The sequence below is a fragment of the Azospirillum sp. A23 genome (assembly GCF_042938965.1).
GTDB lineage: Bacteria > Pseudomonadota > Alphaproteobacteria > Azospirillales > Azospirillaceae > Azospirillum > Azospirillum melinis.
Window position 1 is genome coordinate 233,186 of sequence record NZ_CP170663.1, and the last position, 41,815, is coordinate 275,000.

Sequence of the window (41,815 nt, forward strand, 5' to 3'; positions counted from 1 at the left end):
TGCTCGGGTGCCCGCATCGCCTCGCGCCGGGCGGCGTCGCCCTCCGCCGAGCCGGCGCCGCTGCGCGCGGTCAGCAGGATGCCGAAGGCGCCGGTCGCCAGACGGTCATGCTCGGCGCGGCCGATGCGGCCGGCGATGCCGAGGCGGACATGGCGGAACAGATGTTCGAAGGCGATGGACAGCACGACCCCGACGGTCAGCGCCGCCAGCGTCGAATCGACGCCGTGCGTCACATACCGGTTCAGCACCAGCATGGTGTAGAAGGACGAGGCGAGGCCGAGCAGGTTCGCCGCGAGCGAAGCCGCGAAGACGCGGGTCGTCAGCCGCAGGTTGGAGCGCAGCCGCAGGAGCAGCAGTCCGATGGCGCCGCCGGTCATTGCTGGTCTCCCTTCCCACGCTTGCGCTTGGTGTCTCTGTTGGCGGGAGGTGATGGCTCGGTCTTGCCTGGGCCGTCGAACAGGCCGCGGCCCATCGCCGCCAGCTTCGGCATCGGCTTGGTCTGGATATCGGCGGCAGTCAGACGCCCCATGGCGGCGAGCAGGCGGTATCCGGCGAGAACCAGTTCCGTCTCCGCCGCGGCGGCATCGCTGCGCGCGTTGATCAGCGTCGTCTCGCCCGACAGGATGTCGATGAGCGACCGCGAGCCCAATTCGCGCTCCGCCCGCGCCACGTCGAGGAAGCCGGCGGCGAGGCTGGCCTGATCGTTCAGCAGCTTCACCTGCGACCGCGCGCTCTCCAGCCGGTTCCAGCTGTTGCGGACGGTTTCCAGCACCGTGCGTTCCTGGTCGGCCCAGTTGGCGTCGGCGGCGCGCAGGTCGGCCTCGGCGAGGCGGACGCTGTTGATCGCGGTCAGGCCGGTGTTCAGCGAGAAGGTGACCTGCAGCTTGAACAACAGCTCGTCCTGCCGCCCCGGCTGGCCGGCGACGTCGCTCTTGATGTTGCGCTCGACATAGCCTTCCACCCGCGGATAGAGGGTGCGGCCGCGCACCGACGCCACAGCCTCCTGGGCGGCGGCCGTGGTCAGGGCCAGTTCCTGAAGGCGCGGGTTGTGGCGGCGCGCCTCGTCCACCGCCGCATCCATCGACAGCGGCAGCGCGGCCTTGGTCATCGCCAGCACTTCGGCGCCGTCGAGCTGGAAGGGCACATGGCCGAAATAGGCCTGGAAGCGGCTGAGGGCGGTCTGCATCGCCTCCTCCGCCGCGACACGGCGGGCCTGGGCGCCGGCAAGCTGGCTCTTGGCCTGTAGAACGTCGGTGGAGAAGCCGTAGCCTTCCTGGAGACGAACCTCTTCCAGGCCGGTCTGCCGACGGATGTTGTCTTCCGACTGGCGGGAGAAGACGAGCAGACGGTGGGCGCGGACAAGGGTGGCGTAGGCGCTCAATCCTTCCACCAGCAGTTCCTGGCGGGTGCGCTCCACGGCGATGTCGGCGCGGACCACGGAGACCTGCGCCCGCCGGATGTCGGCGTTGGTCGCGTCGAAATCCCAGATCAGCTGGGTCGCGCGCACCGACAGCTGCTTGGCGTTCAGGTCGGTGTTGGGAAGGCCGGCAGGCTTGTTGGTGGTCTCGCGTCCACCATTGGCGGACAGGCTGAGCGTCGGGTACCAGCCGCCATGGCTGATCCGCAGCGCATTGCGGGCGGACTCGGCCGCAGCCTCTGCCCCCCTTAGCCGGTCATGGGTTTCCGTCGCCTTGCCGATCAGGGAAACCACGTCCTCGCGCGGAGACGCAAGCACAGGCTGCGCACCCCAGGCGATCAGCGGAAGCAAGACCGCAGCAGAAATGAAGGATTTACGCATGGGGGTCCTGGGGCTCGCCATCGACCAAAGCTTACGGGCTTGCGACAATGGCGAACATAGCCGACAACCCTTATAGGGCTTTAAGACAAAACAGTGTTCAAATTCCTAATAAATCCTCTAAATCTGTCAGTCTCATTAGGGTGTTGTGATATGATGCACGCTTTGTGTATCGGTGTTTTGTGAATGGTGCTGATCGAAGACGTGAGATGCCGCAGTCGAATCCGACAAATGAGAGAAAGTATCTTGTGCTACAACTGTACCTTCCGCAGGCAAGCCTAGGCCTGACGTCAGCAGAGCCGTAAAGTTGGTGCCCGATGCTATCGCTTGCGGCTGGACCTGAACCTGGGCGGCGGAGGCAGCCTTCACGTCGAAGGCCACACCGGCCACCGCATGGCTGCTGCCGTCGGTCATCGTCATGCTGGTGGTGCCGAGAATCCGGCTGCCGGCCAGAGTGGCGTCGCTCGGTGTCGCGGTGGTGGCGATGGAGCGGATGCCGGCCTCCGCAAGTCCGCGCAACTCGGTCGCCTGACTCACGCCGTCGCCGTTCGCATCCTGCCAGACCTTCAGAGTGGCGAAGGTCTCGTCGGTCGCGTCCAGGCGGCCGTCATGGTTGCGGTCGAGGGAGGCGAGCGCCTCCAGGCTGCTGTTGAAGCCGCTGCCGAACTGTTCGGAAACCAGCTCGTGCGCGTCGTCGATCCGCCCGTTGCCGTTGGTGTCCTGAACGAGAAGGGCGTTGCCGGCTCCGATCCAGCCGGTGCTGTCGGCGACGCCGTCGCCGGTCACGTCGAAATGGACGCCGTCGGACAGCGGTCGCAGCGCCAGCCCGTGGCCGGTCATGTCCAGCACGATGGGGTCGCTGGCGACCGTCGTCAGCTTGATGTTGTCGACGCGCAGGATCGGGTTGACGCTGTTGTCGCCGGTGTCGGAGGCGCCGAATCCCAGCAACACGGTGCTGTTGGCCGCAACCACCACGCTGAAGCTGCCGCTGGCGCTGGCGTCCTTGGCCAGCAGCGTCACCACGCCGTTGACGCTGACGAAGGCGAAGTCGTGGTAGGAACCGCTGTCGGTGAAGGTGAAGGACCAGTCGAAGGTCAGCGTCGTGTCCTGCGTCACCGTCACGGTCGTGCCGAGCTTCATCGCATGGCCGGCGGACGGCACCGTCCCGGTCGCGCTGGCGATGGAACCGTGGCTGAGGCCGAGGAAATCCTCCAGCTGGGTCGGCGTCTGGCCGCTCGCCGAGGTGAGCGTCGCCTCATGGCCGTCGCCGGTCGAACCGACACTGGCGCCGCCGGTGTAGGTCCAGCCGGTCAGGCCGTTGTCGAAGGAGCCGTTCGGAATCAGCACGCCAGGGTGCAGCGTCACGCTGTCGGTCGCAGTGGAGAAGGCGCTGCCGGCGCCGGTGTCCATCGTCACCTTGCTGCCGGCGGTCCCGCTGGTCTGGTCCCAGGCATGGATGGTCAGGGCACCGCTGATGGTGCCGGGAACCAAGGCGTTGGGCTGAAAGTAGAGCCGGTCGGTCGAGCGCAGCAGCAGGGCGGAATCGCTGTCGTTGACGGTGCCGACGAGGCTCCAGGTCGAACCGCCGTCGGTCGAGAACCACCAGTGCCCGTAGGCCTCGTTGGTCCCGACCAGGGCGATGCCGGTGACCGCACCGGTGTCGCCGTCGGTGACGTTCGCCGGGCCGCTGCCGTTCAGGCCGACCAGTTGCGACACGGCGATGCCCGCGGTTCCCGCCGTGGGCGCCGCGAGGGCCTCGCCTGCAACGGAAAGGGAGAGATCGGTGTCGGCCAGGACCGGGGAGGCGTTCGGCGGCGCCACCGTCACGGCGATGGACGTGCTGGCGGTCAGCGGCCCGCCGGCGCCGCCACCGCCCTGGTCGTCGACCACGACATGGATGCTGTCGGCGCCGGTGTAGGAGGTCGCGGTATAGAGAAGCCCGTTGGTGGCGCCCAGCAGGCTGTTGATGGTGGCGAGCGTCGCCCGGATGGTGACGGTGTCCGTGCCGTTGCCGGTGATGACGGCGTCCGTCCCGCCATCGGCGAGCGTCAGCGTTCCGTGTCCGGCGGAGAGAGTCACCAGCAGCGGGGTCGAGCCGGCGTCGATGTCCGACACCGACAGGCCGGTGACCGCGACCGCCACCCCCTTTACCGTCGACAGCGCCGTGGTGTCGGCGGTGACCTGCGGGGCGTCGTTGACCGGCGTGACGCTGCCGGTCAGGGCGATGGTCTCGGCACTGTAGACCGTGCTGCCGCCGACGCCGTGCGTCAGGTCGACATGGCCGCCGGTGGCGGTGGTGCCGGCGCCCTGTTCGATCAGCCGGACGGTCAGGGCCGGGGTGGTGCCGTTCCAGTCGGCCGCAGGCACGAAGCGCAGCCGGTCGGCGGCGGCGACCACCAGGGCCGACCCTTCCGACACCGTGCCCACGGCCGCCCAGGCGGTGCCGGTCCAATATTGCCAGACGCCTTCCGTCGCGGTCGCCGCATTGCCGACGATGGCGATCCCGGCAAAGCCGTTGGCCGACGATCCTCCAACCACGGCGTCGGCCGCGTCGGAGAACAGGCTGCCGAACAGGCTGGTGACGGTGGCCCCGGCCGGATCGGCGGTGTCTTCCGCAATGGCCGGCAGGGTGGCCGCGGTGCCGGTGGCGACCGGCGCGTCGTTGACGGCATCGACGCTGCCGGTCAGCGTGATGGTGCCGGCACTGAAGCGGCTGGTTCCGCCGCCCGCGGTCGCGGTGACGTGCTCGCCGCTGGTGATCGCTCCCAGCGAATTGTCCACCAGCCGAACGGTCAGCGCCGGGGTGGTGCCGTTCCAGTCGGCGGCGGGCAGGAAGCGCAGCGCGGTGCCGGCGGCCAGCAGCAGGCCGTTGCCGGCGCTTGCCGCGCCGATGTCGGCCCAGCTGCTTCCGGTCCAGTACTGCCACAACCCTTGCGTCGCCGTGGCGGCGTTGCCGACCACCAGCACCCCGGCGAAGGCGTTCGCCGTCGATCCGCCGGCGACGGCATCGGTGGGGTCGGAGAACAGGCCGCCGAACAGGGTGGAAACGGTCGCCCCGGCGGGATTGGCGGCATCTTCCGCGACGTGCGTCAGCGTCGCCGTCGTTCCGGTGGTGATCGGGGCGTCGTTGACGGCGGTCACGCGGGTGTCGAGCTGGATGGCCGACACGCTGTAAGGGGTGGTGCCGCCGACGCCGAGGCTCTTCAGATCGACGCGGTCGCCGCTGACGATGGCTCCTGCCGAATCGTCGACCAGACGCACCATCAGGCTGGGGGGCTGCCCGTTCCAGTTTGCGACGGGAAGGAAGCGCAGCATCGTCTCGGCGGACAGCAGCAGGGCATTGCCGTCCGACGCCGCACCGACCGCGACCCAGCTGCTTCCGTTCCAGTACTGCCATTCGCCCTGGGCGGAGTTGCCGGGATTGGCGACCACGGCGATGCCGGCGAAACCGTCGCCGGTGGCGCCGAACACCGCATCGCTCGGGTCCGAGAACAGTTTGCCGAACAGGGTCGAGACGGAGGCGCCGGCCGGATTGCCGCTGTCCTCCGCCACGGCGTCCAGGACGGCCTGCACGCCGGTCGCCACCGGGGCGCCGTTGACGGAGGTGACGTCGATGGACAGCTTTGCCACATCGGCGGACAGGGGCGTGGTGCCGCCGGTTCCGTCGAGCGTGAACAGCCGGTGCTCGGCGCCGCTGAACCCGCCGGTCCACTCGTTTCCGACGGCCCGCAGCTCAAGGGCGGGCGCTTGGCCGGAAGCGCCGGCCGCGGGCAGGAAGCGCAGCAGGGCATTGCCCGGCAGCACCAGTGCCGCCGTTTCGGCAACCGATCCGACCGCGCTCCAGCTGCTGCCGTCGACGCTGTACTGCCAGATGCCGAGTTGCGACCCCTGGTTCGCCACCACCGCGACGCCGACCACGCTGCTGCCGGTCTCGCCGGGACGGAACATCGCTTCGATCAGGTGGAAGACGGTGAAGCCGGCGGGAGCGGCGGTTCCCTCGGCAATCGCCAGCGCCTTTGCCATGGCCGCCGCGTCGAAGGATGCCGACAGGGTCGGCGCTGCGGCGTGGTGCTCGGCGGATACGGTGGGGGTGGCGGGCAGCGTCGGCGTAACGGTCGGCGTGGTGGTGCCCGAGCTGTCGGACGACGCGTTTTCGACGGCACGGACCACCGACTGCACCGCCCGCTGCTGGCTCTGCGCCGCGACGGCGAAGGCATCGCTGGTGCTCAGCGCTTTCGTCACCGAGGGGGCGGAGACGGCCGGCCGTGCATCCGTCGATGCGGCGGAGTGGGCGGCGGCGTCGCTCGTGGCGGTGCCCTTGTCCGTCGTGCCGGGCAGATCGAAGCTGATGGCCTTGGGGGCGGCATCGCTCATCGCCGCCTGCTTTGCCGCCTGCGGGGAGGCGTCCGGTGCCGCCGGCTTTCCATCGGCGGATGCATCGGGCGCGGCCTTGTCGCCGGTGCTCTCCTTGGCGTCGGCCTTCGCATCGCCCTTGTCGCCCGCCTTATCGTCCGCCTTGGCGTCCTTCCCGTCCTTTTCCTTTCCGCCGTCGTCCTTCGCCTGGGCATCCGCCACCTGTTCGGCGGCCTTGCCGTCGGCGCTGTCGCTGTGCTGGGTCCCGTCCTTGGCAGCATCCTTCGCGGCTTGCTTGGTTTCGCCGGCCTCCTTGGGGGCTGCCGCCTTGTCGGGGTTGGCGAGGTCGGCAATCGCCTTGTCCTGCGCCGACACCGGGACTTCGCTGGCCTGGGTGTTCTGCTGGACGGTGTCGGCGGCCTGACGTGCCGCCGCCAGCGCCTGCCCGGCGGGCCGTCCCTCCGCCAGGGCCTGCCCGAGGGCCGCGCTGAAGGCGGCGCCAGAGCCGCCGAGGGCCTGAACGGCCTGCTGGACATTCTGTCCGCTGGCGAGAGCCGTGACGAGCGGATCGGCCTTCACACCCTTCGCCGTCTCGGCCGACAGGGACGATGCCGCGGCGACGTCCTGGCGTGCCGTGCCCAGGGCGCCGGACGGCTCGTGCCCGCTGGACAGGGCGCTGCCCAGGGCCTGTCCGAATCCGCCGGCTGCGGTCGGGTCGATGCCGGCGGCCGAGGCGAAGGACTTGACGGTTTCACCGACATTGCGGCCGGAGGCGAGCGACGCCACCAGCGCGTCGGTCGGCTTGGGCGGCACGACGGCGGCGTTCTGGCTGGCTGTCATCTCCGTCTGCGCCCTGACCGACGCGGCGAGGGCGGCGTCCGGCGATCCACCCTGCGTCAGGGCGTCATTGAGGACGCTGGCGAAGGCGGCACCGTTCACGGCGGTGTGCGCTTCGGCGCTGCCGGAGGACAGGGCGGAGAGCATGCGGGCGCCGTCGGACTGTCCGACCGTGGTGGAGTGGGCCAGGGCCTCGCTGTTGGCACTCGTTTCCTTCGCTGCGGTCACGGCGGCGGTGGAGTCGGTGCCGCTGGACAGCGCGCGTTCCAGCGTGTCGGCGAAATGGCCGTTCTGCCCGGCCCCCACCGCCTTCACCGCCTCCTGAACGCCGGAGCCGGAGGCCAGGGCGGCGGTCAGCTGCTCGGCCGGGGAAAGGGGTGCCGCCGCCGGAGTGACCGTGGGGGATGGCGGCGAATTCAGGGCCTGCGACAGGGCGGCAATCGGGTCCGCCGCACCCGCCGGCCGGGCGAGCGGGTCCATCACCCCGTTGAACAGGGCGGCGGAAAGGTCGGATGCCGTGCCCTTTGCGGTCAGCGCTTCCGTTCCGTGTCCCTGCCCTTGCGCCAAGGCGCTGGCGATGCGCTGCTCGCCGGTCAGCGAGGCCGCTTCCTGCGTCGCCTGGGCCATCCGCGCGGCGGCACCGGCGGCGATCCGGTTCGCCTGGGCAATGGCGGCATCCGGCGTCGCCTGCGCGCCGAGCCCGGCGGTGAAGTCATGCATCCAGCCATCGACCAGCGTGCCCGCCGACGACTCCGGCAGGCCCTGTCCGGCCAGGGCCGCCGCCATTTTCCCCTGAACGGCCTTCAACGCGCCCGGGTCGCCGCTCAGCATCACCGCCGCGGCTTCCGAAGCGAGTGCGTCGGGAATGGTCAGAAGCGGGGCGGACGGGGCGTCGGCCTTCAGGGTGTCAGGCATCTGGGACCTTTCGCCGACGCTGCATTTGCTTGTGGCAACTGCGATAACACAGCAATTCACTGAAGAAAATCTAAACGCTCCGATAACAGTTTGGATACTGAAGTGGTTTTTCTACGGAATCGGCCGGCGACCTGCCGGGCAACGCCGCTCAGGCGGTCATCATCATGCGATAGCGGATCTGGTCGAAGATCACCGCCAGGATCAGCAACCCGCCGAGAAGCACCATCTGCAGATAGGATCCGATCTGGGCGAGGTTCATGCCGTTCTGCACCAGCACGATGAAGAAGGCGCCCAGCACCACGGTTTCGACCCGGCCGATGCCGCCGCGCAGCGACACGCCGGCGATCACGCAGGCGGCGATGGACTCCAGCGCCAGCGTCCCGCCGAGATTGGCCTCGCCCGACTCCACCCGCGCGGTCAGCAGCAGGCCGGTCAGCGCCGCGATCAGGGCGCACAGGACATAGGCCACGATCAGCGTCCGGCCCGTGTGGATGGCCGACAGCTTCGCCGCCTTGATGTTGCCGCCCACGGCATAAAGATGGGCGCCGATCCGGGTGTGCGTCATGACCACCCAGGCGATGGCGACGGCCACGGCGGCGACCAGCACCGGCACCGGGATGCCCAGCCAGCGGCCGAAGCCGAACAGATCGGCGAACTCGGCAGGCAGTCCCGACACCGGGACGCCGCCGGTCAGGAACAGCGACCCGCCGGCCGCCACCGAGCTGACGCCCAGCGTCATGATGAAGGGCGAGACGCCGAACAGGGCGACGCCGGCCCCGTTCGCCAGACCGACCAGCGCCGCCACCGCGAACCCGGCCAGCGCACCGAGCGCGATCACCAGGATGGGGGCATCCGGGAACATCTGGCCGAGCGCCGCCATCGCCAGCGCCGACACGACGGAGGTGAGGGCGACCGTCGCCCCGACCGCCAGATCGAAGCCCCCGGTGATCAGCACCATCATCTGTCCCAGCGACACCAGGACCAGATAGACCGACTGGCGCATCACATTGACGAGGTTGTCCGCGGTCAGGAAGCGGTCGGATGCCAGCGCGAAGACGATCAGCGCGGCAGCCAGGAAGAAGGGCAGCACGCCCAGCCGGATGAACAGCGCCCGGCCGGCCATGCGCAGCCGGACGGCAGCGGGAACGGGAGCGGTGCCGGACGGCGGGGAGGCGGCGGAGGTGGCGCTCATGCGGGCAGTCTCGCTTCTTGATCGATGGCGGGAACCGATGGGGCGGGAACCGATGGAACCGGGTCGAAGAAATGGGAGAGGATGGCCGCCTCGCCGATGGCGTCGCCCTCCAGTTCGGCGGCGATGCGGCCATGGGCGAAGACCAGCAGGCGATGGGCGAGGTTCATCGCCTCCGGCAGGTCGGAGGAGATCACCACCACCGCGTTGCCGGCCTCCGCCAGTTCGCGGATCAGGCGGTAGATGGCGGCGCGGGCGCCCATGTCGACGCCGACGGTCGGCTCGTCGAAGATGTAGAGGTCGTAGTCGCGGCCGAGCGCGCGGCCGAACAGCGCCTTCTGCTGGTTTCCGCCGGACAGCTGGCCGGCCGCCCGGCTGCGATAGGCGACCGGAAGCTCGACCCGTTCGGCGGTCGCCTCGCAGCGGCTGCGGATGCGCTGCCAGGGCAGCACGCCGAAGCGGCTCGGCGTGCCGGCCAGCTCCCCTTGCGCCAGATTGTCCCGCGTGCTGAAAGCCAGTTGCAGCCCCTCGGTCTTCCGGTCGGGCGGCACATAGCAGAGGCCGGCGCGCATCAGGTCGCGGGTCGACGCACCGGTGACGTCGCGTCCCCGCACCGTCACCCGGCCGGCCTGGACCGGCAGCAGGCCCATCAGCGCCCGGAAGCTGCGCGACTTGCCGGAGCCGACGAGGCCGGCCACTCCCAGCACCTCGCCGGCGCGGACCTCCAGATCGACGCCATGGACACCCCAGGCGCGCAGCCCCTGCGTCCGCAGCAGGACCTCGCCGGGATTGCGGGCGATGGACGGGTAGATCTCGGCGATGGCACGGCCGGCCATCATTTCCAGCAGGGCCGCTTCGCTGGTATCGGCCATCGCCACGGTGCCGATCCGTCGGCCGTCGCGCAGCACGGTGACACGGTCGGCGATGCGGGCGAATTCCTGCATCCGGTGCGAGATGTAGACGATGCCCACGCCGCGGGCCTTCATGCGGGCGATCACCGCGAACAGATGATCGACCTCGCGGTCGGTCAGCGAGGCCGTCGGCTCGTCCAGGATCAGGATGCCGACCTCGCCGTGCAGAGCCTTGGCGATCTCGACCATCTGCTGTTCGGCGCGGCTCAGCGTGGCGACCAGCCGCCTGGGGTCGATGGCGAAATCGAGGTCGGCGAACAGGGCGGCGGCCTTGCGCCGCATCGCCCGGCGGTCGAGAAACGGGCCTTTGCGCGGCTCGTCGCCCAGGAACAGGTTTTCCGCCACCGTCAGGGTCGGGACCAGCGAGAATTCCTGGAAGACGGCGGAGATGCCGGCGGCACGGGCGTCGGCGACGCCGGTGAAGCGGGCATGATGGCCGCGCACCAGAATCTCGCCCTCGCTGGGGGCGGACACGCCGGCCAGCAGCGAGATCAGGGTCGATTTGCCGGCGCCGTTCTCTCCGAACAGCACATGCACCTCACCGGCGCGCAGATCGAAATCGACGCGATCCAGCGCGGTGACGCCGGGATAGCGCTTGGTCAGGGCAACGGTCCTGATCAGGACGGGAGGGGACATGCGCGTGCTCCGGGTGGAATGCCCCGGTGCGGACTGTCTGGTCCGCACCGGGGCTGGGAGGTCACTTCACGCTGAAAACGGGAGCGAAATTGTCCGGCGGCAGGATGGTGTCGCGGGACACCGTGCCGACATTGCCCTTGTCGACGACGAAGATCTTCGGGCCGACATGGCGGACCAGATCGGTCTTCTCCAGCGCGCGCACCGCCTGATCGATGGCGATCCGGCCCTGGATGACCATGGAATCGGCCGGTGCCGCCTGGATGAAGCCGCGCTTGATGCCCTGATAGACGCCGGGCGTCATGTAGAAGGCGATCAGCCCGACCTTGTCGCTCAGGCCGCGTTCGCGCAGCAGGCCCTGCGCCGCCTCGGCGGTCACCGCGGTGCCGGCGACATATTTGATGTCCGGCGTGGCTTGCAGCACGTCCTCCACCAGCCGCAGCTGCGCCTCCTTGCCGGTGTCGCCATAGCGCGGTTCCAGCACCTGTACGGCGGAGCCGGCAACCGCCTCCATGAAGCCCTTGTTGGCGGCCTCGACCCAGCCGGCACCGGCCGGGCCGGGGAACCAGCCGACCTTCACCGGCGGGCTGCCCGCCGGATGCCTGGCGGCGAGGTAGCGGCCGGCCTCGGCCCCCATGGTGTGGAAGGAGACCAGCGACTTGGCGGTGAGCGCCGGGGACGAGATGCCGTTGATGACGTCGATGACCGGGATGTTCTTCTTCGCCAGCTCCGCGACCAGATTGTTCAGCCCGTCGAAGCTGATGGCGCCGATCACCACGGCGTTGGCGCCGCGGGCGACGCAGTCCTCGATCTGGCTGATCTGCTTGTTCAACTCGGTGTAGCCGCCGGCCTCCACCACATTGACCTTCACCCCCAGCCGCTTGGCCTCCTCGACCACGCCATAATCGACGCCCAGCCAATAGGCGTCCTTCATGTGCGGAAAGGACACGCAGATGTCCCATTTCTTCGCGGCCTTCGGCAGCGGGCTGTAGGAGATGTCCTTCGGCTGGCCGTCGGCGGAGAAGGCCGGCGTCACCTCCACCGCCGGATAGGGGAACCACTCGGCGGCTGACGCCGGCAAGGCGGCAAGGCTGCTTCCAAGGACTGTGGCGGCGACAAGAGCGCGAGCGAGGGCGTTCATGCGAGTGGTCTCCACGGCATGGGATGGGACGGACGGGGGATGTTTTTGAAAGAGCTATGAAAGATCTGGGGGGAGGCGGCGGGCCGCTGCCGCCTCCCGGCCGGTCAGGCGAGGGCGTCGCGCAGCAGGCCCAGCCGCCGGGCCTCGTCGGCGCGGGCGGCCAGCGCCTGTTCCATATCGACCTTGACGAAGCGCACGCCGGTGTGGGGCTGCATCTGGCCGATCAGGTCCATGTCGGCGGAGATCACCGCACCCAGCGTGAAATAGCCGCCGCCCGACACGGCGTCGCGGTGCAGGACGATGGGTTCGGTTCCGCCCGGCACCTGGATCGAGCCGTAGGGGTAGCAGGCATCGACGATGTTCGACGGGTTGGAGCCGGCGCCGAAGGGCTGTTCGCGCGGTTCGAAGCTGAAGGGACGGCCGCCGCGGAAGCGATAGCCCATGCGGTCGGCCTCCGGCGCCACCTTCCAGCTGTCCTCGAAGAAGTTGCGCCCGGCCTCCTCGGTGATGAGACGCCAGTAGAGGCCGGGCAGAACGCGCAGTTCGGCACTCTTGCCCACCGTGCGGCGCAGCGCCTCGGGAACCTCGGTGCCGTGGCGGAACGCCCCCGGCCTGCCCAGCGGCACCATGTCGCCCGTCGCGAGCGCCCGGCCGTGATAGCCGCCGAGCGCGCCGATGATGTAGGTGGAGCGGCTGCCCAGCGCCGGCGGCGTGTCGATGCCGCCGGAAATCGCGATGTAGGCGCGGGCGCCGCCCTTCAGATAGTCGAAGGACAGCACCTGTCCGGCGCGCACCGGGAAGGCGGTCCAGGCCGGATGCGGCTCGCCGTCGACGCGGGCGGGCAGGTCGGCGCCGGTGACGGCGACGGTGGCGTCCACCTCGAATTCCAGCTGCGGCCCCATGAAGACCGCCTCCAGGGCGGCGGCACCTTCCGGGTTGCCGACCAGCAGGTTGGCGGCGCGCAGCGCATAGCGGTCCATGGCGCCCGACATCGGGATGCCGAGATGGAAATAGCCGGGCCGGCCGAGATCCTGGACGGTTGTCAGCAGGCCGGGGTTGAGAACCTTAAACGCCATGGAGGGTCTCCATCAGCCGCTGGTTGGTGCCGTCGATGTCCGCGTTGAAGCCGTCGAGGTCGAAGGTGACCTTGCGGATGCGCGGCTCGTAGCGGTTGGCCGCGACGTCGGCGGTGATGGCGTCATATTCCTCGCGGTCGATCGGCTTCCATTTCACGATGTCGCCGGGGCGGAAGAACACCATGAAGTCGCGCAGGTAGGAGACCTTCTGGGTCGGGTCGTAGATCGGCATCGGCGTGATGCCGAACATCTGGTAGCCGCCGGCCCCACGCACCGAATAGACGCAGCCGAAGCAGCCGCCATGGCCGATGGTATGCTTCGGCGTGTCGGTGCGCGGGCGCAGGTATTTCGGCACCTGGATTTGCCGCGACCGCTCGACCAGCTGGTAGAGGAAGGGCAGTCCGGCGACGAATCCCACCATCGACACGAACCAGGGCGAGGCGTGGTGGGCGTGGATGAACTGTTCCACCGTGTCGTAGCCGTTCACCCGTGCCGCATACTCCAGATCGGTGCTCTGCGGATCCTGATGCCGCTCGCGGAAGCGCATCAGCGTTTCGGTGGTCCAAGGATCGCGGTAGTAGACCGGCACCTCGACGATCCGGGTCTCCAGCCGCTTCTCCGCCCGGTCCGCCGCCTGCTCCAGCGCCCGCAGCCGGCCCATCAGGTCGTCGGGAGCGATGCGGTCGGGATCGAACTTGACCTGGAAGCTGCCGTTGGCCGGGCAGATCTCCGTGACGCCCTCGATATAGGCGGAGCGGAGCGCGTTGGTGATCGACATGCTCTTGAAGAAAGCTTCGAGCGACATCTCCTCGTCCATTTCGACGAAGATGTGCTCGTCGCCACCGTAGGAATAGCGGGTCTGCATCCGGTGCTCCTATTGCTCGGCCTTCTGGGCAGTGAAAGCGGGGTTCCCGGCCAGCCAGGCTTCCAGGAACCGGGTGTGCGCCTTGCCCGCCCGGATATCCGGATCGGCGGCCAGCGCCTTGTGCAGAGGAACGGTGGTCTTCAGCCCGGTGACGGTGAAGCCTTCCAGCGCCGCGGCGAGGCGGTCGATGGCCTCGGCCCGGGTGGCGCCATGGACGATCAACTTGCCGAGCAGGGAGTCGTAGAAGGGCGGGACCGTGTAGCCCTCGTAGATCATCCCGTCGAAGCGGACGGCCGGTTCCGTCGGCACCGACAGCCGTTCGACGGTGCCGGGGCAGGGCAGGAAGCCGGCTGCCGGATCCTCGGCATTGATGCGCACCTCGATGGCGTGGCCGGTCCGGGTCACCCGGTCCTGGGTGACGGGCAGCGGCTCGCCTCCGGCGATGCGGATCATGGCCGCCACCAGATCGATGCCGGTGATCATCTCGGTCACCGGATGCTCGACCTGGATGCGGGTGTTCATCTCGATGAAGTAGAAGGCGCCCGACGGCTCGTCGTAGAGATATTCCAGCGTGCCGGCGCCGCGGTAACCGACGCTTTCGGCCAGCGCCACCGCCGATGCGCAGATCTTGGCGCGGGTGGCCTCGTCGAGGCAGGTGGCCGGCGCTTCCTCCCACACCTTCTGGCGGCGGCGCTGAAGCGAGCATTCGCGCTCGAAGCAATGGATCGCCCGCTCGCCGTCGCCGAGGATCTGCACCTCGATGTGGCGGGCGTTCCCGATGACCCGCTCCAGATAGAGGCCGCCGTCGCCGAAGGCGGCCTGGGCCTCCGACTGCGCCTGCGGGGCGAGACGGCGCAGCTCGTCCGGCGTCTCGGCGATGCGGATGCCGCGTCCGCCGCCGCCCGCCGCCGCCTTGATCATCACCGGATAGCCGATGGTCCCGGCGGCGGCGAGTGCGGCGTCGATGTCGGCGACACGGCCCTGCGATCCGGGCACCACCGGCACCCCGGCGGTGATGGCGGCCTCGCGGGCGGCGGCCTTGTCGCCCATGCGGCGGATGGTTTCGCCCGTCGGCCCGACGAAGACCATGCCGAAGCTTTCCACCATGTCGGCGAACTCGGCATTCTCGGCCAGGAAACCGTAGCCGGGATGGACGGCGTCGCAGCCTGCGGTCCGTGCCGCGGCCACCAGCCCCGCCGCATCGAGATAGGAGTGGCGGGCGGCCGGACGGCCGACGCAGACGGCCCTGTCGGCCAGCTTGACCGCCAGCATCTCGCGGTCGGCCTCGGAATAGGCCTGGACCGTCTCGATCCCCAGGCTCTTGGCGGCGCGGATGATCCGCACCGCGATCTCGCCGCGGTTGGCGACGAACAGGCGGCGGATCGTCATCGGGGTCAGCCTTCCAGCTCGACGAGGACGGCGCCGGCCATCACCGGTTCCTCGTCCTCGACCGCGAAGCTCAGGATGGTTCCACCGACATCGGCCCGGATCTCGTTGAAGCTCTTCATGACCTCGACGAGACCGATGACGTCGCCCGGTTCCACCCGGTCGCCGATTTCCTTGAAGGGCGGCTGGCCTGGAGCGGGACGCCGGTAGAAGGAGCCGGGCAGGGGGGAACGGATCTCGGGCATCGAAACAATCCTTCTTCAACGGGCCGCCTTGGGCGGGAGGGGAGAAATCAGGAGATGTCGGCGAGCTGTGCGGTCAGCGGGTTTGGATCAGCGGCTTTGGGGGTGCAGATCGGCGGCGGCGACGATGCGCAGCCCGTCCTTCAGCAGGGCATCGCGCACCGCGGTTCCGATGGCGAGCGCGCCCGGCGTGTCGGAATGGAAGCAGATGGAGTCGAAGGCGATGTCGATGTCGTCGCCCTCCACCGTCCGCACCTTGCCGTCGCGGCAGGCGCGGACGCATTTGTCGGCGACCTCCGCCGGATCGAGCGGCCGCATGCGGCGGGCGAAGACGATAGAGCCGCTGCGGTCGTAATCCCGGTCGGCGTAGAATTCGCGGATGACCGGCAGGCCGGCCGCTTCGGCGACGGCGCAGGTCTTGGACACGTCCATGCAGAACAGGAGCGTGTCGGGGCTCGACTTCAGCAGCGCCTCCACCATCAGGCGCGACAACGTCTCATCCTTCGCCGCTTCCATATAAAGGGCGCCGTGCGGCTTGACGTGTTGCAGACGGGTGCCGTGGCGGCGGGCGAATTCGCGCAGCGCGCCGACCTGATAGAGGATGTCGTTCACAAGCTCCTCGGGCTTGGCCTGGATGACGCGGCGGCCGAAGCCCTGGAGATCGCGGTAACCGGGATGGGCGCCCAGCGCCACGCCACGTTCGACGCCCAGCCGGACCACGCGGTCCATCAGGTTGGGATCGCCGGCATGGAAGCCGGTGGCGACATTGGCCGAGCTGATGAGGTCCATCAGCGCATCGTCGGAGGCCTCGCCGAGCGTCCACTGGCCGTACCCCTCGCCGAGGTCACAGTTGAGATCGACCATTGTACGAGCCAACGCCTTACTCCCTTGCTTCGCGGAACCTGGGGTGTCGAACCCCAGGGATGAGTCCGCGGAATGGCTGCCTTGCCATATGAGCGTATGTTGTTTCTAATCCTTTGCAATTTCTAATTTTTGAGATTGCTTTATCTGTTTTTCAGATGTCAAAATCCGCCCGTAAATCAGGCATTTCTCCGGATATCTGCCAAGATATGGCCGACGGGGCCTGTGCAGGATTTGGGCATTTTCCGATTTTCCGATATCTTATCACGTCAAATTCCGGGGTTTGGCATGCTGAATTTCCGCCATGTGAAATATTTCGTCGCCACCGCCAATCTCGGACAGGTGTCGCGGGCGGCGCGCGAACTGTCGATTTCCCAGTCGGCGATTACCTCCGCCATCAAGGAACTGGAGGCCGAGATCGGCGGGCGGCTGTTCGTCCGTACCGCACAGGGCATGGAACTGACCGACACCGGCCGCCGCTTCCTGGCCGCCAGCCACCGCATCATGGCGAGCGTGGAGGAGGCGCTGCACCCCGCCGACACGGCGGCGGAGGTGGCCGGCAGCCTGACCATCGGCGCCAGCTATACGGTGCTGGGATATTTCCTGCCGCAGCATCTGGAGCGGCTGGAACGGCGCTACCCCAACCTGCGCATCCACATCCACGAGCTGACGCGCGAGATGATCGAGGACAATCTGATCACCGGCCGGCTCGACATGGCGGTGGTTCTGACCTCCAACATCAGCAATCCGGAACTGACGACCGAAACGCTGATCGGAAGCCAGCGTCGCCTGTGGGTGCCGGCCGGGCACCGGCTGCTCGACCTCGATTCCGTGGGGTTGCAGGATGTCGCCGAGCACCCCTACATCATGCTGACCGTGGACGAGGCCGCCCATTGGACGACGCGCTACTGGAGCGCCTCGCCCTTCCGTCCCAATGTCCGGCTGCGGACCTCGTCGATCGAGGCGGTGCGCTCCACCGTTGCCAACGGCCAGGGGGTGACGATCCTGTCCGACATGGTCTACCGGCCTTGGTCGTTGGAGGGGCGTCGCATCGAAACGATCATCATGCGCGAGCGGGTTCCGGCGATGGACGTCGGCCTCGCCTGGCGACAGGGGGTCGAGCTGACGCCGGCCATGCGCCTGTTCCGCACGCATTTCAGCGAAGTCTACCAAACCCCGCAAAGCCGCATGCCGCGGTGACCGGCCGCTCCGCCGATGGAAGCAGGGTTGCGCCCGCATGGAACTGGTAAAGGGGACCGCCGAAGCTTAGCTTGTAAAGCAAACCATTGAAGAGCATCCCGGCGGCCTTTTGCCGCCGATGGGCAGGAAGGGACCGGAAGCCATGTCGAAAGCGATGCGCATCCATCAGGGAAGCTTCGGCCGCGTCGCCCTGCTGGACATGGACAATGCGCTGATCCATCACGCGCATCCCCATTGCCATGTGCTGATCAAGGCATCCGGCGCCGACACCCGCTTTGCCGTCGGGGAGCAGCTCCATCCGCTGCGCGACGACACCGCGGTGCTGGTCAACAGCTGGGAGGCCCATTCCTATGCCCACCAGCCGGGCGCCCCGCGCACCGTGATCCTGGCTCTGTACATCGAGCCGCGCTGGCTCGGTGCGATGCAGCGGGAACTCAACGCCAGCGGCAACCCCGGCTTCTTCGCGCAGTCCTGCGGCGAGCTGACGCCCTACATCCGCCGGCTGGCCGACCGCATGGCGGCGGAACTGCTCTATGACGACCCCTCGGGCGAGCGGATGGAGGAGGCGCTGTTCGACCTGATGATCGCCATCATCGACCGCTTCTCCGAATGGCGGACGCTCGGCGGCACACGCTACGTTGCGCCGGCGGCCGGCGATTTCCGCATCCGTCAGGCTATCCTGTTCATGCGGGGGACCCTGGGCGAGGAGTTCGACGCCGCCCGTGTCGCCGCCGCCGCCGGCCTGTCGCGCGCCCACATGTTCCGGCTGTTCCAGCAGACGATGGCGATCACCCCGGCACTCTATTTCAACGTGCTGCGGATGGAGGCGGCCATCGACGCCATGGCCGCCGGGTTGGAGAGCGCCACCGAGGTGTCCGGCCGGCTCGGCTTTTCCGCCCCCAGCCACTTCAGCCGCTTCTTCCGCAACCACCAGGGCGTGACGCCCACCGAATACCGCCGGGTCGTCAATCTGGTGGACCGGCCCGGCGGCGGGCGGCCGGAAGCCGGGCATGCATGACAATGAGACGCCCATAAAAATGAGACGCTAGGGTAAATCGCGACACTCCACGGTAAAAGCTTTGCTTGGCAAACGGTCTAGTCTCCTCCGGTAACGGGAGGATGACGATGACGGCCACGCAGACCGCCGCCCAGACCATTGACATCGAAGGCGTTTCGCCGCAACCGCAGCCGGCCGTGGCGCCGTTCGTCGGCCGCGCGATGCCGCGGGTGGAGGACGCCGCACTGCTGACCGGCGTCGCCCGCTACGCCGACGACCTGCCGGTGAAGCCCGGCACCCTGCACGCCGCGATCCTGCGCTCGCCGCACGCCCACGCCGACCTGCTGGACATCGACAGTGCTGCCGCGCTGGCGGTTCCCGGCGTCGCCGCCGTGGTGACCGGGGACGATGCCAAGCGCCTTGCCAGCGCCTTCCTGGTCGGCATCCGCGCACCGATGGAGCATTGGTGCCTCGCCATCGACCGCGTGCGCCATGTCGGCGAACCGGTGGCGGTGGTGCTGGCCGACAGCCGCTATGTTGCGGAGGACGCGCTCGACCGGATCGAGGTGCGCTATCGCCCGCTGCCGCCGGTGACCTCGATTGCCCAGGCGTTGGAAGAAGGCTCGGAGCCGCTGCATCCGGCGGTGGGCTCAAACCTCGTCAACAGCCGCAGCTTCCGCTATGGCGACCCCGAGGCCGCCTTCGCCCGTGCCGCCCGCAGCGTGTCGGTCGAGGTCGAATATCCCCGCAACTCCTGCACCCCGATGGAGTGTTTCGTCGTCCTGGCCGACTACGACGCGGCTGAGGATTCCTACGAGGTGTTGTCGAACTTCTCCGGTCCCTTCGCCGTCCATCCGGTGATGGCCCGTGCGCTGAACGTGCCGGGATCGCGGCTGCGGCTGAAGACGCCGCCCCATTCCGGCGGCAGTTTCGGCAACAAGCAGGCGGTGTTCCCCTATGTCGTGCTGATGGGGCTGTGCGCCCGCGTCGCCGGCCGGCCGGTGAAGTGGGTGGAGGACCGGCTGGAGCATCTGATGGCCGCCACTTCGGCCACTGCGCGCCGCATGCGCATCGATGCGGCGGTGGAGCCGGACGGCAGGGTGCTGGCGCTGCGGATGGAGCAGACCGAGGATTGCGGCGCCTATCTGCGGGCGCCGGAACCGGCCTCGCTCTACCGCAACCACGGCAACCTGACCGGCGCCTACGACATCCCGAACCTGACGGTGACCAACCGCATCGTCGTCACCAACAAGACGCCGACCGGCCTCAACCGCGGCTTCGGCGGCGGGCAGCTCTATTATGGGCTGGAACGGCTGATGAACCGGGTGGCGGCGGAGCTTGGGCTGGATCCGCTCGACGTCATCCGCCGCAATCTGGTGGCGGCCGACGCCATGCCCTACCGCACGGCGTCGGGCGGGACGCTCGACAGCGGCGACTACCGCGCGACGCTGGAACAGGCGGTGCGCGAGGGGGCGCTCGACGCGCTGAAGGCCCGGCGCGACGCCCTGCGGGCGGAGGGGCGGCTCTACGGCATCGGCTATGCCGCGGTGGTCGAGCCGTCGATCTCCAACATGGGCTACATCACCACCGTGCTGACCGCCGAGGAACGGCGCAAGGCCGGGCCGAAGAACGGCGCGCAGGCGACCGCCAGCGTCGCCGTCGATCCCACCGGCGGCGTGTCGGTGACGGTGGCCTCGGCCCCCCAGGGGCAGGGGCACCGCACCGTGCTGGCCCAGGTGGTGGCCGACGTCTTCGGCTTGCGGTTCGAGGACATCCGCGTCAACACCGACCTCGACACCGGCAAGGACGCCTGGTCGATTGCGTCGGGCAACTATTCCAGCCGCTTCGCCGGGGCGGTGGCGGGCGCGGCCCAGGTGGCGGCGACCCGGCTGCGCGGCCGCATGGCGGCGCTGGTCGCCGGCCAGTTGAATTGCCGGGCCGACGACGTGCGCTTCGCCGGCGGCAAGGTCTTCTCCGACGCCAACCCGGACAACGGCCTGTCTTTCTCCCGCGTCGCCGCCGCCGGCCACTGGGCGCCGGGAACGCTGCCCGACGGGCAGGAGGCGGCTTTGCGCGAGACAGCCTTCTGGACGCCGGAACCGCTGAAGGCGCCGACCGACGCCGACCACATCAACAGTTCCGCCTGCTACGGCTTCATCTTCGACTTCTGCGGGGTCGAGATCGACCGGACGACGGGGGCGCTGCGGATCGACCGCTACGTCACCATGCACGACGCCGGCCGGCTGCTGAACCCGCTGCTGGTGGAGGGCCAGATCCTGGGCGGATTCGCCCATGCCGTCGGCACCGCGCTGTACGAGGAATACGCCTATGGCGACGATGGCCGGTTCCTGTCCGGCACCTTCGCCGACTATCTGGTGCCGACCGCCTGCGAGGTTCCGGTTCCCGTCATCCTCCATCGCGAAAGCCCGTCGCCGGTGACGCCGCTTGGCGCCAAGGGGGTGGGGGAGGGGAACTGCATGAGCACGCCGGTCTGCCTCGCCAACGCGGTGGCGGACGCGCTGTCCGGGGTGGCGGTGGATGAGGTGCCATCCCTGCCGATCACCCCGGCCAAGCTGGCGGCGCTGATCCATCCGCCGGAGCCGCCGCGCCCGGTCTCCGCCGCCAGTTCCGGAGAGACTCCGCCGCCGGCCGCCGACAAAGCCGCCGTCAAGGGTGGGCGCGGCCTGACCGGGGAGGGCAGCCGCGAGGTGCCGGCGACGCCGGAACAGGTCTGGGCCATCCTGCTCGACCCCAAGGAGCTGGCGGCGCTGCTGCCCGGCTGCGAGGCGCTGGATCTCGCCGGCCCGAATGCCTACCGGGCGGAGGTGGTGGTCGGCATCGGCCCGGTGCGCGGCCGCTACACCGCGCAGGTGGCGCTGTCCGACCTCGACCCGCCGAGGGCGCTGACCCTGACCGGCAGCGGCACCAGCGCGCTCGGTTCGGGCAGCGGCACCGGGCATGTGACGCTAGAGCGCACCGCCAACGGCACGCGCGTCACCTACCGCTACAGCGCGTCGGTCGGCGGCAAGGTCGCCGCGGTCGGCGGCCGGATGCTCGACAGCGCGTCCCGCCTGCTGATCGGACAGTTCTTCGAAAAGCTGGTCGCCCGCGCCGGTGGCGCCGAGGTGCCTGTCGACTCTCCCTCGCTTCTGACGCGCCTGCTGCGCCTTCTGGGGTTTAACCGATGAAGCCCGCACCCTTCGACTATCTGCGGCCGGCGACGGTCGCCGAGGCGCTGGCGGCGCTGGCGGACGGGGGCGACGACGCCCGCGTGATTGCCGGCGGCCAGTCGCTGATGCCGATGCTGAACATGCGGCTGGTCCAGCCGCGCCTGCTGATCGACCTCGGCCGGTTGGAGGAGCTGCGCACGCTGCGGGCCGAGGATGGCTGGCTGACCGTCGGCGCCGCCGTCACCCAGGCCGAGGTGCTGGCCCGTCCGACCCTGGCGCGGGAGGTGCCGCTGCTGGCCGCCGCGCTGCCGTGGGTCGGCCATTTCCAGACCCGCAACCGCGGCACGCTCTGCGGGTCGGTCGCCCATGCCGATCCCAGCGCAGAGACGCCGCTCTGTCTGGTCGCCACCGGCGGCGAGGTGGTGCTGCGCAACCTGCGCCGCCGCCGCACCGTCGCCGCCGCCGATTTCTTCCTGGGGCCGCTGACCACGGTGAAGGCGGCGGACGAGATCGTCGAATGCATCCGCTTTCCGCTGGCCCGTCCCGGCAACGGCCATGCCTTCCGCGAGCAGTCGATGCGGCACGGCGACTTCGCCATCGCCGCCTGCGCCGCAACGGTGGACGGCGACCGCGCCAGCCTCGCCGTCGGCGGGGTGGCGGACCGGCCGACGATGCGCTCCTGGCCGCTGGTCGGCGGCGGGTCGCCGCCGGATCTCGACGAGGCGCTGAACGCCTTCGCCTGGGACCTCGGCGGCGACGACGACCAGCACGCCACCGCGCGCTACCGCCGCGACCTCGTCCGCCGGATCGGCCGTACCGTCCTTGAAGAGGCCCTGTCATGCCGCCGCTGAAATCCACATCCGTGCTGACGGCGGAGGCGCTCCATGCCGTCTCCATCGTCCTGAACGGCACGCCGCGCAGCGGCCATGCCCATCCGCGCCTGCTGCTGAGCGATTTCCTGCGCCACGAGCTGGGCGCCCACGGCACCCGCGTCGGCTGCGAGCACGGCGTCTGTGGCGCCTGCACCGTCCGCATCGACGGCGTGGCGGTCCGCGCCTGCCTGACGCTGGCGGTGCAGGCCGACGGCCGGCGCATCGACACCGTCGAAGGTCTGTCGCAGGCCAACGAGGGGCGCATGACCGCGCTCCAGGAGGCCTTCCGCCGGCATCACGCCCTGCAATGCGGCTTCTGCACCGCCGGCATCCTGATGTCGCTGACCGATTACCTGGACCGCAATCCCAAGCCAACCGAAGAGGAGCTACGCGACATGCTGAGCGGCCATCTTTGCCGCTGCACCGGCTATGCCGGCATCGTCCGCGCCGTGATGGACGTCACCGGCCGGACGGTGAGGGAGATCGCCCATGTTTGACCTCGGCCGCAGCATCCTGGCCAGCGCGGAGCGCAGCCCGGACGCGCTCGCCATCGTCGACGGCGACCTGCGGCTGACCTACGCGCAGTGGCTGGAGCGCATCCGCCGGCTGGTCGGCGCCTTCGACCGGCTGGCCCTGCGCCCCGGCGACCGCATCGCCACCGCGTTGCAGAACAATTGGGAGATGGCGACCATCCATTGGGCCTGCCAGCTGGCCGGCATCGCCGTGGTGCCGTTGAACTGGCGGGTGAAGCCGGACGAGCTGGATTACTGCCTGCCCGATGCCGAGGCGCTCGCCCTGTTCTATCAGGACATGTCGGCCGATGCCGTCCGGAACTCCGCCGCAGCACGGGCGCTGCCCCGCATCGCGGTCGGCGATCCGGTCGATCCGGTCGATCCCGGCGACCGCCGCTTTGCCGCTTTGCTGGATGGCGATCCGGTTCCGCCACAGCCGCGTGCCACGACCGAGCATGTCTCGCTGTTCCTCTACACCTCCGGCACCACCGGCAAGCCCAAGGGTGTGCCGCGCCGCCACCGGACGGAGCGTGCTGCCGCCGTCGCTCATGTCGCCCAGAACTGCTACCGCCGGGGCGAGCGGACGCTGGGCGTCATGCCGCTCTACCACACCATGGGGGTGCGTTCGCTGCTGGCGATGGCGCTGGTGGACGGCTGCTTCGTCTGCCTGCCCCGCTTCGACACGGCCCGGGCGCTCGACCTGATCGCGGCGGAGCGGCTGAGCTGCCTCTATCTGGTGCCGACGCTCTATCACGACCTGCTGGCCGACCCGAAATTCGCAGGCACCGACGTGTCGTCGGTGCGCAAGCTGGGCTTTGCCGGGGCGTCGATGACCGACGGCCTGCTGAAGCGGTTGGAGGCCGCCTTCCGGCCCGAGCTGTTCGTCAACCACTACGGCTCGTCCGAGATCTACACCTTCACCATCGACCAGAACGCGCCGGCCAAGCCGGGATCGGCCGGCAAGGCGGCGCTGAACCAGCGCATCCGCATCGTACGCCTCGGCAGCTTCGATCCCGGCGAGCGTGTTGTCGCCGGGGAGGAGGGCCAGATCGCCGCCGACCTGTCGGGCGACGAGTCCTTCGAAGGCTACTGGAAGCGGCCGGACGCCGACGCCAAGGCGCTGCATGCCGGCTGGTACTTCACCGGCGACATCGGCTTCCTCGACGGCGACGGCGACCTCTTCGTCACCGGCCGGGTCGACGACATGATCATCACCGGCGGCGAGAACGTCTCGCCGGTCGAGATCGAAAGCGTGCTGTCGCTGCATGACGGCGTGCTGGAGGTGGCGGTCGCCGGCCTGCCCGACGAACGCTGGGGCCAGCGGGTCGTCGCCTTCGTCAAGCGCGCCCGCGGCGTCGAGGCCAACGACCTCGACGACCATTGCCGCACCTCCGGCCTCGCCAACTTCAAGCGCCCGCGCGAGTACGTCTTTCTCGACGAAATCCCGAAATCGCCGGTCGGCAAGATCCTGCGCCGCAAGCTGCAGGCCGGCGAGTTCGCCCTTGAGAACGGCCCGGCCGGGCGCAGCCCGACCCTGTCCTGAATTCAGCCTTATCCATGGAGTTTCCGACCGTGACCCCCTACCGTTTCGACAGCACCGACCGCCTGCTCGCCGACCTCGACGGCTTCCGCGTGGAGATCGACGAGGTCAAGGAGCGCGCCGACATCGTGCTGCACCGTCCACCCTTCAACATCGTCAGCATGCTCCAGCGCGACCAGTTCGCCGCCGTGTTCAAGGTGCTGGACCGCGATCCCATGGTGCGGGTGATCGTGCTGCGCGCCGAGGGCGAGAATTTCTCGTCCGGCGGCAACATCGCCGGCTTCATGGAGAAGTCGGCGGAGCATGTGTCGGAACTGGCGGTCAACATCGCCGCCCCGGAGCGCTGCCGCAAGCCGGTGATCGCCCAGGTCCGCGGCTATTGCTTCGGCGTCGGCTTCGAGCTGTCGCTGGCCTGCGATTTCCGCATCGCGTCGGAGACCGCGCAGTTCGCCCTGCCGGAAATGCGCATCGGCATGATCCCTGGTTCCGGCGGTTCCGCCCGCCTGCTGCACATGATCGGCATCTGCCGGACCAAGGACATGGTGATGCGGGCCAGGCGCATTTCCGGCCGGCAGGCCGCCGATTGGGGCTTCGTCACCGAGTGCGTCGCCGACGCCGAACTGGAGGCGGTGGTCGCCGCCCTGGTGGACGAACTGCGCGGCTTCTCGCCTCTCGCCCAGCGCACCATCAAGGGCGTGCTGAACAGCGGCAACAACGTCTCGGTCAACGGCGCCATCGAGATCGAGGGGCAGGCCTATGGCCGCCTGCGCGGATCCGAGGACTTCAAGGAGGGCGTCGCCTCCTTCCACGAGAAGCGCAAGCCGGTCTTCACGGGCGTCTGACCGACGCCTCCAAGCATGGGCAACAAACCGTGGACAGCATAGGGAGGAACCAAAAATCATGACCAAGACCACGCTTCTCGGCACCGCCGCGCTCGTCCTGTTCGGGTTCGGCGGGGTTGCGTCCGCCGCCGAGCCGATCCGCATCGGGGTGGTGACCCCGCTGTCGGGCACCTACGCGCCGATCGGACAGCAGGTCCGCTGGGGCCTGGAGCTGGCGACGAAGGAGGTCAACGCTGCCGGCGGCATCCTCGGCCGTCAGGTCGAACTGTTGTTCGAGGACGAGGAAGCCAATCCCGCCGTCGCCACCCAGAAGGCGGAGAAGCTGTTCCAGGTCAACAAGGTCGATTTCCTGACCGGCACCGTCAATTCCGGCTCCACCCTGGCGGTCGGGCAGCTTGCCGAGCGCAACGGCCGGCTGATCGCCACCACCGTCTCCTTCTCCGACGCCATCACCACCGACAAATGCTCGCCCAACGTCTTCCGGGTGAACGCGCGGGCGGGGCAGCAGTCGGCGGCGCTGGCCGAATGGCTGGCCAAGGACAAGCCGAAGGCCAAGGTCTATTATCTGGGACCCGATTACGAGATGGGCCGCTCCACCGTCGCGGCCTTCAAGGAGGCGGCGGAGAAGACCGGCGCGCAATCGACCGGCGAGGTGTTCGCGCCGCTCGGCAGCAAGGATTACTCGCAGTATTTCGGCCAGCTCCGTGCCGCCCGTCCCAGCGTGCTCTACACATCGACCGCCGGCAACGACACGGTTCGCCTGCTGACGCAGATGAGTGAATACGGGTTGCTGCGCAACCTGACCATCGTCGGCGCCTCGGGCACCGTCACCGCCCAGAACATCGGCGCCATCGGCAAGGCGGCCGACGGCTTCGTCACCGGCGTCGGCTATTCCGCCGAACTCGCCACGCCGGAGAACAAGGCGTTCGTCACCGCCTTCCGCAAAGCCTACGACACCGCGCCCGACCTTTACGGCGCCGACAGCTACGGCCTGATCGGCTTCTTCAAGGCCGCCGTCGAGAAGGCCGGAAGCACCGACACCGACACGCTGCGCAAGGCGATGGAAGGGCTGAACTGGTCGACGCCGCAGGGCACCAAGACCATGCGGGCCGGCGACCATCAGGCGATCCAGGACATGTATGCCGTGCGCATCGCGGCGGACGGCAGCGGCAACCGCTTCGACGTGGTCGGGACCGTTCCGGGAGACGCCGCCATCGGCCCCGACCAGTGCACCCGCTTCTGAGGACCGCTTCCAGGGAGCCGACGCCCATGGCCGATCTCATCGATTATCTGCAATTCGTCCTGGCGCCGCAGGCGCTGAACGGTCTGTCGCTCGGGGTCGCCGTCGTCCTGATGGCGCTGGGCCTGACCATCATCTTCGGGCTGCTGGACGTCATCAACATGGCCCATGGCGAGTTCTACGCCATGGGCGCCTTCCTAGCTTTGACCCTGGCCGGGCTGGGGGTCGGCTTCTGGGCGCTGCTGGTGCTGGTGCCGCTGCTGATGCTGCCCATCGGCTGGCTGGCCGAACGCTGGCTGATCGCGCGGGTCTTCCACAGCCGCGACCGCCACATCCTGACCCTGCTGCTGACCTTCGGGCTGGGCATGATCATGGAAGACCTGCTGAAGCTGGTCTACGGCCCCAACACCCAGCGGCCCGAGAACCCCATCGAGGGCGGCACCGAGATCCTCGGCATGTTCCTGCCCAACTACCGGCTGTTCCTGATCGGCTTCGGCCTCGCGCTGATCGCCGCGGTCTGGGTTGTGGTCTTCCGCACCGGGCTGGGCGCCATGGTGCGGGCGGCGGCCTTCGACAAGGACATGGCCTCGTCGCTGGGCGTGCCGGTGCGGCGGGTCTATGCCGGCACCTTCGCCTTCGGGGTGGCGCTGGCCGGCCTATCCGGCGTGCTGCTGGCGCCGATCTATTCGGTGTTCCCGACCATGGGGCGCGACTTCATCCTGATGGCCTTCACCGTGGTGATCGTCGGCGGCATGGGGTCGATCCAGGGAGCGGTGATCGCCGGCCTGCTGCTGACCCAGGTGCAGGCGCTGTCCAGCCTCTACATCTCGCCGGTCTGGTCCGACCCGCTGGTGTTCGGGATCATGGTGCTGGTGCTGATGGTCCGGCCGCAGGGCCTGTTCGGGAGGCTGGGACATGCCTGAGGCCACCTTGCGCACCCTCTCCGATCCCGGCCGCACCGGCCCGGCATCGCGATTGTCCCGTCTGGCTCCGGTCCATTGGCTGGCGCTTGCCTTCCTGGCGGCGGCGCTGGGCTTCGCCGCCGTCGCCTGGGCGACCGGCAACGGCTTCTACCTGCGTCTGGCGACCGAGGCGCTGATCTTCGCCGGTCTGGCGATGAGCGTCGACCTGCTGCTGGGCTATACCGGCCTGCTGTCTCTGGGGCAGGCGCTGTATTTCGGGCTGGGCGCTTATGTCTCGGCGCTCGTCCTGCGCGACGTCGCGCCCAGCTTCTGGCTGGCAATGGCGGCGGCCCTGCTGGCCGGCGGCGTGGCAGGCCTGATCGGCGGCGTCATCGCCAACCGGGTGAAGGGCGTCTATTTCGCGCTGATCACCTTCGGGCTGGCCCAGGTCGCCGCCAAGTCGGTCTACAACACCCGTGCGCTCGGTGCCTCGGATGGGCTGATCGGCATCCCGCAGATCAGCATCGGTTTCGGGACCTTCAGCCTCGACACCGCCGACCCGCTGTCCTTCTTCCTGCTGGTGCTCGGCCTGACCGTGGCGGCCTATGTCGGGTTGGCCTATCTGATGGACGCGCCGTTCGGCCGGACGCTGGCCGCCATCCGCGCCAACGAGAAGCGCGTGCCGTTCCTGGGCTTCAACGCCTGGCGCTACAAGCTGGCGGTCTATGTGCTGGCCGCCTGCGTGGCGGCGCTGGCGGGGGCGCTCTACCCGATGCTGCGCGGCTTCGTCTCGCCCGAACTGATGTTCTTCGAGACATCCGGCAACGCCGTCATCACGGTCATCGTCGGCGGCGTCGGCACGCTGGTCGGGCCGGTGGTGGGCAGCCTGCTGCTGACCGCCCTGCGCTCGGTCGTCGGCTCCTGGACCGAGCATCACCTGATCGTCGTGGGGGTCATCTTCATGCTGTCCGTCATCTTCCTGCGCAAGGGACTGGTCGGCGCCCTGCTGGCCCGGCTGAGCCGCCGCGGCGAACGGGGGAGGGTGACGCCATGATGGCCGCTCCCCTTAAAACAACAACGGTCGGCGGTGCCTGCGCGCTCGGCGTCCGCGACCTGTCGGTGAATTTCGGCGGGCTCCAGGCGGTGGCGGGCGTCGGCTTCGACGCCGTCGCCGGGCGGATCACCTCGGTCATCGGCCCCAACGGGGCGGGCAAGAGCACGCTGTTCAACCTGATCAGCGGCGCCATCCGCCCCACCGCCGGCCGGGTCACCCTGGACGGAGCCAACGTCACCGGGAAGGCGCCAGACCGGCTGCTCGCCGCCGGGTTGGCCCGGTCCTTCCAGATCACCAACCTGTTCTTCGAACTGCCGGTTTTGGAAAACCTGCGGATCGCCGCACAGGTGCTGGAACGGCCCTGGCACGCGCTGCGTCCGGTCGGCCACAGCCGCCGGGCGCTCGCCAAGGCCGAGGCGCTGCTGGACCGCTTCGGCCTGTCGGCCAAGGCGCGCGAGCTTGCCGGCAACCTCTCCCACGGCGAACAGCGGCGGCTGGAGATCGCGGTGGCGCTGGCCGCCGAACCGCGGGTGCTGCTGCTGGACGAGCCGACCCAGGGCATGAGCCATGGCGACACCGCCGACACCGGCGCGCTGATCCGCTCGCTGGCCGGCGAACTGACCGTGCTGCTGATCGAACATGACATCGGGCTGGTGATGAGCCTGTCCGACCATGTCGTCGTGATGGCCCAGGGCCGAAAGATCGCCGAGGGGACGCCCACGGCGGTGCGCGCCGATCCCGCGGTGCAGGCCGCCTATTTCGGACACGGGTGACAACCATGCTTTCCATCGAGAACCTGCACGCGCATTACGGTCTCAGCCATGTCCTTCAGGGTGTGTCCCTCCAGGCCGGTCCGGGCGAGGTGGTCGGGCTGTTCGGCCGCAACGGCGTCGGCAAGACCACCATCCTGAAATCCATCGCCGGCTGGGTGCCGGCCAGTTCCGGCACGATCCGGTTCGGCGGCGTCGATCTGGCCGGGCAGACGCCCGACACCATCGCCCGCCTTGGGCTCGGTCTGGTGCCGGAGGACCGCCGCATCTTCCCCGGCCTCAGCGTCGAGGAGAATCTGCGGCTGGGACTGCGCCAATGTCCAGGCCGGGCGCGCCGGGAGAATGAGCAGGCAATCGGACAGGCCTTCGCCCGCTTCCCCCGGCTGGCCGAACGGCGGCGGCAGCTCGGCACCACCCTGTCCGGCGGCGAGCAGCAGATGCTGGCGATGGCCCGTGTGATGGTGGGGACCGCCAGGCTGCTGCTGATCGACGAGCCGACGGAAGGGCTGGCGCCGATGATCGTCGACGAGATCTTCGCGATCGTCACGGAACTGAAGCGGGCGGGATTGACGATCCTGCTGGTGGAACAGAACATCCACCGCGCGCTCGATGTCGCCGACCGCTTCTATGCGGTGGAGCGGGGCCGCATCACGCTGCATGGCGAAGCGGCCTCGTCCGCCGACCGTGCGCGGCTGATGGAGATGGTTGCCGTCTGACCAGGCGGCCCCACCTCCGGCGGCGGCCCTATTTCCGGGGGAATGCCGTCAGGTCAGGCGGGCGAGCAGGGCATCCAGCATGCGGTCGCAGGCCGCAAGCTGGTCTTCGGCGATGAACTCGTCGGGCTTGTGGGCTTCGCCGATGCTGCCGGGACCGCACACCACGGTGGGCATCGACAGCCGCTGCTGGAACAGCCCGCCCTCCGTGCCGAAGGAGATCTTGCCGGTGCTGTTGCCGCCGGTCAGCGCCTTGACGAAGGCCACCACCTCGGCGGTGCTGTCGGTGTCGAGTGCCGGATAGCTCGACAGCTCGGCGACGGTCAGCCCGGCCGCCGGGAAATCGGCACGCAGGCGCCGGACGATGGCATCGGCCTCCGCCTGGATGCTGTCCAGCAGCGGCCCGACCGGATCCTGCGGCAAATGGCGGATCTCGAAGTCGAGGCGGCATCGGTTCGGCACGATGTTCAGCGCCTCCCCGCCCTGGATGACCCCGGCATGGATGGTGGTCCAGGGCACGTCATAGGCATCGTCCTGCGCGCCGTCGTCCCTCAGCCGGTTCTGGATGCGGCACAGCCCGGTCAGCAGGTCGCTCGCCATGTGGATGGCGTTCAAGCCCTGCGGCGCCAAGCTGGAATGGCATTCGACGCCGTGGCATTCGGCCCGCAGAGCGGTCTTGCCCTTGTGGGCGGTGACCACCTGCATGCTGGTCGGCTCGCCGACGATGCAGAAGCGCGGACGGACGGGCAATGCCGCCATCATCTCGATCAGCCGGCGGACGCCGAGGCAGCCGACCTCCTCGTCATAGGACAAGGCGAGATGCAGCGGCTGCGACAGGGGCCGGCTGACGGCGCGGTCGAACAATGCGAGGGCAGCGGCGACGAAGCCCTTCATGTCGGCGGTGCCGCGGCCGAACAGCTTGCCATCCCGGCGGGTCAGCCGGAACGGATCGCTGGTCCATGCCTGCCCCTCGACCGGGACGACGTCGCTGTGACCGGAGAGCAGGACGCCGGGACGGTCCGCCGGCCCCAGCGTCGCGAAGAGATTGGCCTTGCGCCCGTCGTCGCTCGGCACCAGCCAGGTCGCAACACCGGCGGCTTCCAGTCTCTCCTGCACCCAGCGGATCAGATCGAGGTTGCTTTCGCGGCTGACGGTGTTGAAGGCCACCAGCCGTTCCAGAATGTCGATGGTCGCCGTCATCGGGATGTCCCTGTTCCTTTTAGGCTTCGTTCTGGGTGGGCTTCGCTCAGGCGGCGTGCAGCCGGTCGACGGCACGGCGCCAGCCGGTGCGGATCGCCTCGGCGTCGACATGCCGGCCGCCCCTTACCACCAGCCGTCCCGCCGCCACCACGTCGCGGACGGGATTGCGGGCGCCGGTGAAGACATAGGAGTCGAGCAGCGTGTCGTCGCTGCGGCCGTAGAGACGCGGGTCGTCCAAGTCGAGCACGACCAGATCGGCGCGCTGTCCGGCTTTGAGGCCGCCTGCCGGCTCCGGCTGGCCCAGCGCCTGCGCGCCGCCGGCCACCGCCGCCCGGTAGAGAGCCGCACCGGTCGAGCTGTCCGGCTGCGGGGCCAGCAGATTGCGCCGCCGCGCGGTCAGCCGCTGCCCGAACTCCAGCAGGCGCAGCTCCTCCGCGGCGTCGATGACGATCTGGCTGTCGGACCCGATGCCGAACCGGCCGCCCTGCGCCAGGAAATCGCGCGCCGGGAACAGCCCGTCGCCGAGATCGGCCTCGGTCGTCGGGCAAAGCCCCGCCACCGCTTTCGAGGCCGCGATGCCCGCCACCTCGGCTGCGGTGACATGGGTCGCATGGACGAGGCACCAGGATGGTCCCGCCCAGCCGCGGTCGAGCACCCATTCCACCGGCCGCCGTCCCGACCAGGCGAGACAGGACTCCACCTCCGCCGTCTGCTCGGCGACATGGATGTGGATCGACGCCGTAGGATCGAGCGCCGCCATGCCGTCCAGAGCCGCCGCCATCGCCTCGGGCGACACCGCGCGCAGGGAATGCAGGGCCAAACCGACGCGGTGTCCGCCGGGCGTGGCGCGGCAGGCCTCGACGATGCGCAGCAGGCGGTCCGGATCGTTGAGGAAGCGCCGCTGGCCCTCGCCCGCCGGCTGCCCGCCGAAACCGCCCTGGGCATAGAGCACCGGCAGGTGGGTCAGCCCGATCCCGGCGGAGTCCGCCGCCGCCAGGATGCGCATCGACATCTCGGCGGGATCGGCATAGGGCCGGCCGTCAGGATCATGGTGGAGATAGTGGAACTCCGCCACCGACGTGTAGCCGCGCTCCAGCATCTCGGCATAGGCCATCGCCGCCACCGCCTGGAGGCTGTCGGGATCGATGCGGCGGACGAAGCCGTACATCACCTCCCGCCAGGTCCAGAAGCTGTCCTCGGCCGGGCCGGCACGTTCGGTCAGCCCGGCCATCGCCCGCTGGAAGGCATGGCTGTGCAGGTTGGGCATGCCGGGGATGACCGGCCCGGCTGCCCGCTCCACCCCGGCGGGCGGCCTGTCCATCCCCGTTTCGATGGCGGCGATCAGACCCTGGGCGTCGAAGCGCAGCAGCACCCCCGACGCCCAGCCGCCGGCCAGCAGCGCCCGGTCGCAGAAAAGCCGGTCGAGCCGGCGGGCGGCGGTCATCGCTCCATGCTCCCCATCCCCATCACTTTATTATTTTCACTTGGCGTCGAAATAGCCGGCCTGGATGGTCTTGCCGATCAGGTTGCAGATGATGCGACCCGCGGTGATCGCCGTGATGCCGTTGAGGTCCTTCTTCGGCGTGATCTCCACGATGTCCATGCCGACGACGCGGCCCTTGGCCACCAGCCCGTGGATCAAGGTGCGGATCTGCGGATAGGTGACGCCGCCCGGCGCCGGGCCGTTGACCGCCGGCATGATGGTCGGGTCCATGCCGTCGGCATCGATGGTCAGGTAGTAGCGACCGCCGTCGGGAATGCGGTCGAGCACCGCCTTCATCCCGATGTCCTGCAACTCCACGTCCGGCACCAGCACCGCGCCGTAGGCAATCGCCGCCTCGACCTCTTCCGGCCGGGCGCTGCCGGCGGAGCGCAGGCCGATCTGGAAGATCTGGCCGATGTGGTCCATCTCGGCGGCGCGGCGGATCGGGCTGGAATAGCCGTTGCGGGCGCCATTCACGTCGTCGCGCCAGTCGAGATGGGCGTCGATGTGGACCAGCGTGATCGGTCCCTGGTCGTCATAGGCGCGCAGCACCGGGATCGGGATGCCATGGTCGCCGCCGATGACGATGGGCAGCATGCCCTTGGCGAGCATCCGGCGCACCACCGCCTCGGCGTTGGCGTAATGCAGATCGAGGTTGCGGGGATCGGCCTTCACATCGCCGCAATCCACCACCTTGATGTCCTTGCCGCCGAGCAGCGGACCGCCGATGTCGAAATCCCAGCGCTCCAGCTTGCGCAGCGCCCGCTCGGTGTAGCGGCGCACCCAGGTCGGGGCGTTGGTCTGGTCGTTGGTCACCTCGTCGATGGAGTAGGGATCGCCGTAGGGGATGCCGAGAATGCCGATATGGCCGTCGAGCTGGTCGAGGTCGGTGCAGATCGGGAAATCGAGAAAGCTTTGCAGCTCGCGGCGCGGCGGGTTGGTCAGGCTGGTGCTCATGGTGGCGGTTCTTCTTGTCGGTTGGCTGGACGGTTGGCGGCGGGTGCGGAGCCTCAGGCGTCGGGGATCACCGCGATCGCATCGACCTCGACCACCCATTCCGGGCGGGCGAGCGCGCTGATCACGAGACCGGTCGACACCGGGTGGACGCCCTTCAGCCACTTGCCGATGGTGCGGTAGACCGGCTCGCGGTAGCGCGGGTCGGTGATGTAGACGGTGATCTTGCAGATGTGCTCCAGCTGCGAGCCGGCCTCTTCCAGCAACATCTTGATGTTGGCCATCGCCTGTTCGGTCTGGCCGGCGGCATCGCCGATGGCGACGCTCTCGCTGGTGTCGAGATTCTGGCCGATCTGGCCGCGGACGAAGACCATGGTGCCGCGGGCGACGACGGTCTGGCACAGGTCGTTGTCCAGCGTCTGCTCGGGATAGGTCTTCTTGGTGTTGAACTGACGGATGCGGGTGTGGACGGTCATGGCGGAAAGTCCCGGCTCGGTTGAGGGTGGGTGATCGAAAGGCAAGGGGACGGCGTCCGGCGCCTCCATTCGGGAGCGCCGGCAGGGGGCCGGTCGGAAGGAACCCGATCAGTGCCGGGTGTCGCCGTCGGCCAGTTCGGGAAAGACCGCGGCGCGTTCGGCCAGCGTCGCCAGCGGGATGTGGCAGGCGATGCGGTGGCCGTCGGCCGTCTCGTGGACCGGGGGAGCCTGCTCGTCGCAGACCGCCCCCAGCTTGCGCGGACAGCGTCCGGCGAAGACACAGCCCCGCCCGCCGGGGGCGGGGGCCGCATCCTCCAGCAGGACGCGCGGCGCCTCCTGCCCGTCCTCCGCCAGCCGCGGCACGGCGGAGAGCAGCGCCTCGGTGTAGGGGTGGTAGGGCGGGCGGAGCACGCGGCCGATGGGCCCTTCCTCGCAGATGGTGCCGCCATAGACGACCAGCACGCGGTCGGCGATGTGCGACACCACGGCGATGTCGTGGGTGATGAAGAGATAGGACAGGCCCATCTCGTCGCGCAGTTCGGCCAGCAGGTTCAGGATGTTGGCCTGTACCGAGACATCGAGCGCCGACACCGCCTCGTCGCAGACGACGAAGTCCGGATCGGTGGCGAGAGCGCGGGCGATGTTGACGCGCTGGCGCTCGCCGCCGCTCAGCTCGTGCGGATAGCGGTCGGCGTAGGCGGCCGGCAGTCCGACGCGGGTCAGCAGGCTGGCGACGGTTTTGCGCCGCTCCTCCGCATCCGCCCGGCCGGCCAGAACCAGCGGCCGGTCCATCGCCGCCCCCACCGTCTTGCGCGGGTTCAGCGACGCGGCGGAGTTCTGGAAGACCAGCTGGGCGCGCCGGCGCAGGGTCTGGTCGCCGCGTTTGACCCGCTCCGTCAGGTCGGCGCCGTCGAACGTCACCGTGCCGGCGCTGGGTTCGGTCAGCGCCAGCAGGGCGCGGCCGATGGTGCTCTTGCCGCTGCCGCTTTCACCGACCACCCCGACGACCTCGCCGCGGCCGACGGTGAAGGACACATCCTCCACCGCCACGGTGCCGGCCCGGCGCAGCCAGGGCAGGATGGACCGGCTGGCGCCGTAGAATCTTGCGCAGATGGTCGACCTCCACCAGCGGGGCGGAGCGCGGCTGCGCGGCCCTGGGGCGGCGGTCGGCGGCGGCATCCTCGTCCGGCCAGGGCGTGCCGGCCAGCGCATCGGCCTTCCAGCAGCGCACGCCGTCCCCGCCTCCGGCCCCGTCTCCATCCGTCAGCATCGCCTGCGGCTGGCTGCGGCAGGTCTCCTCAGCGAAGGGGCAGCGCGGAGCGAAGACGCAGGCCGCGGGCGGCCCAGCCAGCTTGGCGACGGTGCCGGGGATCGACGGCAGGCGGTGGCGGCGTTCCGCAGTAATGCGCGGCAGGGCGGCGACCAGACCCTTGGCATAGGGATGGGCCGGGCGGGACAGCACGCGGCCGGTCGCTCCCGTCTCCACCACCACGCCGCCATAGAGGACGGTGACGGTCTGGCAGATGCGGTTGACGATGCCGAGATTGTGGGAGACGAACAGCGCGCTCAGCCGGTGGCTGTCGCACAGCTTCGCCAGCAGTTCGATGATGCGGGCCTCGACCGTCACGTCCAGCGCCGTGGTCGGCTCGTCGAGGATCAGCAGCTTCGGTTCGCAGCCGAGCGCGGTGGCGATCAGCGCCCGCTGCTGCATGCCGCCCGACAGCTCGTGCGGGTAGGCAGCGGCGACCCGGCGGGGATCGCGGATGCCGACCTCGGCCAGCAGATCCAGCACCCGTGCGGCGGCCTGCCGGGTGGAGAGGCCCTTGTGCTGGATCAGCGGTTCGGCGATCTGGTGGCCGACGGTCAGCGCCGGGTTCAGCGAGGTGAAGGGATCCTGGAAGACGGCGGCGATGCGGTCGCCGCGCAGCGCCTGGCGTTCGGACGGCGACAGGCGGCGCAAATCGACGCCGTCGAACAGGATCTCGCCGGAGTCCACCCGGCCGCCGCCGCCCAGCAGGTCGAGGATCGCCATGGCGACGGTGCTCTTGCCCGATCCGGACTCGCCGACCAGCCCCATCACCTCGCCGGGACGGATGGCGAAGCTGACGTCGCTGGCGGCGCGCAGCGTGCCGCGGGCATTGCCGTAGCTGATGGTCAGGCCGCGGACATCCAGCAGCGGCGCCGGTTCGGGCGCGATCGCCGGGCTGACCACCGGCGGAACCGCCGGACGGGCTTGCGGAGCGGTCATCATCTCAGTGCGCTCCCGTGTTGCGGGGGTCGAGCAGGGCACGCAGCCCGTCGCCCAGCAGGTTGATGCCGATCACCGCGGTCGCCAGCGCGAAACCGGGGCACAGCGCGATCCACGGCGCCTGTTCCACGAAGGGCCGCGCCTCGCTGATCATCAGGCCCCAGTCGGAGGAGGGCGGCTGCGCCCCCATGCCGATGAAGCTGAGCGAAGCGCCGAGCAGGATGGCGAAGACCACGCGCAGGCTGGCTTCCACCACCAGCGGCGGCCAGATGTTCGGCAGGATCTCGTGGAACAGGATGTAGGCGGCGCTCTCTCCGCGCAGGCGGGCGGCGGTGATGAACTCCTCCTGCATCAGCTCCAGCGTGATGGCGCGGGTCAGGCGGACCACCTGCGGCACATAGACGATGCCGATGGCGACGATGGCCTTCCACTGCGCCGGCGGGGTGACGGCCAGAACCAGGATGCCCAGCAGGATCGGCGGGAAGGACATCAGCACGTCCATGGCCCGCATGATCGCCTCGCCGGCGCGCCCGCCCTTGTAGCCGGCGATCAGTCCCAGCGGCACGCCGGCCAGCAGGCTCAGCGCCGTGGCGGCGACGCCCATCACCAGCGAGCTGCCGGTGCCGACCAGCGTGCGGCTGAACACGTCGCGGCCGAACTCGTCTGTGCCGAACCAGAACTCGGCCCCCGGCGGTTGCAGCCGGCTCATGATGTTCATCTCATCATAAGGGTAGGGGGCGATCCAGGAGCCGGCGACGGCGGCCACCACCAGCGGGGCCAGCAGGACGATGCCGACGATGAGCGAGACGGGCAGGGACGGCAGTTGACGGCGTGGAACCGATTGGACGGGGGTCGCGTCGGTCATCTCAAGAGGCCCTCATGCCGTGGCGGATCTTCGGGTTCACGAAGGCGTAGAGCAGGTCGGCGGTCAGGTTGGCGAGGCAGTAGGCGGCCGACACGATCAGGATCGTCGCCTGGATCAGCGGCAGGTCGTGGCGCTGGATGGCGAACAGCAGCAGCCGGCCCATGCCCGGATAGGAGAAGATCGTCTCGATCACCACGACGCCGCCCAGGATCAGGCCGAAATCGATGGCCAGCACGGTGATGGTCGGCAGCAGCGCGTTCTTCAGCGCATGGCGCAGGATCACCACCGATTCCGGCATGCCCTTGGCGCGGGCGAACTTGACGTAATTGGTCTGCAGCACGTCGATCATGCTGGAGCGGGTCAGCCGGGCGATGCGGGCCAGCAGCATCAGCACCAGCGTGACGACCGGCAGCACCAGATGCGAGGCCCAGGGCAGGAAGCCGTCGGTGATCGGCGCATAGCCGCCGGTGGGCAGCAGCTTCATATAGCTGCCGAAGACCAGCACCAGCACGATGGCCCAGAAGAAGTCCGGCACGGCGATGCCGAGATAGGAGACGCCGGAAACCAGCTGGTCGGTCAGCTTGCCGCGCCGCACCGCCGCGAGCACGCCGAGCCCGATGCCGACCACCGCGACCACGAACAGAGCCACCACGGCCAGCACCAGCGAGCGGGCCAGCGCCTCCATCAGGATCGGGCCGATGGGCTGTTCCAGCACCAGCGAGCGGCCGAGGTCGCCCCGCAGGATGCCGGCTGCCCAATGCCCGTACTGGACGATTAGCGGCTGGTCGAGGCCGAGCTTGACCGCGATGGCGTCCACCACCTCCTTCGAGGCGAACTGGCCGGCGATCATCGAGGCGACATCGCCCGGCATCGCCTGCGTCACCAGGAAGATCAGGACCGACATCACGGCCAGGACCAGCGCCAGATAGACGAGACGGGTCAGTGTGTAGGCGAACATGGCAGCATCCCCTGCGGGAAGAGGAGGGGACCGGCGTCTGGTGCCGGCCCCCGAACGACCTCAGTCGACCGATACGTCGCGCAGGTCGAGGAACATCATCGGGTGCGAGTGGAACCCGTGGACCTTGGCGCTCAGGCCGTTGATGTGGTTGATGACGTAGGGGATGACGCCCGGCGAATCCTCCACCGCCAGCGCCTGGACCTGGGTGTAAAGTGCCTTGGCCTCATCCTCGCTCTTGGCCTGGCGTGCGCCGTCCAGCAGCGTGTCCATCTTCGGGTTGGAATAGCTCCACAACGCGGTGTTCCACGACCCGCGCGAGTGGTACCAGGGATAGACCGAGGTATCGATGGTCGGGCGGCTGAAGAAGCCGTCGATGTAGAAGCCGGCCTTGCCCTCGATGTCCTTCAGGAAGACGTCGAAGGGAACGCGCTGGACGTTGACGGTGATGCCGGCCGGCTTCAGCAGTTCGCGCACGGCGAGGCCGAGACGCTCGCGGGTGGCGCGGCCGGCCGGCGTGTGCAGCGTGACCTCGAAGCCGTTGGGATAGCCGGCCTCGGCCAGCAGCTTCTTGGCGCCGGCCGGGTCGCCCTTGGCGATCTTCAGATCCTTGTTGTAGTAGGGATGGCTCGGCGGGATCGGCGAGTGGGTCGGCGTGCCGTTGCCGAACAGCGCGATCTGGGTGATGGCCTGCTTGTCGAGCGCCATCGCCACCGCCTTGCGCACGCGCGGATCGTCGAAGGGCTTCACCGTGTTGTTCATGATGACGCCGTCCCAGGTCGAGGTCGGGACGGAATCGATCTTCAGCTTCGGGTCGCCCTTGACCTTTTCGATGGCCTCCAGCGGCAGGTTCCACACCAGATCCAGTTCGCCGGTGGTCAGCGCCGCCACCTGGGCGGCCGATTCCGGCAGGATGCGCACGATCACCTCGTCCAGCTTCGGCAGGCCGGGCTCGAAGTAGTTGGCGTTGCGCTTCAGGACGATGCGGTCGCCGGGGGCGAAGGACACGAACTCGAACGGGCCGGTGCCGACCGGCTTGGAGGCCAGCGTGTCGACGGCGTCGCGCGGCACGATGCGGGCCTGACGCTCGCCGAACAGCTCGGCGAAGCCGGCATAGGGGCTTTTCAGCTGGAACTGGACGGTCAGCGGGTCCAGTGCCTTCATCGACTCCACGATCTCGAAATTGACGCGGGCGGTGGAGCCGGTCGCCTTGTCCTGGATGCGGGCTATGGTGGCGACGACGTCCTCGGCCTCCAGCTCGCGGCCGTTGTGGAACTTCACGCCCTTGCGCAGATGGAAGGTCCAGGTCTTCAGGTCGTCGCTGCGCTCCCAGCGTTCGGCCAGATCGGGCTTCACCGTCATGTCATGGCCGATGACGGTCAGACCGTTGAAGATCAGATAGGCGGCAACATACTCCTGGCCGCCCTTCATCTTGGCGGGATCCAGCGTGTTCAGGTTGGAGTCCACCGAGACCTTGAGCGTACCCGCGGCCTGGACCGACAGCGCCGTCCCGGACAGGAGGATCGCCGAGAGCACAGCCCGTGCCACCAAACGTCGCATCATCATGAAAGCCTCTCTGTTTGCCGGCCCTTGCGGCGGACCTTGGTTCCTGCTTGACCGAAACGGTCTCACAAGGCCGCGGCTGGAGGAAAGGACGCCGGAAGGACGAGGAACCGAGCAACGAACGGGCTAAGATTTGGGCAAAGGGCTGAAGCGGGCAAAATTTGTGCAGTGCACTCCCGGAGAAATCCCTGGTTTCCTTATGTTTTTCCCAAGATGGTTGACCGGATCAGCATGATGAAAATACGGGCCGTTCCCAGCGGAGCGGCCGGGCAGCATGATCGATATTCATCGACATCATGAGCAGGCGCCATGGTGTGCGGGGTCGAACAGGCGCGACAGGCTGCCCTCGGCCTCAAGCCGGTACAATTTTCGATGGAGGCACTCCGCCGTTTCGGCTCCGATGGCGCGGGCGGCGCAGTCGCGGAATTTTGCCGCGCGCTCCGTCGCCGACAACGGACGGGCCACCGTCCCGCGTGCCGAGGCGCAGAAGCGGCTATGGTGCTCTCCCGTTTTTGTCTCGACGCTCACCTCCGCGCCCTCGGGGGCTGTGCGGGCGCGGTCGGGATCGGCGTTCCAGTCCGGATCGGCCGCCATGGAGACGCATCCGATGACGTGGCGCAGAGCCGGGTCGGTGAGCGTCGCATCGTCCAGCTGCTCCAGCCCGAGCGTTCCGTACAGCATCGCGCAGGCGACGGCGAAGGGCAGGCTGAAACGGGCTTCTCCCGCTGTCGCCGGACACCGATAGGTCAGGTTGGCGGCCACCACCGGCGGGACGCGGCAGTGGACGGTCCGGATGTCCTGCGGCTTCAAGCCATGCTCCGCCATCAGGTCGCGCACCGCGTCGATGGCGGCGTGGGCGGACAGGCAGACCGGATAGAGCTTGGTGTCGATGCCGGGATCGAGCAGACGCCAGCGCCGGCCGAGCCTATCCAGGGCAACTGGGTCGAAGCGGCCCGCCGCCATCAGCGTTGCGAAACCGCGCGGATCCTCCACCACCCCATGGGGCACGGTCAGGCCCCGCGCGGCCAGCCGGGCGGCGCGCACCCCGTTCGCTGCGGCCTGCGCTGCCAGCAGCGGCTTGGCCCCGGTACCGAAGCATGCACGCAGGCCGCCGGTTCCGCAGAGCGCGAAAGCGATGGCGTCCGCTGCCGTCCGGCCGTCCAGTCCAAGTGCCTTGGCACTGGTGGCCGCGGCGCCCACGGTGCCGAAGAGCGCCGTGGTCCACCAGCCGTCATGGTACACGCCGTTGCCGACCGCCTCCGCCAGCGCATATTGCGCTTCCGCGCCGGCGACGACGGCGGTGAGCAGATCGCGTCCCGTCCCCCCGGCCTCCTCGACCATCGCGAGCGCCGTCGGCACCACGACGGCGGAGCCGTGGACGAAGCCGGCATAGCTGTTGTCGTCGAAATCCAGCGCATGGGCGGCTGCGACATTCGCGAAGGTGGCCCCCTCCGCGCACAGGCGGCCTCCGGCCAGCAATTGCGATGGCCCGGCGGCATAGCTCGCGAGCGCCTCGTCGGCCGCCAGCCGGGCGGACGCTTCGCCGCTGCCGGCGAGCGCGACCCCGAGCGTGTCGACGATGCAGTCCAGTGCCACCGCGGCGACCGCGTCAGGAACATCGCTTCGCCGCAACCCGGCCACCCAATCGCCGATCCGCCGGGATGCGGCCGTCGGCGGGGCGGATTTGTCGAAGGGAGGCGTCATTGCTGGAACCTCGGCGTGATTGCAGGCAGGCATTGAGGCTGCCGCGGAAACAGCGGTTCCGGTCAGTTGGAGAAATTTCTTTCATGGTCGGGATGAGCTGCATTCATGCCCAGAGCCAACATAAGATAGTATGCAGTTTGCAGTTGTCCCGAACCGTCGCAGATCGGAGTTCCATGCATCACCGAGACTTTGACCTGGGATCCCTGGAAGTGTTCGTTGCCGTCGCCGAATTGGGCAGCATGACCCGCGCCGCCGGCCGGCTCGGGCTGACCCAATCGGCCGTCTCCCACGTCGTGCGTCAACTGGAAACCGCCTTCGCCACCCAACTGCTCGACCGCAGCATCAGGCCGA

Annotated in this window: 34 protein-coding genes (2 of these 34 cut by a window edge); 13 read left to right on the forward strand and 21 right to left on the reverse strand. The window is 69.0% G+C overall.

Going from position 1 to position 41,815, the window contains the following annotated elements:
• The 11 genes from ABNQ40_RS00945 to ABNQ40_RS00995 all read right to left on the reverse strand — a co-directional run.
• Window positions 1-377, reverse strand: partial view of an ATP-binding cassette domain-containing protein gene (locus ABNQ40_RS00945; RefSeq protein ID WP_109051136.1) — the 5' portion only. The gene continues 1,306 nt to the left of window position 1, outside the view; the window shows 377 of its 1,683 coding nt (coding positions 1-377); its start codon is at window positions 375-377; the stop codon falls past the left edge of the window.
• The gene (locus tag ABNQ40_RS00950; protein WP_247879949.1) at window positions 374-1,735 is read right to left on the reverse strand and encodes a TolC family protein; all 1,362 of its coding nucleotides are present in this window, start codon (window positions 1,733-1,735) and stop codon (window positions 374-376) included. The genes ABNQ40_RS00945 and ABNQ40_RS00950 overlap by 4 nt, the downstream gene beginning before the upstream one ends.
• Window positions 1,736-1,933: 198 nt before the next feature.
• Window positions 1,934-7,900 carry a hypothetical protein gene (locus ABNQ40_RS00955; protein WP_199235389.1) on the reverse strand — a complete coding sequence of 1,989 codons (5,967 nt, stop codon included), beginning with the start codon at window positions 7,898-7,900 and terminating at the stop codon, window positions 1,934-1,936.
• Between the two features lie 148 nt (window positions 7,901-8,048).
• Window positions 8,049-9,092, reverse strand: a complete 1,044-nt coding sequence (locus tag ABNQ40_RS00960; RefSeq protein WP_199235388.1) for an ABC transporter permease — start codon at window positions 9,090-9,092, stop codon at window positions 8,049-8,051.
• Window positions 9,089-10,636 carry a sugar ABC transporter ATP-binding protein gene (locus tag ABNQ40_RS00965; protein ID WP_109051135.1) on the reverse strand — a complete coding sequence of 516 codons (1,548 nt, stop codon included), beginning with the start codon at window positions 10,634-10,636 and terminating at the stop codon, window positions 9,089-9,091. Before ABNQ40_RS00965 ends, ABNQ40_RS00960 begins: the two co-directional genes overlap by 4 nt.
• Before the next feature lie 61 nt (window positions 10,637-10,697).
• Window positions 10,698-11,774 (reverse strand): TMAO reductase system periplasmic protein TorT, encoded by a 1,077-nt coding sequence (torT, locus tag ABNQ40_RS00970; protein WP_098738299.1) that lies wholly within the window; start codon window positions 11,772-11,774, stop codon window positions 10,698-10,700.
• A 104-nt stretch (window positions 11,775-11,878) separates the two neighbouring features.
• Window positions 11,879-12,850 carry a biotin-dependent carboxyltransferase family protein gene (locus tag ABNQ40_RS00975; protein ID WP_391345346.1) on the reverse strand — a complete coding sequence of 324 codons (972 nt, stop codon included), beginning with the start codon at window positions 12,848-12,850 and terminating at the stop codon, window positions 11,879-11,881.
• Window positions 12,840-13,715: an allophanate hydrolase subunit 1 gene (locus tag ABNQ40_RS00980; protein WP_109051132.1), complete on the reverse strand. Its 876-nt coding sequence runs from the start codon at window positions 13,713-13,715 to the stop codon at window positions 12,840-12,842. Before ABNQ40_RS00980 ends, ABNQ40_RS00975 begins: the two co-directional genes overlap by 11 nt.
• Before the next feature lie 9 nt (window positions 13,716-13,724).
• Window positions 13,725-15,104, reverse strand: coding sequence for an acetyl-CoA carboxylase biotin carboxylase subunit (locus ABNQ40_RS00985; RefSeq protein WP_391345348.1), 1,380 nt, complete (start codon window positions 15,102-15,104; stop codon window positions 13,725-13,727).
• Window positions 15,105-15,109: 5 nt separating this feature from the next.
• Window positions 15,110-15,346 carry an acetyl-CoA carboxylase gene (locus ABNQ40_RS00990; protein ID WP_098738303.1) on the reverse strand — a complete coding sequence of 79 codons (237 nt, stop codon included), beginning with the start codon at window positions 15,344-15,346 and terminating at the stop codon, window positions 15,110-15,112.
• 87 nt (window positions 15,347-15,433) lie between these two features.
• The gene (locus ABNQ40_RS00995) at window positions 15,434-16,219 is read right to left on the reverse strand and encodes a 5-oxoprolinase subunit PxpA (RefSeq protein ID WP_391345350.1); all 786 of its coding nucleotides are present in this window, start codon (window positions 16,217-16,219) and stop codon (window positions 15,434-15,436) included.
• A gap of 273 nt (window positions 16,220-16,492) precedes the next feature.
• Here ABNQ40_RS00995 and ABNQ40_RS01000 point away from each other — a divergent pair, with 273 nt between their 5' ends.
• The 12 genes from ABNQ40_RS01000 (at window position 16,493) to ABNQ40_RS01055 (ending at window position 30,019) form a co-directional block, all read left to right on the forward strand.
• Entirely contained in the window at window positions 16,493-17,404 is a 912-nt protein-coding gene (locus ABNQ40_RS01000) for a LysR family transcriptional regulator (protein ID WP_109051129.1), read from the forward strand.
• Window positions 17,405-17,546: 142 nt separating this feature from the next.
• Window positions 17,547-18,422 (forward strand): AraC family transcriptional regulator, encoded by an 876-nt coding sequence (locus ABNQ40_RS01005; protein WP_109051128.1) that lies wholly within the window; start codon window positions 17,547-17,549, stop codon window positions 18,420-18,422.
• Window positions 18,423-18,529: 107 nt separating this feature from the next.
• Window positions 18,530-21,589: a molybdopterin cofactor-binding domain-containing protein gene (locus tag ABNQ40_RS01010; RefSeq protein WP_391345353.1), complete on the forward strand. Its 3,060-nt coding sequence runs from the start codon at window positions 18,530-18,532 to the stop codon at window positions 21,587-21,589.
• On the forward strand, window positions 21,586-22,422 hold the full coding sequence (locus ABNQ40_RS01015; RefSeq protein ID WP_109051126.1) for a xanthine dehydrogenase family protein subunit M: 837 nt from the start codon (window positions 21,586-21,588) through the stop codon (window positions 22,420-22,422). The genes ABNQ40_RS01010 and ABNQ40_RS01015 overlap by 4 nt, the downstream gene beginning before the upstream one ends.
• Complete coding sequence (locus ABNQ40_RS01020) at window positions 22,410-22,940, forward strand: (2Fe-2S)-binding protein (protein WP_109051125.1); 531 nt, start codon at window positions 22,410-22,412, stop codon at window positions 22,938-22,940. The genes ABNQ40_RS01015 and ABNQ40_RS01020 overlap by 13 nt, the downstream gene beginning before the upstream one ends.
• On the forward strand, window positions 22,933-24,498 hold the full coding sequence (locus tag ABNQ40_RS01025; protein ID WP_391345356.1) for an AMP-binding protein: 1,566 nt from the start codon (window positions 22,933-22,935) through the stop codon (window positions 24,496-24,498). The genes ABNQ40_RS01020 and ABNQ40_RS01025 overlap by 8 nt, the downstream gene beginning before the upstream one ends.
• Window positions 24,499-24,512: 14 nt before the next feature.
• Window positions 24,513-25,337, forward strand: coding sequence for an enoyl-CoA hydratase/isomerase family protein (locus ABNQ40_RS01030; RefSeq protein WP_109049881.1), 825 nt, complete (start codon window positions 24,513-24,515; stop codon window positions 25,335-25,337).
• Between the two features lie 58 nt (window positions 25,338-25,395).
• Entirely contained in the window at window positions 25,396-26,580 is a 1,185-nt protein-coding gene (locus ABNQ40_RS01035; RefSeq protein WP_109049880.1) for an ABC transporter substrate-binding protein, read from the forward strand.
• A gap of 26 nt (window positions 26,581-26,606) precedes the next feature.
• Complete coding sequence (locus ABNQ40_RS01040) at window positions 26,607-27,500, forward strand: branched-chain amino acid ABC transporter permease (protein ID WP_098738313.1); 894 nt, start codon at window positions 26,607-26,609, stop codon at window positions 27,498-27,500.
• Window positions 27,493-28,533: a branched-chain amino acid ABC transporter permease gene (locus ABNQ40_RS01045; protein WP_109049879.1), complete on the forward strand. Its 1,041-nt coding sequence runs from the start codon at window positions 27,493-27,495 to the stop codon at window positions 28,531-28,533. The genes ABNQ40_RS01040 and ABNQ40_RS01045 overlap by 8 nt, the downstream gene beginning before the upstream one ends.
• Window positions 28,530-29,306 (forward strand): ABC transporter ATP-binding protein, encoded by a 777-nt coding sequence (locus ABNQ40_RS01050; protein WP_199235325.1) that lies wholly within the window; start codon window positions 28,530-28,532, stop codon window positions 29,304-29,306. The genes ABNQ40_RS01045 and ABNQ40_RS01050 overlap by 4 nt, the downstream gene beginning before the upstream one ends.
• Before the next feature lie 5 nt (window positions 29,307-29,311).
• Window positions 29,312-30,019, forward strand: coding sequence for an ABC transporter ATP-binding protein (locus ABNQ40_RS01055; protein WP_109049878.1), 708 nt, complete (start codon window positions 29,312-29,314; stop codon window positions 30,017-30,019).
• A gap of 48 nt (window positions 30,020-30,067) precedes the next feature.
• On the opposite strand, the gene argE is transcribed toward ABNQ40_RS01055, so the two are convergent.
• The 10 genes from argE to ABNQ40_RS01105 all read right to left on the reverse strand — a co-directional run bounded on the left by argE (window position 30,068) and on the right by ABNQ40_RS01105 (window position 41,464).
• Window positions 30,068-31,216: an acetylornithine deacetylase gene (gene argE, locus ABNQ40_RS01060; RefSeq protein ID WP_109049877.1), complete on the reverse strand. Its 1,149-nt coding sequence runs from the start codon at window positions 31,214-31,216 to the stop codon at window positions 30,068-30,070.
• A 46-nt stretch (window positions 31,217-31,262) separates the two neighbouring features.
• Window positions 31,263-32,660 (reverse strand): formimidoylglutamate deiminase, encoded by a 1,398-nt coding sequence (locus ABNQ40_RS01065; RefSeq protein ID WP_109049876.1) that lies wholly within the window; start codon window positions 32,658-32,660, stop codon window positions 31,263-31,265.
• Between the two features lie 36 nt (window positions 32,661-32,696).
• A complete protein-coding gene (locus ABNQ40_RS01070; RefSeq protein WP_098738319.1) occupies window positions 32,697-33,656 on the reverse strand; it encodes an agmatinase in 960 nt (319 codons plus the stop codon).
• A gap of 53 nt (window positions 33,657-33,709) precedes the next feature.
• Complete coding sequence (locus ABNQ40_RS01075) at window positions 33,710-34,129, reverse strand: RidA family protein (RefSeq protein ID WP_109049875.1); 420 nt, start codon at window positions 34,127-34,129, stop codon at window positions 33,710-33,712.
• Between the two features lie 108 nt (window positions 34,130-34,237).
• Complete coding sequence (locus ABNQ40_RS01080; protein WP_391345360.1) at window positions 34,238-35,164, reverse strand: oligopeptide/dipeptide ABC transporter ATP-binding protein; 927 nt, start codon at window positions 35,162-35,164, stop codon at window positions 34,238-34,240.
• Window positions 35,118-36,380, reverse strand: coding sequence for an ABC transporter ATP-binding protein (locus ABNQ40_RS01085; protein ID WP_391345361.1), 1,263 nt, complete (start codon window positions 36,378-36,380; stop codon window positions 35,118-35,120). Before ABNQ40_RS01085 ends, ABNQ40_RS01080 begins: the two co-directional genes overlap by 47 nt.
• A gap of 1 nt (window position 36,381) precedes the next feature.
• Window positions 36,382-37,242, reverse strand: a complete 861-nt coding sequence (locus ABNQ40_RS01090) for an ABC transporter permease (protein ID WP_109049873.1) — start codon at window positions 37,240-37,242, stop codon at window positions 36,382-36,384.
• 1 nt (window position 37,243) lies between these two features.
• Window positions 37,244-38,200, reverse strand: a complete 957-nt coding sequence (locus ABNQ40_RS01095) for an ABC transporter permease (RefSeq protein WP_109049872.1) — start codon at window positions 38,198-38,200, stop codon at window positions 37,244-37,246.
• Window positions 38,201-38,260: 60 nt separating this feature from the next.
• Complete coding sequence (locus ABNQ40_RS01100; RefSeq protein ID WP_247879782.1) at window positions 38,261-39,763, reverse strand: ABC transporter substrate-binding protein; 1,503 nt, start codon at window positions 39,761-39,763, stop codon at window positions 38,261-38,263.
• Between the two features lie 291 nt (window positions 39,764-40,054).
• Window positions 40,055-41,464, reverse strand: coding sequence for an MmgE/PrpD family protein (locus ABNQ40_RS01105; protein WP_109049871.1), 1,410 nt, complete (start codon window positions 41,462-41,464; stop codon window positions 40,055-40,057).
• Window positions 41,465-41,547: 83 nt separating this feature from the next.
• Between ABNQ40_RS01105 and ABNQ40_RS01110 the strand changes: the two genes are divergently transcribed.
• Window positions 41,548-41,815, forward strand: partial view of a LysR family transcriptional regulator gene (locus tag ABNQ40_RS01110; protein ID WP_247879781.1) — the start only. The gene runs 779 nt beyond the window's last position; the window shows 268 of its 1,047 coding nt (coding positions 1-268); the start codon lies at window positions 41,548-41,550; its stop codon lies off the right edge, out of view.

Bases quoted from the DNA above. Each gene is read 5' to 3' on its own strand.
- ABNQ40_RS01100 (WP_247879782.1), bottom strand. From the start codon at position 39,763: ATGATGATGCGACGTTTGGTGGCACGGGCTGTGCTCTCGGCGATCCTC.
- ABNQ40_RS01090 (WP_109049873.1), bottom strand. From the start codon at position 37,242: ATGACCGACGCGACCCCCGTCCAATCGGTTCCACGCCGTCAACTGCCG.
- ABNQ40_RS01065 (WP_109049876.1), bottom strand. From the start codon at position 32,660: ATGACCGCCGCCCGCCGGCTCGACCGGCTTTTCTGCGACCGGGCGCTG.
- torT (WP_098738299.1), bottom strand. From the start codon at position 11,774: ATGAACGCCCTCGCTCGCGCTCTTGTCGCCGCCACAGTCCTTGGAAGC.
- ABNQ40_RS01030 (WP_109049881.1), top strand. From the start codon at position 24,513: ATGGAGTTTCCGACCGTGACCCCCTACCGTTTCGACAGCACCGACCGC.
- ABNQ40_RS01085 (WP_391345361.1), bottom strand. From the start codon at position 36,380: ATGATGACCGCTCCGCAAGCCCGTCCGGCGGTTCCGCCGGTGGTCAGC.
- ABNQ40_RS01010 (WP_391345353.1), top strand. From the start codon at position 18,530: ATGACGGCCACGCAGACCGCCGCCCAGACCATTGACATCGAAGGCGTT.
- ABNQ40_RS01045 (WP_109049879.1), top strand. From the start codon at position 27,493: ATGCCTGAGGCCACCTTGCGCACCCTCTCCGATCCCGGCCGCACCGGC.
- ABNQ40_RS01095 (WP_109049872.1), bottom strand. From the start codon at position 38,200: ATGTTCGCCTACACACTGACCCGTCTCGTCTATCTGGCGCTGGTCCTG.
- ABNQ40_RS00980 (WP_109051132.1), bottom strand. From the start codon at position 13,715: ATGCAGACCCGCTATTCCTACGGTGGCGACGAGCACATCTTCGTCGAA.
- ABNQ40_RS00960 (WP_199235388.1), bottom strand. From the start codon at position 9,092: ATGAGCGCCACCTCCGCCGCCTCCCCGCCGTCCGGCACCGCTCCCGTT.
- ABNQ40_RS01055 (WP_109049878.1), top strand. From the start codon at position 29,312: ATGCTTTCCATCGAGAACCTGCACGCGCATTACGGTCTCAGCCATGTC.
- ABNQ40_RS00955 (WP_199235389.1), bottom strand. From the start codon at position 7,900: ATGCCTGACACCCTGAAGGCCGACGCCCCGTCCGCCCCGCTTCTGACC.
- ABNQ40_RS01015 (WP_109051126.1), top strand. From the start codon at position 21,586: ATGAAGCCCGCACCCTTCGACTATCTGCGGCCGGCGACGGTCGCCGAG.
- ABNQ40_RS01020 (WP_109051125.1), top strand. From the start codon at position 22,410: ATGCCGCCGCTGAAATCCACATCCGTGCTGACGGCGGAGGCGCTCCAT.
- ABNQ40_RS01075 (WP_109049875.1), bottom strand. From the start codon at position 34,129: ATGACCGTCCACACCCGCATCCGTCAGTTCAACACCAAGAAGACCTAT.
- argE (WP_109049877.1), bottom strand. From the start codon at position 31,216: ATGACGGCGACCATCGACATTCTGGAACGGCTGGTGGCCTTCAACACC.
- ABNQ40_RS01050 (WP_199235325.1), top strand. From the start codon at position 28,530: ATGATGGCCGCTCCCCTTAAAACAACAACGGTCGGCGGTGCCTGCGCG.
- ABNQ40_RS01040 (WP_098738313.1), top strand. From the start codon at position 26,607: ATGGCCGATCTCATCGATTATCTGCAATTCGTCCTGGCGCCGCAGGCG.
- ABNQ40_RS01025 (WP_391345356.1), top strand. From the start codon at position 22,933: ATGTTTGACCTCGGCCGCAGCATCCTGGCCAGCGCGGAGCGCAGCCCG.
- ABNQ40_RS01105 (WP_109049871.1), bottom strand. From the start codon at position 41,464: ATGACGCCTCCCTTCGACAAATCCGCCCCGCCGACGGCCGCATCCCGG.
- ABNQ40_RS00975 (WP_391345346.1), bottom strand. From the start codon at position 12,850: ATGGCGTTTAAGGTTCTCAACCCCGGCCTGCTGACAACCGTCCAGGAT.
- ABNQ40_RS00985 (WP_391345348.1), bottom strand. From the start codon at position 15,104: ATGACGATCCGCCGCCTGTTCGTCGCCAACCGCGGCGAGATCGCGGTG.
- ABNQ40_RS01035 (WP_109049880.1), top strand. From the start codon at position 25,396: ATGACCAAGACCACGCTTCTCGGCACCGCCGCGCTCGTCCTGTTCGGG.
- ABNQ40_RS01000 (WP_109051129.1), top strand. From the start codon at position 16,493: ATGCTGAATTTCCGCCATGTGAAATATTTCGTCGCCACCGCCAATCTC.
- ABNQ40_RS00990 (WP_098738303.1), bottom strand. From the start codon at position 15,346: ATGCCCGAGATCCGTTCCCCCCTGCCCGGCTCCTTCTACCGGCGTCCC.
- ABNQ40_RS01070 (WP_098738319.1), bottom strand. From the start codon at position 33,656: ATGAGCACCAGCCTGACCAACCCGCCGCGCCGCGAGCTGCAAAGCTTT.
- ABNQ40_RS01005 (WP_109051128.1), top strand. From the start codon at position 17,547: ATGTCGAAAGCGATGCGCATCCATCAGGGAAGCTTCGGCCGCGTCGCC.
- ABNQ40_RS00965 (WP_109051135.1), bottom strand. From the start codon at position 10,636: ATGTCCCCTCCCGTCCTGATCAGGACCGTTGCCCTGACCAAGCGCTAT.